Source organism: Chitinophaga jiangningensis (assembly GCF_900142605.1).
Taxonomy (GTDB): domain Bacteria; phylum Bacteroidota; class Bacteroidia; order Chitinophagales; family Chitinophagaceae; genus Chitinophaga; species Chitinophaga jiangningensis.
The window spans coordinates 1-57,671 of the sequence record NZ_FRBL01000002.1 but is presented as its reverse complement, the minus strand read 5'-3'; the positions used below and the strand labels follow the sequence as shown (position 1 = coordinate 57,671).

General features: G+C 45.7%; 45 protein-coding genes (1 of these 45 running past the window's edge). 24 read left to right on the top strand and 21 right to left on the bottom strand.

The window, feature by feature from the left end:
* Nucleotides 1–11, top strand: the 3' portion of a protein-coding gene (locus tag BUB18_RS04660; protein ID WP_073078623.1) for a hypothetical protein. 868 nt of this gene lie to the left of the window's left edge; only the last 11 of its 879 coding nucleotides appear in the window; its start codon lies beyond the left edge, outside the window; the stop codon is at nt 9–11.
* A 363-nt stretch (nt 12–374) separates the two neighbouring features.
* Here BUB18_RS04660 and BUB18_RS04650 read toward each other — a convergent pair whose 3' ends face one another.
* The 7 genes from BUB18_RS04650 to BUB18_RS29285 all read right to left on the bottom strand — a co-directional run bounded on the left by BUB18_RS04650 (nt 375) and on the right by BUB18_RS29285 (nt 8,646).
* Complete coding sequence (locus BUB18_RS04650; protein ID WP_083549382.1) at nt 375–2,435, bottom strand: copper-translocating P-type ATPase; 2,061 nt, start codon at nt 2,433–2,435, stop codon at nt 375–377.
* 11 nt (nt 2,436–2,446) lie between these two features.
* Nucleotides 2,447–3,526 (bottom strand): beta-propeller fold lactonase family protein, encoded by a 1,080-nt coding sequence (locus tag BUB18_RS04645; RefSeq protein WP_073078618.1) that lies wholly within the window; start codon nt 3,524–3,526, stop codon nt 2,447–2,449.
* Nucleotides 3,527–3,560: 34 nt separating this feature from the next.
* Nucleotides 3,561–6,341, bottom strand: coding sequence for a multicopper oxidase domain-containing protein (locus tag BUB18_RS04640; protein WP_143159832.1), 2,781 nt, complete (start codon nt 6,339–6,341; stop codon nt 3,561–3,563).
* 92 nt (nt 6,342–6,433) lie between these two features.
* On the bottom strand, nt 6,434–6,901 hold the full coding sequence (locus BUB18_RS04635) for a heme-binding domain-containing protein (RefSeq protein WP_073078616.1): 468 nt from the start codon (nt 6,899–6,901) through the stop codon (nt 6,434–6,436).
* 10 nt (nt 6,902–6,911) lie between these two features.
* Nucleotides 6,912–7,487 (bottom strand): DUF3347 domain-containing protein, encoded by a 576-nt coding sequence (locus tag BUB18_RS04630; protein ID WP_073078607.1) that lies wholly within the window; start codon nt 7,485–7,487, stop codon nt 6,912–6,914.
* An 89-nt stretch (nt 7,488–7,576) separates the two neighbouring features.
* The gene (locus tag BUB18_RS04625) at nt 7,577–8,080 is read right to left on the bottom strand and encodes a DUF3347 domain-containing protein (RefSeq protein ID WP_178372086.1); all 504 of its coding nucleotides are present in this window, start codon (nt 8,078–8,080) and stop codon (nt 7,577–7,579) included.
* A gap of 107 nt (nt 8,081–8,187) precedes the next feature.
* A complete protein-coding gene (locus BUB18_RS29285; RefSeq protein ID WP_143159831.1) occupies nt 8,188–8,646 on the bottom strand; it encodes a hypothetical protein in 459 nt (152 codons plus the stop codon).
* A 743-nt stretch (nt 8,647–9,389) separates the two neighbouring features.
* Here BUB18_RS29285 and BUB18_RS04615 point away from each other — a divergent pair.
* The 10 genes from BUB18_RS04615 (at nt 9,390) to BUB18_RS04570 (ending at nt 22,539) form a co-directional block, all read left to right on the top strand.
* Entirely contained in the window at nt 9,390–12,392 is a 3,003-nt protein-coding gene (locus tag BUB18_RS04615; RefSeq protein WP_073078602.1) for a type I restriction endonuclease subunit R, read from the top strand.
* Nucleotides 12,385–13,575: a restriction endonuclease subunit S gene (locus tag BUB18_RS04610; protein ID WP_073078600.1), complete on the top strand. Its 1,191-nt coding sequence runs from the start codon at nt 12,385–12,387 to the stop codon at nt 13,573–13,575. The genes BUB18_RS04615 and BUB18_RS04610 overlap by 8 nt, the downstream gene beginning before the upstream one ends.
* 2 nt (nt 13,576–13,577) lie before the next feature.
* Nucleotides 13,578–14,732, top strand: a complete 1,155-nt coding sequence (locus BUB18_RS04605; RefSeq protein ID WP_073078599.1) for an AAA family ATPase — start codon at nt 13,578–13,580, stop codon at nt 14,730–14,732.
* A complete protein-coding gene (locus BUB18_RS04600; RefSeq protein ID WP_073078597.1) occupies nt 14,729–16,339 on the top strand; it encodes a type I restriction-modification system subunit M in 1,611 nt (536 codons plus the stop codon). The genes BUB18_RS04605 and BUB18_RS04600 overlap by 4 nt, the downstream gene beginning before the upstream one ends.
* A 41-nt stretch (nt 16,340–16,380) precedes the next feature.
* On the top strand, nt 16,381–17,229 hold the full coding sequence (locus BUB18_RS04595; protein ID WP_073078596.1) for a GIY-YIG nuclease family protein: 849 nt from the start codon (nt 16,381–16,383) through the stop codon (nt 17,227–17,229).
* 245 nt (nt 17,230–17,474) lie between these two features.
* Nucleotides 17,475–18,218, top strand: coding sequence for an outer membrane lipoprotein-sorting protein (locus tag BUB18_RS04590; protein WP_073078594.1), 744 nt, complete (start codon nt 17,475–17,477; stop codon nt 18,216–18,218).
* A 3-nt stretch (nt 18,219–18,221) separates the two neighbouring features.
* The gene (locus BUB18_RS04585; RefSeq protein WP_073078593.1) at nt 18,222–19,439 is read left to right on the top strand and encodes an ABC transporter permease; all 1,218 of its coding nucleotides are present in this window, start codon (nt 18,222–18,224) and stop codon (nt 19,437–19,439) included.
* Between the two features lie 10 nt (nt 19,440–19,449).
* Nucleotides 19,450–20,664 carry an ABC transporter permease gene (locus tag BUB18_RS04580; RefSeq protein ID WP_073078591.1) on the top strand — a complete coding sequence of 405 codons (1,215 nt, stop codon included), beginning with the start codon at nt 19,450–19,452 and terminating at the stop codon, nt 20,662–20,664.
* Nucleotides 20,665–20,675: 11 nt separating this feature from the next.
* Nucleotides 20,676–21,395: an ABC transporter ATP-binding protein gene (locus BUB18_RS04575; RefSeq protein WP_073078590.1), complete on the top strand. Its 720-nt coding sequence runs from the start codon at nt 20,676–20,678 to the stop codon at nt 21,393–21,395.
* A gap of 367 nt (nt 21,396–21,762) precedes the next feature.
* Entirely contained in the window at nt 21,763–22,539 is a 777-nt protein-coding gene (locus BUB18_RS04570; RefSeq protein WP_143159830.1) for a hypothetical protein, read from the top strand.
* 35 nt (nt 22,540–22,574) lie between these two features.
* Here BUB18_RS04570 and BUB18_RS04565 read toward each other — a convergent pair whose 3' ends face one another.
* From BUB18_RS04565 to BUB18_RS04545, 5 genes are all read right to left on the bottom strand, one after another.
* Nucleotides 22,575–23,339: an alpha/beta hydrolase gene (locus tag BUB18_RS04565; protein WP_073078586.1), complete on the bottom strand. Its 765-nt coding sequence runs from the start codon at nt 23,337–23,339 to the stop codon at nt 22,575–22,577.
* A gap of 87 nt (nt 23,340–23,426) precedes the next feature.
* Nucleotides 23,427–24,800 (bottom strand): sigma-54-dependent transcriptional regulator, encoded by a 1,374-nt coding sequence (locus BUB18_RS04560; protein ID WP_073078584.1) that lies wholly within the window; start codon nt 24,798–24,800, stop codon nt 23,427–23,429.
* Nucleotides 24,801–24,809: 9 nt separating this feature from the next.
* Nucleotides 24,810–27,149 carry a sensor histidine kinase gene (locus tag BUB18_RS04555; protein ID WP_178372085.1) on the bottom strand — a complete coding sequence of 780 codons (2,340 nt, stop codon included), beginning with the start codon at nt 27,147–27,149 and terminating at the stop codon, nt 24,810–24,812.
* A gap of 148 nt (nt 27,150–27,297) precedes the next feature.
* Nucleotides 27,298–28,131, bottom strand: a complete 834-nt coding sequence (locus BUB18_RS04550; protein WP_073078581.1) for a helix-turn-helix domain-containing protein — start codon at nt 28,129–28,131, stop codon at nt 27,298–27,300.
* A gap of 143 nt (nt 28,132–28,274) precedes the next feature.
* Nucleotides 28,275–29,042 (bottom strand): MBL fold metallo-hydrolase, encoded by a 768-nt coding sequence (locus BUB18_RS04545; protein ID WP_073078579.1) that lies wholly within the window; start codon nt 29,040–29,042, stop codon nt 28,275–28,277.
* A 165-nt stretch (nt 29,043–29,207) separates the two neighbouring features.
* On the opposite strand from BUB18_RS04545, the gene BUB18_RS04540 reads away from it, so the two are divergent.
* The 3 genes from BUB18_RS04540 to BUB18_RS04530 are packed head-to-tail and all read left to right on the top strand — an operon-like array spanning nt 29,208 to nt 31,609.
* Nucleotides 29,208–29,828, top strand: coding sequence for a hypothetical protein (locus BUB18_RS04540; RefSeq protein WP_143159829.1), 621 nt, complete (start codon nt 29,208–29,210; stop codon nt 29,826–29,828).
* Nucleotides 29,829–29,831: 3 nt separating this feature from the next.
* Nucleotides 29,832–30,902 (top strand): sensor histidine kinase, encoded by a 1,071-nt coding sequence (locus BUB18_RS04535; protein ID WP_073078575.1) that lies wholly within the window; start codon nt 29,832–29,834, stop codon nt 30,900–30,902.
* The gene (locus BUB18_RS04530; protein ID WP_073078573.1) at nt 30,899–31,609 is read left to right on the top strand and encodes a LytR/AlgR family response regulator transcription factor; all 711 of its coding nucleotides are present in this window, start codon (nt 30,899–30,901) and stop codon (nt 31,607–31,609) included. The genes BUB18_RS04535 and BUB18_RS04530 overlap by 4 nt, the downstream gene beginning before the upstream one ends.
* A 208-nt stretch (nt 31,610–31,817) precedes the next feature.
* Here the strand turns inward: BUB18_RS04530 and BUB18_RS04520 are convergent, their stop codons facing one another.
* Nucleotides 31,818–33,440 carry an NADP-dependent glyceraldehyde-3-phosphate dehydrogenase gene (locus tag BUB18_RS04520; RefSeq protein WP_073078570.1) on the bottom strand — a complete coding sequence of 541 codons (1,623 nt, stop codon included), beginning with the start codon at nt 33,438–33,440 and terminating at the stop codon, nt 31,818–31,820.
* A gap of 282 nt (nt 33,441–33,722) precedes the next feature.
* Here BUB18_RS04520 and BUB18_RS04515 point away from each other — a divergent pair, with 282 nt between their 5' ends.
* Nucleotides 33,723–34,559: a hypothetical protein gene (locus BUB18_RS04515; RefSeq protein ID WP_073078568.1), complete on the top strand. Its 837-nt coding sequence runs from the start codon at nt 33,723–33,725 to the stop codon at nt 34,557–34,559.
* A gap of 25 nt (nt 34,560–34,584) precedes the next feature.
* On the top strand, nt 34,585–35,100 hold the full coding sequence (locus BUB18_RS04510; protein ID WP_073078566.1) for a hypothetical protein: 516 nt from the start codon (nt 34,585–34,587) through the stop codon (nt 35,098–35,100).
* Between the two features lie 78 nt (nt 35,101–35,178).
* Here the strand turns inward: BUB18_RS04510 and BUB18_RS04505 are convergent, their stop codons facing one another.
* The 5 genes from BUB18_RS04505 to BUB18_RS04485 all read right to left on the bottom strand — a co-directional run bounded on the left by BUB18_RS04505 (nt 35,179) and on the right by BUB18_RS04485 (nt 42,680).
* Complete coding sequence (locus tag BUB18_RS04505; protein WP_073078564.1) at nt 35,179–36,600, bottom strand: TolC family protein; 1,422 nt, start codon at nt 36,598–36,600, stop codon at nt 35,179–35,181.
* Nucleotides 36,593–39,760, bottom strand: a complete 3,168-nt coding sequence (locus BUB18_RS04500) for an efflux RND transporter permease subunit (RefSeq protein ID WP_073078563.1) — start codon at nt 39,758–39,760, stop codon at nt 36,593–36,595. Before BUB18_RS04500 ends, BUB18_RS04505 begins: the two co-directional genes overlap by 8 nt.
* 19 nt (nt 39,761–39,779) lie before the next feature.
* Nucleotides 39,780–40,862, bottom strand: coding sequence for an efflux RND transporter periplasmic adaptor subunit (locus BUB18_RS04495; RefSeq protein WP_073078561.1), 1,083 nt, complete (start codon nt 40,860–40,862; stop codon nt 39,780–39,782).
* A gap of 218 nt (nt 40,863–41,080) precedes the next feature.
* Nucleotides 41,081–41,461, bottom strand: coding sequence for a hypothetical protein (locus BUB18_RS04490; RefSeq protein WP_073078559.1), 381 nt, complete (start codon nt 41,459–41,461; stop codon nt 41,081–41,083).
* Nucleotides 41,462–41,669: 208 nt separating this feature from the next.
* Nucleotides 41,670–42,680 carry a LacI family DNA-binding transcriptional regulator gene (locus BUB18_RS04485; RefSeq protein ID WP_073078558.1) on the bottom strand — a complete coding sequence of 337 codons (1,011 nt, stop codon included), beginning with the start codon at nt 42,678–42,680 and terminating at the stop codon, nt 41,670–41,672.
* 158 nt (nt 42,681–42,838) lie between these two features.
* Between BUB18_RS04485 and uxuA the strand changes: the two genes are divergently transcribed.
* Together uxuA and BUB18_RS04475 are read left to right on the top strand one after the other, a co-directional pair.
* Nucleotides 42,839–44,038, top strand: a complete 1,200-nt coding sequence (gene uxuA / locus BUB18_RS04480) for a mannonate dehydratase (RefSeq protein ID WP_073078556.1) — start codon at nt 42,839–42,841, stop codon at nt 44,036–44,038.
* Nucleotides 44,039–44,057: 19 nt separating this feature from the next.
* Complete coding sequence (locus BUB18_RS04475; protein WP_073078547.1) at nt 44,058–44,861, top strand: SDR family oxidoreductase; 804 nt, start codon at nt 44,058–44,060, stop codon at nt 44,859–44,861.
* Between the two features lie 3 nt (nt 44,862–44,864).
* Here BUB18_RS04475 and BUB18_RS04470 read toward each other — a convergent pair whose 3' ends face one another.
* A complete protein-coding gene (locus BUB18_RS04470; RefSeq protein ID WP_073078545.1) occupies nt 44,865–45,632 on the bottom strand; it encodes a DUF4846 domain-containing protein in 768 nt (255 codons plus the stop codon).
* A gap of 219 nt (nt 45,633–45,851) precedes the next feature.
* On the opposite strand from BUB18_RS04470, the gene BUB18_RS04465 reads away from it, so the two are divergent.
* Nucleotides 45,852–47,006, top strand: coding sequence for an acyltransferase family protein (locus BUB18_RS04465; protein WP_073078543.1), 1,155 nt, complete (start codon nt 45,852–45,854; stop codon nt 47,004–47,006).
* 82 nt (nt 47,007–47,088) lie between these two features.
* Here BUB18_RS04465 and BUB18_RS04460 read toward each other — a convergent pair whose 3' ends face one another.
* Together BUB18_RS04460 and msrB are read right to left on the bottom strand one after the other, a co-directional pair.
* Nucleotides 47,089–47,466 carry a hypothetical protein gene (locus BUB18_RS04460; protein WP_073078541.1) on the bottom strand — a complete coding sequence of 126 codons (378 nt, stop codon included), beginning with the start codon at nt 47,464–47,466 and terminating at the stop codon, nt 47,089–47,091.
* Nucleotides 47,467–47,934: 468 nt separating this feature from the next.
* Nucleotides 47,935–48,378: a peptide-methionine (R)-S-oxide reductase MsrB gene (msrB, locus tag BUB18_RS04455; RefSeq protein WP_245805614.1), complete on the bottom strand. Its 444-nt coding sequence runs from the start codon at nt 48,376–48,378 to the stop codon at nt 47,935–47,937.
* A 277-nt stretch (nt 48,379–48,655) separates the two neighbouring features.
* Here msrB and BUB18_RS04450 point away from each other — a divergent pair, with 277 nt between their 5' ends.
* The 5 genes from BUB18_RS04450 to BUB18_RS04430 all read left to right on the top strand — a co-directional run bounded on the left by BUB18_RS04450 (nt 48,656) and on the right by BUB18_RS04430 (nt 57,405).
* Entirely contained in the window at nt 48,656–49,240 is a 585-nt protein-coding gene (locus tag BUB18_RS04450) for an RNA polymerase sigma factor (RefSeq protein WP_073078538.1), read from the top strand.
* A gap of 72 nt (nt 49,241–49,312) precedes the next feature.
* Nucleotides 49,313–50,473, top strand: coding sequence for a FecR family protein (locus BUB18_RS04445; RefSeq protein WP_083549374.1), 1,161 nt, complete (start codon nt 49,313–49,315; stop codon nt 50,471–50,473).
* Between the two features lie 244 nt (nt 50,474–50,717).
* Nucleotides 50,718–53,957 carry a TonB-dependent receptor gene (locus BUB18_RS04440; protein WP_073078512.1) on the top strand — a complete coding sequence of 1,080 codons (3,240 nt, stop codon included), beginning with the start codon at nt 50,718–50,720 and terminating at the stop codon, nt 53,955–53,957.
* A gap of 24 nt (nt 53,958–53,981) precedes the next feature.
* Nucleotides 53,982–55,430 (top strand): RagB/SusD family nutrient uptake outer membrane protein, encoded by a 1,449-nt coding sequence (locus tag BUB18_RS04435; protein ID WP_073078511.1) that lies wholly within the window; start codon nt 53,982–53,984, stop codon nt 55,428–55,430.
* 16 nt (nt 55,431–55,446) lie between these two features.
* Nucleotides 55,447–57,405, top strand: coding sequence for an FAD-dependent oxidoreductase (locus tag BUB18_RS04430; protein ID WP_073078509.1), 1,959 nt, complete (start codon nt 55,447–55,449; stop codon nt 57,403–57,405).
* Nucleotides 57,406–57,671 lie beyond the last annotated feature (266 nt).

The window sequence follows — 57,671 nt, the reverse complement described above, 5'->3', positions numbered from 1 at the left end:
CAACGGGATGATTTGCTTTGAGAGTTATGTTGGTGATTTTATGGATATAGTAGGTGAAGATCCGAAATTTAGCCCTAAGCACATTAGTTTGATGTTGGCTATTCTTTATTTTTTCCGTAAGCAGGGTGGTATTAATCCGGTACAGGTTTTTTCAATACAACTACGGGATCAAGCTAAAATCCGATCTGAAAGAATCTACTATTACTGTATGAAAGATTTGAAGCAGTGGGGGTATATAAAGATTAACCCCTCCTTTAAGCCTGATGTGGCAAGTCTTATTACGTTGCGGGAGATCGGGAGTAGGGAATAAATGATGGAGTGGGTATTTGCCGGCTCCATCATTTATAACGAAACCCACATTAAGTGATTAATAGCTATTTTACTTTTAATAATTTGGCGTTGATGGCTACTACGATGGTACTGGCACTCATTAAGATAGCACCCATAGCCGGGCTTAACAGGAACGTTGGATACAATACGCCTGCTGCCAGTGGGATAGCCACTACGTTGTAACCCACCGCCCATAGTAAGTTCTGAATCATTTTGCGATAAGTTGCCTTGCCAAAGGCAATCATTTGCACCACATCTTTGGGATCGCTGTTCACCAGTATAATATCGGCGGTTTCTGCTGCCACATCTGTACCGGAGCCAATGGCAATGCCTACATCTGCCTGTGCCAACGCCGGGGCATCATTCACACCATCACCGGTCATAGCAACAATTTCACCTTTATCCTGGAACTCTTTTATTTTACTTTGTTTTTCATGGGGTAATACATTGGCTAAATAACCATCCATGTTCAGCTTTTTGGCCACAGCAGCCGCTACTTTTTCATTGTCACCGGTTAAAAGAAATGATTTAATGTTCATCGATTTTAGATCAGCAATTGCTTCCGCAGCGGTTTCCCTTATACTGTCTGCCAGTGTAATAATACCGACCGGCTCCTTATCTATCAATACAAAATTCACCGTATCTACCGACTGGTCAACTTCCTCCGGTATGGCGGGCATCTCCCTGTTTTCCTGTTTAAAATAATTGGGCCCTGCCGCAACAACACTTTTCCCATTCACTATACCGGTAACACCTACGCCCTGCATATAATTGAAATCCGTAGATTTCCATAGTTCCAGGTTCTTTTCTTTCAGCCTACGCATTACGCCGTGGGCAATATGGTGTTCTGAATTTTGCTGAATGGCCGCAGCATATTGAAGAATATCATCAGCAGAAAACTGCCCATCCAACGGAATGATTTTTTGTACTTCATGAGAGCCTTTGGTGAGCGTACCTGTTTTGTCAAAAATAATGGTGGTGAGGTTTCGCGCATTTTCAAAGGCAGTCCGATTACGAATGAGTAGCCCATGTATGGCAGACAAGGTGGTAGATATAGCCACTACCAGCGGAATAGCCACACCCAAAGCGTGCGGGCAGGAAGTGACCATGACGGTAACCATCCGTTCCAGCGCAAAAGACAACTCCCGCCCCCGTCCCAACCATGTGATAAAAGTAATAACGCCTACACTGATGGATACTATGGTTAACCACATGGCTACCTTGCCAGCCAGGTTCTGCGTTTTGGATTTAGCGCCCTGGGCTGACTGTACCATGTTAATTACTTTGTTGAGGTAGCTGTCATTACCAGCGCCGGTAACCTGTATCTTTAAAACGCCATCACCATTTATGGAACCGCCAATTACTTTAGCCCCCTTCTCTTTCTTTACCGGTACACTCTCTCCCGTAAGCATACTTTCATTGAGATAAGAGCTGCCTTCCTGTATCAAACCATCCGCAGGAACTTTTTCACCGGGTTTTACAACAATTACATTGCTATTCTTTAATTCCTGTAAAGAAATGTCTTTTGTTTCACCATTTCGCTCCACATGCACCACGGCTGGCAATAATGCCACCAGTGATTCCAGCGCACGGGAAGCAGCCATCTGTGATTTCATTTCCAGCCAGTGACCAAGCAGCATAATATCAATCAGGGTGGCCAGCTCCCAAAAGAAGTCCATCCCCTTTAATCCGAATACTATGGCTACGCTGTACACATAGGCCGTGGTAATGGCTACTGCTACCAATGTCATCATGCCGGGGTTTCGGTGTTTTAGTTCCCGTACCAGTCCCATTAGGAAGGGCCAGCCACCATAACCATAAATGAAACTGCTAAATACAAGTAGCACATATTTGTCACCTGCAAAAGATAGTTTAAACCCTATCCACTGCTGTATCATGTGTGACAGCAGCAGAACAGGAATGGTAAGCGCCAGGCACAGCCAGAAACGTTTTAGAAAATCTCCTGTATTATGTCCGGCATGTTCATCATGGTCATGATGCTGATCCTGTTGCTTGTGATGGGTATGTTCCGGCATTGATATAGCAGCATGATCGTGATCAGTATGCTCATGGTGACCTTGGTGATGGTTATGCTGGTTTTCCATGTATGCTGTTTTTATTGTTTAATCACAATGCCGTTAGGCTTTTGGCCTACGACCAGATCTCTTATTTTGGAATGATCAGACACCTTGATAATTGAAACGCTTGCCGCCAATTGATTAGTTACATAAGCTATGCTGCCGTCTTTGGTAAAAGCTACTGCATGAGCGCCTTCGGCAGTATTGAAAACGCCACCATGCATCCATTGGCTCACACTATTGTCCCATGACCAGTAATGTACTTTACCATTATCCGGATCTGTAACCCATAATTCTTTTGCGGCAGCGTTATGTGATGTACTACCTGGCATAAAACCCAAAGGAATAATCTGCACAATGGTATTGGTGGCAACATCAAGTACGCTGATACTTTTGCCTTTCTCATTGTCAACATACATTTTCCCATCATAGCCTACCCAGGCTCCTACAGGATCTTCCCCAACAGGAATGGCAGCAATTACTGCTTTGGTAGCAGGGTTAATAACTGAAACGGTATTATCCCCTCCATTGGCTACATACGCTTTGGAGCCATCGGCAGAAAAGGTAACCTCTGCCGGTTCCATGCCAACAGCAATGGTATTTTTCAAAGTATAGGTTGCTGCATCATATACTAATACCTTTCCATCCATATCCATTTGCGAAGTCCATATTTCTTTGCCATCAGGAGAAAAGGCTGCGTTATGATTGGCTACTGGTACTTCCAGATTTTTCTGAACAATACCCTTAATGCCATCCAGCACCAATATCTTACCTTTCATGCCGGACATATTACCAGAATGTCCTTTACTTAAATCCATACCCGGCACTCCAAGGGCCAGGTGCAGTACATTGCCGGCATTATGTAATGATATATGGTGTGGCCACATCACCATATTATTTCCACTACCCATTAGCTCAATGCTGTCTGTAATTGTATTGGTGGTAAGGTTAATAACAGAAATACTGCTACTTTGACCATTCACCACATAGGCGGCGGGATAGTCAATATTTTTTTCATTCATATTCATGTCATCATTTTTTGACTTGCTGCAGGACATTGCAGTAATTATTCCAAGGCCAATAGCAGCCGTTACAGCCATATAAATAGTGGTTCTCATAATAGTTATGGTTTAAGTAACAATTGATTATAATCTAATAGACGAATGTTATTCCTGCTCCCAATCCCATATCACTGTCAAAATGCGTGGAAAGGTTAAAATATTTAGTTACAATGTACCTGAAACCAAACGCATATTCCCTATCAGTATTCGCTGTAAAATTAAATCGCAAACGCTTTGTTATGCCTATATCTTCCCTTTTCAATTGAAAACGCAATTTGCCCTCACTATCAATGGAGGCATCCGCTACTATTAACATAGGAAGCGTATATTCAACTCCCGCATGAATTACTTGTCTGAAATTTTTAGTATTTGTTTGACCAAATAAATTCTTTTTAGGAGCAAGTAACTGTCCGAACAGGTTTTTTTCAAACGGGTCATCTAATGTGCGCTTACGGAAATCCCAACCAATATAGGGAAATAGCCATTGCATCCTCCCTAAATATCTTCCAAAGTGGCTTTCACTTTCATATCCGTGATGCTGGTTATAACCAATCCGCCATTCAGTTTGCAAACGATACCTTGTATTGGCAAACATGATTTCACCATCACTTCCATTGCTTTCCAAACCAACCCTTGCCATTGGATGAATCATCCTGTCATCAGCAAACAACTTCCGTTGTGCCAGTTTAGGATTGGGTATTTCAGGATTGGGCAGGTTGTTGTCATACCTGAAAACCCGGCCCATGCCACTCATCATGTGGTATAGAATATGGCAATGAAAGAACCAGTCGCCTCCCGGTTCGTTGGCGGCAAATTCTATGGTATCTCTTTCCATCGGCATCATATCTATGATATTTTTCATAGGAGCATAATCGCCCTGTCCGTTCAGCACTCTGAAATCATGGCCATGCAGATGCATAGGATGCCGCATCATGCTGTTATTATATAGGATAAGTCTTACATTTTCTCCCTTTTTAATTAGAATCCTGTCACTTTCCGAAACCACTTTATTATCCAGGCTCCAGACATAGCGATTCATATTCCCGGTAAGAGTGAAATGTAGCTCTCTTAATGGCCCAGGAGGTAAAGTGGTTTTATTGGGGTCGCGGAGCATCTCATAATTCAGAGTTACAATATCCGGCGTTTCCGCTGTCATATTCATTCCCTCCATATTATTGGTCGTATCCTTTTTCTTTCCTTTCCTGAGTTGTTCTTCCCCGGTTACTTCAGGATACATAACGGTATTCATATCCATTATCTGGTTACGCATTTCCATACCCTCCATCGGTATTAAATCACCTTTCATGTCCATCATATCATTCATCATCTTCATACCGGCAAAATATTTGAGCTTTGGCAGTTTTTTTGCAGGTACTTTTTCTCCGCTGCCCAACCATAAAGAAGCTGATTTAGTACGGTCTTCCGGCGTTACCAAAAACTCATAACTCTTATTCTCTGGAATGGTCACTACTACATCATAAGTTTCAGAAACTGCTATAATTAACCTGTCTACTTCTACTGGTTCCACATCGTTGCCATCGCTAGCTACCACCGTTATTTTACCTCCGGCGTAACTAAGCCAGAAATAGGAAGAAGCACCGCCATTGGCTATTCGTAATCTTACCTTGTCGCCAGCTTTAAACTGGGGCTGTTCATTTTGGTTTTTCCCGTTTATCAAAAATTTATCATAATACACATCACTTACATCCATTGCGTTCATGCGTTTCCATTCGTTGGTCACTTTGGTTTTAAAGTGGCCGGTTCGTATGGCTTCCACATAACTTTGGGTGGTTCCTTTTTTTATCGCAAACCAGTCGGTCGCAGCGTGCAGACTACGTTGCACTTCACCCGGCCTCATATCAGTCCAGTCACTTAATACAATGGGGAGCGTAGGAATATCCCATTCTTTTCTTTTGTTCATAATAAAGGCGCCGTACATTCCTATTTGTTCCTGCAAGCCTGAATGACTATGATACCAGTGGGTGCCATGTTGAATGATGGGGAATTTATATAAATACGTTGTGTGTGGCTTGATAGGCATCTGGGTAAGATTGGGCACCCCATCCATTCTATTGGGCAAAAACAAACCATGCCAGTGCACGGCTGTTTCTTCGTTCAAATTATTATGAACATAAATTTCCGCTGTATCTCCTTCCGTAAAGGTAAGCGTGGGCATAGGGATCTGGCCGTTGACCGCAATAGCACGCTTGGATTTACCTGAAAAATTTACAACGGTATCGGCAATGTATAAATCGTATCGGACAGTACGTGGTGGCATTGTGGCTGCAATGGTTTTTATTAGCCCTAAATTAGTCTTTGCTGTTTTTATATTTTCCATGAGTGTGCCATTATCTCCCATTTCCATTCCACTCATTTTTGTACTGTCCATGTTACCCATCTTCCCTGCACTGTCTTTCATTGGCATTTGCATATTATCCTGCTGATGATTGACCGGAAGAGAATTTGTTGTTTTTTCCTTTACCAGTTTCATACCGCATTTAGGGCAATTCCCCGGTTTGGTAGCATGGATTTCGGGATGCATTACGCAAGTGTACGTGGTAGGCTGTGCCGCATTGTTATTTCCCTGCGCAGGCATTTGCATGGTGTTCTTATTACCCATATTCATGGGCATTGGCTTGACCGTATCTTTTGGCATTGCTTTCTCCCTGGATTGAGAAACAGGTACTTTTACGTTTTTTACAACCAGCTTCATACCACATTTTGGGCAGTTGCCAGGCTTATTCATTTGTACCTCCGGGTGCATGACGCAGGTGTATATGATCGATTGCTGCTGCTGTCTGCCCTTTTCCTGTTGCGCCCATGTAAATGATCCAGTCAAAAGCAATAGTGTTACTACTATTATATATTTCATTTCATTTTTTTTCTATTGGCAGCATTGTTTCTTCCTGATGAAAATAGCTTTCACGATCTTCACAATGCCTTTACCAATTAGGTTAAGCATAATTATTCATTTTTCGATGAAAGGCTATCCCTTGTTTTTCGCGCCCAATCCATTATCAACTCCCTTTCCCCTTGCGACAGCCTTGCATTTTTGTGAATCAAAGTGTAGGAAGACAACGGCATGGTACCGTCATGAACACTGTTCTCAATTGATTTTAGTTTGCTTCCCTGCCTTCTAGCCGTATAAGAACCAAAATCACTGAAATTAAGTTCTTCCTTTCCTTGTCTGATGTGCCTATCCAACATCCATCTAACCGGCTGTATGTATGAATACCAGGGATATTGTGTATTATTGCTGTGACAATCGTAACAGGCAGTTTTTAGAATAGCCTGTACATTTGTGGGAAGACTATTTTGCTTCGAAATATCGGTGGGTAAGACCTGCACGCTACTATTACGTGCAGGTTGTATGAACTGTATAGCAATAAATCCTATCAATAATCCCAACAACATTTTTTTTATGCGGCTCATATTGTTGAGTTTATTTAAGCTCTTCTTTTACTGTGCCACAGGTGGGCATTTTCTTTCCTAAATACGGATTCCTTATTTCTTTTGATTCACTAAGCCAGGTAGCACCTTTTCCGTCATTGAACATTGGGCAATAGTCCTGATATAAGTTTTGCCCGCCACCGAAGGTTTTAACCAGCTCATACATATCTTTGCTCAACATATCAAAATGTTCCCTTTGATGAGGAACATTGTCAGCATTCTTTCCGATATGCTCTGCATGTTCCCTGGCATCATCTTCAACATCTTCGTAGACCTTCTTTTGTGCTGCCGTTAATGCTGATTTATCAAATTTCTGAAAAGCCCATACCATTGTATTACCTGCTGCAGCGGCATCGCTTCCGTTATCATTGGCCAGTGCATTTTTCAATTGCAAATAACCGGCGAGAATGTCTTTAACCGGAGTTGTGGCTTTTGTTGCTGCCACTGCTGGAGCTTCCGGTTTGGCTTGTGTGCTGTCACTGCCCCTTTTTGTTGATTGATTAGTGCTATTGTTGCAGGCTGTGAAAATAGTGACGGCAATGGCTATTATTAAAAAAAGATGGTTCATTATTTTAATGTTAATATTAATGATAATCAATTGATTAATAGCAGCTATACAGATATATCTGCATAGCTGCTGACTTTACTATCCACCTATTACTTTATTGTATCACTTACCTTACCACATGTAAGCATCTGGTTGCCGAAATAAGGGTTTTTAATAGCTGCTTCACTGCTCAACCAGTAAGCCTTTTTCATAGGACAATAGTCCTGGTAAACTGGTTTATCAGACAGCTTTACGGCTTTGGCCAGCGTATAAAAATTATTTGAAAATGACTGAAAATGCTCTCTTTGATGGCCGATTTCTTTAGTTTCTGAAATGTGCTTTGCGTCAAAGGTCAGTTTCTCCTGTAATGGCATAAAGGCATTCATATCTGTTGCTGAAAGTGCTTTCATGTCTATGCCTTTAATGGCCTTTACAAATTCACCGGCCTGACTTGCCGCAGTATTGGCATCGCTACTTACTAAAGCATTTTTGATATTGTAATACAATGTGAGTAAATGAGAAAGTGGGGTTTCGTGAACAACCACAATACTATTAGCCATTGAAGAAACTGAAATGGAAGCAAATAAGATTGCTGAAAGAAAGAACGTTTTCATCGTAAATAGATTTAATTTTTGCATTAATAAAATAACACATAACACTATGCCTGAAAAGGATAGCATGTATAATAACAGCAGGGGGAGTCTGACTGTTTATAGCAAAATCAAATCTGGAAGGACTGAATGGACACACGTATCCCACGGGAGCTTAACACATATGGTCGGACTACCTGTATTTGCTCACGACTTATAACGAAGGAAGATAAATAAGACTGGCATATAAAATGAAGATGCACAAGCACAACCGGAATTTCAATACCTACGTTTACGGCGTGGACAAGTAGTTTTTCTAATTGCGAGAATTTGATTACACTATTATTACAGCAATTACGATCTTCAGTTGTGTTCTTAGCTTTCGTTGCTTCTTCGTGGTGGTGGTGATGTGTTAATCCTTCATGATGATGTGTAATTATTGTAGGAGCAACAACACCTTCTTCGTGATGATGTTTAGCATTAAACCCCATATTTAAACCAACCGCACAGGCAAACCCTAGCAGCGTATTTAGGGAAAATACCGTCAGCAGAAAGATTGCTTTTAATTGTATGGTTCTGTTTCTTTTCATTGTAACTCAATACAAAAGTAAAGATAATATAGCTAAGAACAAATAAATAAGCCCCCAACCTTAAGAACCTCATTTGTGAGTGATCTAAGCATATTCTAACAAAGCAAACCTATTTAGATGGGTTAAAAATGCTACGACTACATAAAGGCAACTAATTGAGGAAGCAATTGCTCATTAGATTGTGGCGAGAAGTAGGCGTACTCATGCCTTTGAGAATATTCAATTCAAAATAAAAATTAAATATAAAATATAATTAATATCGGAAGCATGAAGATTCCTTGAATCTTCATGCTGTTATATGATATTGATTTTTGACATTTTTATGACAAAATACTTCGATTCAGGTTATTTCCGCCAATTTTCGGAGATCAAACATAAAAAGGTTCGAGTTTTGTACCATAGGGTTCACAGAGAAAAGGCTTCAGAACAGTTTTGTTTTGAAGCCTTTTCATTTTGTAGTCTTGGCGTAGAAAGAAATTGATAACTCACCAGCATACTGGACAAGAAAAGTCGACCATTGTTACTAAAAACCTGCCTCCTTCAAATTGATTACATTTAATTACAAGTAATAATAATTAAGAGCAGATAGTGTTGAAAATAGTTTTCTTAAGATGCAGATGTTGTCTGTAAATTGCAGCGTTAATCAGTGTATTTTTACTATATTAGATCGTGTGAGAGGAAGTGAGTTTCTTTTGGAAAAATAAGCAAAATGACGATCGCGAAAAGTATCAAGAAGAACTGTAATGATAAAAGAAAACGCTATAGAGTTTAACCTTATTAAGCAGCTTACCGAGCTTAAATATATTCATCGGCAGGATATTGTCGACAGAAAAACCCTGGAACAAAACTTTAAACAAAAGTTTGAAACCCTAAATCGTGTTCGGCTTACAGAGAATGAGTATTTAAGGCTCAGGGAGGAAATTATCAATCCAGATGTTTTTGCAGCCTCCAAGTTATTACGGGAGAGACAATATTTCCAGCGGGAAGATGGTACCCCATTGTATTATACGTTGGTGAATAATAAAGATTGGTGTAAGAATGATTTTGAGGTTGTCAGTCAATTGCGGATTAACACAGAGAATAGCCATCAGAGATACGATATTGTCTTGTTGATAAATGGCTTGCCTGTGGTTCAAATTGAATTGAAGAAAGGGGATATATCCCACCGGAAGGCCATGCAGCAGATAGTGGATTATAAACAGGAACCAGGCAATGGATATGGAAATTCACTGCTCTGTTTTATGCAGTTGTTTATAGTAAGTAATGTTAATCGCACGCTGTATTTTGCCAATAATAGAAACGAACATTTCGCATTTAATGCAGATGAGCAGTTTTTACCAGTGTATCAGCTGGCAGACATTAATAACAAAAAAATAAATTATCTCCACGATTTCACCGATAAACTTCTTTCCAAGTGTACTTTGGGTGAAATGATCAGCAAATTCATGGTCCTTGTGGAAAGTGAACAGAAATTGCTCATTATGCGACCTTATCAAGTATATGCGGTAAATTCTCTTGTTGAATGTATAGATGACAACAGGGGAAATGGATATATCTGGCATACTACAGGAAGTGGTAAAACCCTGACTTCTTTTAAGGCGTCTACTTTGCTAAAAGATAATCCTGCAATTGAGAAATGTTTGTTTGTGGTGGATCGGAAAGACCTTGATCGACAAACACGCGAAGAATTCAACAAGTTTCAGGAAGGTAGTGTGGAGGAGAATACAAATACGGAAACCCTTGTCAGGCGATTGCTTTCCACAGATTATTCAGATAAGGTAATTGTTACTACCATTCAAAAACTCGGATTGGCGCTTGACGGTACCAATAAGAAAAATTATAAAGAAAGGTTACAGCCGTTGAGCAATAAACGAATGGTATTCATCTTTGATGAGTGTCATCGTTCTCAATTTGGAGACAACCATCAGGCGATCAAAGAGTTTTTTCCAAAAGCCCAATTATTTGGATTTACAGGTACCCCTATTTTTGATGAAAATGCTACCTACAGCACAAGGGAGGGGGAATATGCATCTTATAAGACAACACAGGATATTTTTGAGAAGCGACTACATGCTTATACGATCACTCACGCGATAGATGATAAGAATGTACTGAGGTTTCATATAGATTATTATAAAGGAAAAGGTACTCAGCAACCAAAGCCAGGAGAAGCTATTGCGCAGCAGGCAGTCGTAGATGCGATTTTGGATAAGCATGATGCTGCTACCAATTCAAGACGTTTTAATGCGCTGTTGGCAACAGCATCTATTAATAATGCGATAGAATACTACCAACTCTTTAAAGAAATTCAGAAAAAGAAACTGGCGGAGGACTCAACTTATTCCCCAGTAAATATAGCTTGTGTCTTTTCTCCACCGGCGCAACTAATTGCAAAGAATGGTGATCAGCAAAGCCAGAAAAATGCGGCCGACATTAAGCAACTCCAGGAAGATCTGATTCAGGAGAAGGAAGATAATAAGCAAAATCCGGAGGAAAAGAAAAAAGCACTGATAGAAATCATTGCCGACTATAATAAGCAATTCGGAACTAATCATTCTATTGACGAATTCGATATGTATTATCAGGATGTCCAAAGGCGCATTAAAGACCAACAGTATAGTAACGAAGATTATGCGCACAAGCACAAAATTGATATTACAATTGTTGTGGATATGCTGCTTACTGGTTTTGACTCCAAATACCTGAATACTTTGTATGTGGATAAGAATCTGAAGTACCATGGATTGATACAGGCATTTTCCCGGACGAACCGGGTTTTAAACGACACTAAGCCTTATGGTAATATTTTAGACTTCCGTTCACAACAGGATGCGGTGAACCAGGCGATTGCACTCTTTTCCGGTGAGGACAGTGGAAAGGCTCGGGAAATTTGGCTGGTAGATCCAGCGCCGGTAGTGATAGATAAGTTCAAAGCGGCGGTAGAGAAGTTGGGTGAATTTATGGAAGAGCAAGGCTTAGTAAGTGAGGCTTCAGAGGTATACAACCTTAGAGGTGATGCTACCCGGCTCGCCTTTGTGAAAAACTTTAAGGAAGTGCAGCGACTTAAAACGCAGCTCGACCAATACACGGATTTGGATGAAGCACAGAAGGAAAAGATTGAGGCTATCTTACCGACTGATAGGCTACAAAGCTTCAGGCGTTCTTACCTGGAAACTGCGAAAGGCTTAAGAGATATTCAGCAAAAAGAAGGTGAAAATGCACCTCCGGAAATTCAGCAGCTGGATTTTGAATTTGTTTTATTTGCCTCTGCATTGATAGATTATGATTATATCATGAACCTTATTGCTGCCAATACACAAAAGAAACCGGCCAAGCAAAAGATGACCAAGGCGCAGATAATCAGCCTGTTAAAATCCAATTCCAACTTAATGGATGAGGAAGAGGATTTGACTGAGTATATCAAAAGCCTGGATTGGGAGGGCGGTCAAAGTGTTGAAAGCTTGCGTACTGGATATGAAAGGTTTAAGGAGGATAAACACAACAAAGAGTTAGCTGCTATTGCAGAGAAACATGGTTTGGAGATGGTACCGCTAAAGACATTTGTTGAAACTATTATTCATCGGATGTTTTTTGACGGAGAAAAATTAACTGATTTGTTGGCGCCATTAGAGCTTAGCTGGAGAGAGCGTAGAGTGAAGGAGCTGGCTTTGATGGAGGATTTATTACCGCAATTAAAAAAATTAGCCCAAGGGCGTGAAATTTCTGGATTAGGAGCATATGAATAACGATAAAAAAAATATACCGGAATTGCGATTTCCAGAGTTTGAGGGGGATGGAGAGTGGATTGTTAAACTCATAGGAGAGGGATTTATTTCGTTTAGTGGCGGTACTCCAAGTACTAGTGAAAAAGATTATTATGGCGGCCTAATACCTTTTATCCGTTCCGCAGAGATAAATAGAGATCAAACTGAATTGTTTTTGACAGAAAAAGGGCTCGTGTCTTCTTCAGCTAAAATGGTGAATAAAGGAGACTTACTAATTGCATTATATGGGGCAAACAGTGGTGACTCAGCAATTTCAAAAATCAACGGAGCTATAAACCAAGCAATTTTGTGTTTACAAGCAAAGGTTGATTATAGTAATGTGTTTACACATTATTTATGGTCGTACAGGAAGGAATGGATTGTTACTAAATTTATTCAGGGGGGGCAAGGGAACCTTTCGGGTGAGATCGTAAAATCAGTACCTGTTCCAATTCCAGGACTGAAAGAGCAACAAAAAATCGCTTCCTGCCTTTCCTCCTTGGACGAGGTGATTGCTGCCCACAACCAAAAACTCGACCTACTGAAAGAGCATAAGAAAAGCCTGATGCAAAATCTTTTTCCGCGAGAGGGGGAGAAGGTTCCGAGATATCGGTTTCCAGAGTTTGTTAAGGCCCAGGAGTGGCAGAGAAAAACAATTGAACAAATAGCAAAAGTTACTACAGGAAATAAGAATACACAAGACAAAGTAGATAATGGATTATATCCATTTTTCGTTCGCTCGCAAACTGTTGAACGTATTAATTCTTATTCATTTGAAGGGGAGGCTATATTAACGACAGGTGACGGAGTAGGTGTTGGAAAGAACTTTCACTATATCAATGGTAAGTTTGGTTTTCATCAGCGTGTTTATTGCATTTATGACTTTCCTGAGGAAGTATGTGGTCAATTTGTTTTCATGTATTTCTCACAGCATTTCTATGAAAGAGTGATGAGGATGAATGCAAAGAATTCTGTTGACTCGGTTCGAAGAGCTATGATCACAGATATGCCGATTTTTTTGCCAGGCAAGGGGGAGCAAGAAAAAATTGCCTCCTGCCTTTTATTTTTGGACGAATTAATCACGGCACAAACAGAAAAAATAGAACAACTGATACAACATAAAAAAGGCTTAATGCAAGGCTTGTTTCCCAAAATGAATGACTAGCAATGAATACACTGTCAAAATTCGAAAATCTTACCGAGGTGGCTCAGCATTTGCGAAAGACATTTGATGAGAAAAGCAAAAACACCAAAGACCTCATCCTATTATTCGCACATAATGGTACAGGCAAAACCCGCCTTTCAATGGAGTACAGGCAGGCGGGTAAAGAATTTGACAGTGAAGGCAAAACAACATCAAGGGATACCTTATATTTTAATGCATTTACCGAAGATTTATTTTCATGGAATAATGATTTAGAAAATGATACCAATAGATTTCTTAAGCTGAATGCGGATTCTGCATTTTTCAACGGATTGCATGAGCTGGATTTAGATGTGAAGATTGAAGCCTTTTTTCATAACTATGTAGATTTGAAGTTTGATATTGATTATAAGTCATCCACAGTTACTTTTTCACGGAGGGTTATGGTTGACGCGGATGAGGAAAAGTTTGAAAATATTGAAAATATTAAAATTTCAAGAGGAGAGGAAAATCTGTTTATCTGGTGTTTCTTTCTTGCGATCTGTCAGTTAGCCATCGATAAAGACCCTGCCTACGAATGGGTGAAGTATATTTACATTGATGATCCTATCTCATCTCTTGATGAAAATAATGTGATTTCTGTTGCTTGTGATTTGTCCAGTTTGTTGACAAAGGAAGATAGTGAAATAAAGGCAGTGATTTCAACACACCATAGTCTGTTCTTTAATGTCATGTGTAATCAGATTGGTAGGAAAATCAAGCATAAGCGTTATTTTCTGCATGGTAAGCAATCTACAGGATACGCTCTGCAGGATACAAGTGATACACCATATTTCCACCATATTGCAATATTAAGCGAGCTAAAGCAAGTAACTGAATCAAATAAAATTTATACTTATCACTTTAATTCTTTGAGAAGCATATTAGAAAAAACTGCCAGTTTTTTTGGATATGACAAAATTGATAAATGCATTGGAAGTTTGAGTGTAGAAGATGAGGTGCTATTTGATAGAGCACTGCAGTTATTTAGCCATGGTAAATATTCAATTTTCGACCCTGTAGAGATGGGGGATGATACTAAAGAACTTTTCAAACGTATTTTAGACGGATTTCTCACTAAATATGAATTCTATTTTCCAGAAATATTTAAGGATGAGATTCAAAATGTAACAGAATGACAGAGCAACAACAGCAATTGGGTAAAACCCTTTGGGGCATAGCAGATAAATTACGTGGAGCGATGAATGCAGATGATTTTCGCGATTATATGCTATCGTTTTTATTCCTAAGATATTTATCCTTCAATTATGAGGAAGCTGCAAAGAAAGAATTAGGCAAAGACTACCCTGTATTGGCAAAAGATGAAAGCCAAATACCTTTATCGGTGTGGTATACTGCTAATAAATCAGAAGTTCCGGAATTCGAGAAGCAGATGCGCCGAAAAGTCCATTATGTTATTAAGCCAGAGCACCTTTGGAGTAATATTAGTGAAATGGCTCGTAAGCAGGATGAGGGGTTGCTCAAAACATTGGATGAGGGTTTTCGTTATATCGAAAACGAGTCCTTTGAAAGTGCCTTTCAGGGCTTGTTCTCCGAAATTAACCTGAATTCGGAAAAGCTCGGTAAAACCAATACAGAACGAAATAAGAGGTTGTGTACTGTTATTCAGAAAATTGCTGAAGGGATAGCCAATTTTACTACGGATACAGATACACTTGGGGACGCTTATGAATATCTTATCGGCGAGTTTGCGGCAGGGTCAGGCAAAAAGGCAGGAGAGTTTTACACGCCACAACAAATTTCAACTGTACTTTCTGAAATCGTAACCTTGGATAGCCAGGAACCCAAGACAGGGAAGAAAGGGAAGCTACATAAAGTCCTTGACTTTGCATGTGGTTCCGGCTCATTGTTACTTAACGTAAGGAAGCGAATGAAGGACAGTGGCGGATCGATCGGCAAGATTTACGGACAGGAAAAAAACATTACTACTTATAACCTTGCGCGGATGAATATGCTGCTGCATGGTATGAAAGATGGTGAATTTGAAATCTACCATGGTGATACATTAGAAAATCATTGGCCTTTGCTCAATGAAATGAATCCAAGTAAGAAAATGGAATTTGATGCAATAGTTGCCAATCCGCCATTTAGTTTACGCTGGGAACCCACCGAAGCACTGGGTGAAGATTTCCGTTTCAAAAATTACGGGTTAGCGCCTAAATCAGCTGCTGATTTTGCTTTTTTGCTGCACGGTTTCCATTATTTGTCTAAGGAAGGGACCATGGCTATTATATTGCCTCATGGAGTGCTGTTCCGCGGTGGTGCTGAAGAAAGAATTCGTACTAAACTCTTAAAAGACAACCACATTGATACAGTAATCGGATTGCCTTATAATATGTTTTATTCCACCGGTATTCCGGTTTGCATTTTAATTCTTAAAAAATGCAAAAAGAATGATGATGTATTATTCATTAATGCAAGTGAACATTACAAACCGGGTAAAAAGCAAAATACCCTGGAAGAAGAACACATCCAAAAGATTGTGGAAACGTACCAGTTCCGGCCAGAGCATGTTGATCGATATGCAAGACGCGTATCGATGGATGAAATTGAAAAGAATGGTTATAATCTGAATATATCGAGATATGTAAGCACGGCCGTAGAGGAAGTACAGATTGACTTGAAGGAAGTGAATAAAAAACTGGCTTCAATAAACGAAAGCATAAAGACTAATACAGACAAGCATAATGAATTCTTGAGGGAGTTGGGATTAGATCCAATTTGATTTTCAAGAGCGAAGTCTGATTGCTAAAAAGAAATATTATTATGAACACTTTCGGTAAAACTATCCGCCTATTTTTACTAGATGGAACCGCAAATGGTCTTACCACCGCTGAACTGAGTAATTGGACAGGAATTGGAGTAAAGGTTCCTCGTATCAAAATTAAAGAATATAGCAATCGTCCCGAGTTTCAGAAGCCAGGGGTATATATTCTCATTGGAAAAGGGGAAAATAATGAAGATGAAGCATATATCGGTGAAGCGGAAGTGGTTAAAGATCGGCTAGCACAACATATTGCCAATCGAGACTCTTGGACAGAAGTCATTTTTTTTGCTAGTAAAGATCGGTACCTGAATAAAGCCAGTGTCAAGTACCTGGAGAACCGGCTATACGAGCTGGCTGTAAAAGCTGGTCGCTACACCATTGATCAAAATATTCCGACGAAGCCCGGATTATCTGAAGCTGAACAGGCGGAACTAGAGGAGTTTTTATCTAATGTTAAAGTATTGACATCCTCCCTGGGACATAAGCTATTTGAACTTTTAGAAGAGACGATAGATCATGGTGAGATCCGCCAACAGGTTTTTTATTGTAAGAGTGGAGCAGGAGCATTTAGTACAGGTAGCCCATCTACAGAAGGTTTTATAGTTTATAAGGACTCCTTGTTTATAATCCAGGAACAAAATGCCTTCCCAAAGGGTATAAAACTTGAAAGAGAACAAATGCTAAATGAAGGTATTCTTGAGATACAAGGAACTTTTTACAGGCTCACTAAAGATTATATATTTAATTCACCTTCCAGAGCGGCTGCAGCAACATTGGGAAGAAACGCAAATGGTAGGGTGGAATGGAAAAATGAAGACGGTGTGGAACTGAAGTTTCTTGAGATTTAAACGGCAACTGTGAAAGTTTACCGAACTTTTTAGAAAGCGCATCCAGGTGCGCTTTTTTGTTTAAGTGATTATGTCAGCTTGTGCTTCCTTATGTTTAATACCCCAGGCATCAAATATCCAGGACCCAACTTAATAAAAGCACTGACCAACGTCATACCTATTATTCCCAAATTTGCCTCTCTATTGATCAGGATCATTATCTCCCTGCTTAAATATGCCTAATTTACATATAAAGTCAATCTACATTGAAAGGTTATGTTTTGTTTACGGCATTACTTTCAGCTACCAGCTTGTATGGGCAATCTGCCAGGGATATAGTAATGGCTGCTGACTCAAAAATGCGCGGGAAAACCTCTTTGGCAGAAATCGTGATTCAGACGGTGAGGCCGGCATGGTCCCGCGAGATGAGTATAAAAACCTGGATGAAGGGTTCGGACTTAGCCATGATATTAATAAAACTTCCGGTGAAGGATAAAGGTATCGTTTTCCTCAAACGTAAGCTGGAGGTCTGGAACTGGACCCCCTCCCTGGAAAAGTTGATAAAATTGCCGCCATCAATGATGTCCCAGTCCTGGATGGGGACCGATTTTACAAATGATGATTTGGTCAGGGAATCATCCATTATCAATGACTATAATCACAGTTTCCTGCAGGATACTACCATTGATGGCCGGAGTTGTTATGTCATTGAAATGTTGCCCAAAAAAGATGCCCCGGTGGTTTGGGGTAAACTAACAGTTTGCATAGATAAGCAGGATTACCTGGAGCTTTACTCACGCTTTTATGATGAAGATGGGCTGCTGGTCAATACTATGGTAGCGTCTGATGTTAGGATAATGGACGGACGACTAATACCTACCCGTTTTGAAATGATACCTGCCGGCAAACCAAACCAAAAAACGGTAATGATCTACAAAACAGTCATCTACAACCGACAAATTGATGATGGCTTTTTCACTACCGAGAGTATGAAGTCGATAAACCAATAGTGTATGTGGATAGTAAAGCTAGCATGGAAAAACCTTTGGCGTAATCCTACACGTACCCTGGTAACAGTCGCCGCCATTTTTTTTGCAGTTATATTGTCCATGGTAGCGGAAGCCTTGAAGCTGGGTGTTTTTGAAAATCTTGTAAAAAATGTGGTGAGCTTCCATTCAGGCTATATACAGGTACATAAAATGGGGTACCAGGATGAACAAATATTGGATAACAGTTTTTCCCAGGACAACACAACTGCATCTTTGATTGCCAATACCCGGAATGTAAATGCTGTTACACCTCGCTTGGAGGCTTTTTCACTCGCTGCGTCAGCTGAATTAACAAAGGGATGCCTGGTTGCAGGTATAAATCCCGAATTGGAAAACAACATTACACAACTTAAAACCAAACTGGTCGCCGGAAAGTATTTAAAGGGGTCGGACAATGCGGTATTGATGGCCGAAGGTTTAGCAAATAGCCTGAAACTTCGTGTGTACGATACAGTAATGCTGATCGGTCAGGGGTATCATGGTGCTACCGCTGCAGGGAAATTTGTCATAAAAGGGATCGTGAAATTCGGTTCCCCGCAATTGAATAATGGCATCTTATTCATGCCTCTTCCAGCCGCCCAGGAGTATTTTAGTGCAGAAAAGCAGATCACAGCATATATCCTTTCTGTCCATACCGATAAATTGTTACCTACCACTGCAGTTGCTGTAAAACGGGTGGTGGGAGTGGATTACGAGGTGCTGACATGGGAAGAACTAATGCCCGACATCAAACAACATATTGCAACTGACTCCAATAATATGAAAATTGTCCAGGCGGTGCTTTATCTGCTGATATGCTTTGGGATCTTCAGTACTTTACTGATGATGATGCTGGAACGAAAATTTGAAATAGGTATGTTGGTTGCAATTGGTATGAAGAAAAGTAAATTGATCCTCCTGTTTATAATTGAGTCAGTATTGACAGTTTTAACCGGCTGTCTGGCAGGTATGGTGGCAGGCGTTCCACTGATTTTTTATCTCCATTATTATCCGATCCGGATGGGAGGTGACACGGCAAAAGCTTATGAGCGATTTGGTTTTGAAGCTATATTTCCCACCTCAACCGACAGTACAATCTTTATTTCACAGGCACTTACGGTTTTGATGATTGGTATAGCATTATCGCTATATCCCATCGTAAAAATCCTGCAGCTTAAACCGTTGACGGCAATGAAAAAGTAAAACTATTGTTATGATACTGCTGATGGCATGGCGTAATATCTGGCGTAACAAAACGAGAAGTATAGTAATTATGCTTTCAGTTACGATTGGCCTGTTAGCAGGCACTTCTGTGCTCGCCCTCTATAAAGGTATGATGACCAGTAGGGTAAGAACTGTTATTGATGCAGAAGTAGGGCATTTACAAATCCATCATCCAGCATTTAGAAAAGACAATCGCCCTGTTTATATAGTGCCAAATGCAGCACGCGTGCTGGCGGAAATACGTACAATGCCTGAAGTGAAACTAGCTGTTCCCAGAACTCTGGTTGGTGGTATGCTCCTTACCCCAAGGGGAAGTGCTGGCGTACAGATATACGGCGTGCTGCCGCCACTTGAATATGAATTTTCACAATTAAGGAGAAAGATTATCGCTGGTGATGGTTTTCATGCCGATAAAGTTAACGAAATCATGGTAGGTAAGAAACTGGCCGATAAGATGAAACTGAAGCTGAATGCCAAGGTAGTATTAACTTTTGCTGATACAGCTGACAATCTCGTTTCCGCTGCATTCCGGATTGCAGGTATTTTTCAATCCGGCAATGCACCATTGGATGAACTGAACGTATATGTGATGGCAAGTACACTCAATAACCTGCTGCTTACATCCGGCTCCTTTCAGGAAATTGCGATCTTACTGAAAGATGATAAAGACCTGGACCATCTACAAATTCGACTGAATAAACGTTTCCCATCATTGCTTGTCGAATCCTGGAAGGATATTTCACCTGAAACAGAGCTCATGGTTAAAACTGTGGATGAATACTCTTATATTATTTTAGTTATCATATTAATAGCACTGGCATTTGGTATACTAAATACGATGCTGATGTCAGTGCTGGAGCGGACAAGGGAAATAGGAATGATGGTGGCACTGGGTACCTCCAGGGAAAGAATTTTTCTACTGGTATGGATAGAAACGCTCCTGCTTACTATCGCAGGAGCACCTCTTGGACTACTATCTGCTTATTGGATTACCAGCTATTATCACAGGAATGGCCTGGACCTGTCAGGGATGGGAAAAGACATGATGGCCAGCTTCGGCTTTGAAACTATTATCTATCCGTCCTTTCCATGGGAAAAGTTAATAACCATCTCATGTATGGTCATATTTACAGCACTAATTTCCTGCTTGCTACCCGCGTGGAAAGCTTTGCAGTTGCAAACAGCGGAAGCTCTCAGAAGATAAAAACCCCAACCATGAAAAATATTGTAATTGATGCACATAACATAAGTAAAGTTTACAATCCGGAAACAATACCTGTCTATGCAGTTAATAATATCCATTTGCATTTGCAGGAAGGAGAGTTCACTGCCTTGGTGGGGCCTTCCGGATCTGGAAAAACCACCCTGCTCAATTTAATCGGTGGTTTGGATAAACCTGATCATGGCAATATCTACATAAATGGTACTGATATAACAAAATTATCAGCCAGGAAATTGATCGAATTCCGTTTACATAACATCGGGTTTGTTTTTCAATCTTTCAACCTTATTCCTGTTTTAACAGCAAAAGAAAATGCGGAATTTATTCTCCTTTTACAGGGAGTAAAACGCGCGGAACGGGATAAGAGGGTACTGCAGTTGTTTACGGAAATTGGATTGGTAGAGAAAATGAAAGTCAGGCCGGCGCAGCTGTCAGGCGGTCAGCAGCAAAGAGTGGCGGTGGCCAGAGCACTGGCATCAAAACCGCGTTTTATTCTCGCCGATGAACCTACTGCCAACCTTGATTCCGTGGCTGCCTTACACCTGTTGGACCTGATGGAAGCTCTCAACCAGGAAGAGCAGGTTACTTTTCTTTTTTCTACACACGACCCACGGGTAATTAACAGAGCACGACGTGTTATTACGTTGGTAGATGGGAGTATCGCATCAGATTCGGCTGTAGTATCCACCTCTGCTCCTCACGAACATCCCTGACATGAAATGTTGCGTTATTATAGGGTTGCTATGCCTGCCATCCGGCCTGTTTGCCCAGGACAGTGCGCTAAATAAAAGCACATGGTGGCTTGGTGGTTACCTGAAAGACATGGTTTGGGCCCGAATTGAAAACGGACATAAAGGAATTGCTGTGACCAACCTCATTCATAACCGGATAAATATTCAATGGAAAAATGGAGTAACCTGGGCCAGCCACCTGGAGGTTCGAAACAGGTTTTATTGGGGAAAGGATGTAATAGATGTTCCGGATTTTAAGCAGTCAATTCAAAATCAAAATGAATGGGTAAATCTTTCCACCACATGGATAACCACCCGGTCAGCAGTAGTACATTCTGATGTGGAGAGAATGTGGCTGGAGTTCAAACGCAGAAAATGGAATATCAGAGCAGGTCGTCAACGTATAAACTGGGGAATTACAAATATGTGGAACCCAAATGATTTGTTTAATTCTTATAATTTTCTTGATTTCGATTACGAAGAACGGCCGGGAAGTGATGCAATAAAAGGGCAGTTTATAATAAGTGATTTTTCTAATGTAGAAGTGGCAGTAGCAGGCACTAGTGGTGGAACTGTTATGGCAGCAAAATACTTCACAAATTACAGGCATTATGATTTGCAATGGAATGCTGGATTATACCAGGGAGTTATAACCGCTGGCTTTGGCTGGGCCGGAAATATCAAAGGGGCAGGCTTTAAAGGAGAGCTTCAATACTATGGAGATAAAAATGATAGTCTTTCCCATTTCCTGGCAACACTGGAAAGTGATTATGTATTTAAAAGTGGATGGTATGTATCTGCTGGTATTTTATACAATGAAAAAGGTATAGCTCACCCCCTGAACGTTTATAATGGATTAATATTCCGGGTAACTCCCCGTAACCTTATTCCAACAAGATGGAATTTGGTGCTAAATGCCAGGAAAGAATTCACACCAATTTTCAGCGGCAGCCTGACGACTGTTTATGCACCCGGTACTAACCTGCTGATCTTGTTTCCATCACTGCACCGGAATCTGAAACCCAATTGGGATATTGATCTGATATGGCAATCTGTATTTGTTGAGTCTACTTCTTTTCAGGACCTGAATCACACCCTGTTTTTGAGATCGAGGTGGAGCTTCTAGCCAAATGGCCGGCTTAACGAAGCCGGCCTGCATGCTTAATTCCTCCTCAACCACCCTGCCACTTCCTCCGCATCCTGCTCCCATTCCGGCTGCCCCAGCACAAAATGGTTCCGGTCTTTGACCACGAAATCGGTGATTGAGTTGCGGTCTTTATAGCTATTATATACACGCTTGCATAAATGCGCCGGTATACACTGATCTTCCGTACCTGCCATCATCAGCAGGGGCGGATGCGGCTTTTTAAAGTCTACGTAAGCTGCCTTGGTAAGCCCGCCAAGGGCCGCCTTGCGCGACTCCGGAATCACCAGCTGCTCATATGTTTGCTGCTGCACTTCCAGTGGCATGCCGTTGGTAAAGGCAAACTGCCATCGGCTGAAAGGCATCAGGTAAGTGCTGTTCAAGGAGGCCAGTAACGGTAGATTGGATTTGAGAAAATTATATTCATACGGGATGATGCCTTGCGGCATTACGGCATGTATTGCTACGCCGGCTGCAGCATACCCGCGGTTAAGCAGCACCTGGGCAAATAGTCCGCCAAAAGAGTGACCTATCACTACCGGCTTCTCCGGTAATTTATTGATGATACTGATATACTGGTTAATGATGTCATCCATCGATACGGCAGCGAGTTGCTTGTCGGGATACCTTTCCCGGAGGGTTTTCGTATCCGCATCCTTGCCGGGCCATGGCGGTGCCATGGTATTGTAGCCTTTGTGCTGAAAGTAGGTTTGCCATTGGTCCCAGCAGGCATGTGATACATATGCGCCAGTAATGAAGACAATAGTGGAGGAGTTGATCATGGTAATAGTTTTGAAAAACGGTATATTCAAAATTACCCGGTACCCGCAAGGTTTTCAATTGACGAATTTACCTTTTAGTTGTACAAATCAGTGGAAAGACTTACCGGTATTTATGCCAAGCTTTTTCATACGGGCGTTGAGGGTAGAAGGAGGGAGGCCAAGCAATTCAGCTGCACCGCCGGGGCCCGACACCTTGCCATTCACGCTCTTCAGCACCGCTATGATATGTTCCTTTTCATTTTCTGCCATGGTTTTGATGGTAGGAGTGCTGTTCACCGCCACTGCTGCGGGCTGAGGGGTAAGTGCAAACTGCGTAATCTCATTTTCACGTGTCAAAATCACCGTACGCTCTATCACATGATCCAGCTCCCGGATATTGCCCGGCCAGGAATATCCCATCAGCGTTTGCATGGCCTTGGGGCTAATCGTTTTAACAGGCTTGCCAAAACGCGTACAATAAATCTCTACAAAATGATTGGCCAGCAACGTTATATCTCCGCCACGCTCCCGCAAGGGTGGTATCCACACCGGAAACACATTCAGCCGGTAGTATAAGTCCATCCGGAAACGCTTTTCACTCACTTCCTGCTCCAGGTTCCTGTTGGTAGCCGCAATCACACGCACATCCACCTTAATCACATTCCCGCTGCCCAACCGCTCTATCTCCCTTTCCTGCAATGCCCGCAGTAATTTCGCCTGCATGTCCAGCGGCATTTCCCCTATTTCATCCAGGAACAACGTACCGCCAATGGCCTGCTCAAACTTACCAATACGACGCTCCGCAGCACCGGTAAAGGCGCCCCGCTCATGCCCAAACAGTACAGATTCAATAAGCGTTGGGGGTAATGATGCACAATCTACCTTAACAAGCGGTCCCTTGCTACGGTTCGATAATTTGTGAATTACTTCCGCCATCCTTTCTTTGCCAGTTCCACTTTCGCCAAGCAATAGCACACTGGTGTCCGTAGGGGCCACCACTTCCAGCTGCTCCACCACCTGGTGCAGGGCCTGACTACTCCCATATATTCCATGGAAATTACCATTAGAGTTAACCTTCTTCCGGGAAGTGTTTTTTAGTAAGGCTTCACGGCCATTACTATGCTGATACACCGCTATCTCCAGCATCACCAGCACATCCCTTTCACGATAAGGCTTCACCAGAAAACCGAACGGCCCTGTTTTTTTGGCCTGCTCCAGGGTGTCGCGATTGGAGTTAGCGGATAAATATAAAAACGGTATCTCCAGCTTCTTCAGCTCCCACGCAAGGTCTATCCCCGTTTGCGGACCCTGCAAAAAAATATCTACCAGTACAAAATCAGGTCTTTCCCGCTCTATTTCCTTCCTCGCAGCGGCAACGGACCTGGCAATGCCGGTCACATAATAGCCGGCTTTTTCCAAAATCATTTCCAGATTATTGGCTTCAATAAATACGTCTTCAACAATCAAAATTTTCCTGCTCATCAGAGTAAATTATACGAGTTGGGTGGAATGGTGTGCGGCAGTGGCTTTCAGTGTGCGACTAACCGTAAATGTCAGTATCACTTTAGTGCCATGGTCTGCACGCATATCGAGTTGTGCCTCTATATCATTTGCGAGTCCGCGTATCAGTCGTAACCCCAGTCCTTTGGCTTTTCTGTTCAGCAACGCCGGATCTATGCCCACGCCGTTATCCGCAATGGTAAGCGTGGCTGTGCGGTTGGCTGTCATAGAAAAGGTGATACTGATACTATTGCCAGGCTCAGGGTGTGGAAATGCGTATTTGATCGCATTGGTGACGGCCTCGTTTACCACCAGCCCCAAAGGAATGGCCTGCGAAACATCCAGTTCAACATCTTCTACCTTAGTGTAAAAAATTATGCGACTGTTTATGTTGTAGCTTTCCGATAAATATTCCACCAGCTCGGGAAGATAGGTGGCCATGCTTACGGCAGAAATGTTTTCGTCGTGGTACAGCTTCTGATGAATGAGCGACATGGCATGAATCCTGTTCTGGCTCTCCTGGATCGCTTGCAACGCCTCGTTTTGCAGGTAGGTGGACTGCGATTCGAGCAGGCTTACAATTGTTTGCAGGTTGTTTTTTACACGATGGTGAACCTCCCGCAGCAGCCACTCTTTTTCTTCCACCAGTTGCTGCAGCATCTTATTCCTGGCCTCCGTTTCAGCATTCACCTTCTGCTTCAGCCGGTACTGATTGTACAATAACCCTGTTACCACCAGCAATACGGTAATACCGGCGAGGGTGATATTTCTTACCATCGCACTGCGGCCGAGTTGTTCCACCTGTAGCTGTTTATCGCGTTTCAGCAGTTCGATATTCTGGTCCTTCTTCTTGGTTTCATATTGCACGGTCAGCTCATCCATTTTCTGCCGCTGGGTAATACTGAAGGTGGAATCACGGAAACGATGATAAGTTTGGTAATGCTGAATCGCGGATACATAGTTGCCTGCAAGTGAATCTAACTCAAATAAAGTATGACTGGCAGCTGCCAGGAAAGGCGGAGCCACTCTTCCGATAGGATCATTTATTACTAAAGCAGCATATTTTCGCGCCATAGCTCTATCCCCGCGTTCCAGGTAAAAGGCTCCAATTTTTGTATAAGCATGCAGCATTTCTGTATACATCTGCTGAGGAGGATATTTGCTGGAATAATCAATAAACTGAAGATAGTACCTAAAAGCTTCGTTTTTTTTGCCAAGTACATCATTGATATTTCCCAGCTGGTAAATAAGGTGCATACGGTCAAAGTCATTGTCAGGCGGGTTGTTACGGACCATGTCTTCCGCCGTACTGAGTGCGTCCGCGTACTGATGATGTGCTACCAGTATCCGAATGCGCTGTAGCAAACTTTTATACCAGAGAAATTGTGTTTCTCTTGTTTTTGGACCGCTTAAGGCCCGTGTATTCCAGTACATCGCCTCTTCAAAGGTACCAGTATTGATTACGTTGTCACAAAGTCGCATACAGTACAAAGTAGCCAGAACCGTGTCTTTGGTAGCCATCGCACTTATCACGGAGGAGTCGGCATACGCTTTACTGGTAAGCAGATCACCCTGGACCAGGCTCCAGTACGACAAACTGGAATACACATACTGGTGATGGAGAAAGCCCATTTTTTTCTCCAAATCCAATACAGCAAGCAATGTTGGTCCAAACTTTTCAGGATGGGAACGTATCAGGTCGAGCAACTGCACAATCGTTATCCTGTATTGTAGTTGGGGAATTTTTAATTTTCGGGAGATAATAATTGCTTCCTCAAAATTAGCTGCCCGTTTTGGATCGGTCAGCGCCAGCACCTGCGCCTCATGAAATAACCCCAGCGCCAGCAACCGTTGGTTGCCTGACTTTCGTAAAATCGCCGTTGCTGCCGCATAGTATCCTTTACTTCTCTCCGTATTACGATTCGCATCATTCAACTCGCCGGATAGCCATAGGCTGGGTATTTGCCAGGTTTTATCACTAGTGACAGCTACTGCCTGTTCCAGCTTTTTAATATAATCACCCGCCATATTTATATCTGCCGGGGAGGTACCTGGTTTGTGCAGGTAATAGTTTCCCAGTTCGGCAAGTAATTGCAGTTGCGGGTCACCGGTCAGTGTGGAGAGCCTGCTGATTGCCTCATTAATCCGGCCTTCATCAATCAGCGCCTGACCGGGGTAGTCTTTGCCACTTTTAAATCCCTCGTTATATGCGGTGAGGCGACTAAGACCAAACATTTTTGAAGCGAAAATGACCGCACTGTCTCTGTCCAGTTTGCCCTGGGAAACACCGTACAAATGGTTGGCTGTGGCAAGCACCAATATCCGCTTCATGTCCGCATCATATGAAGCCGGAATCGGATTTTGTAACTCTTGGGCATGGGATATGGTGGCTATAAAAAGCAGTAACATCAATACAACACTACGGGGCATGCTGACAGAATTTGATCAGACTGCTAAAGTACGTATTGTATGCGGTTCCTCAAAGGAGGTCGGACGTGTCGTGGATGTGATGTAACCGGAAATCACTGAAGTTAACGCCTGCATTGTTTTTAAAGAACTTGCTGAAATGTGCGAGGTCGTCAAAACCGAGGGCATAGGAAATCTCTTTCATACTCTTTTTCTCCTGCACCGCCAGCCTTTTAGCTTCCAGGATGATACACTGCTGAATATGGTGGCTGGCCGGAAAGCCGGAAGATTTTTTAATCACCTGGTTCAGATAAGTAGGGGAGATGGCAAGTACCCGTGCATACCATGATACTTTCCGCTGGTTGATGAAATGATTATCGAGAATCCTGAAAAAGTCGCGGGTGATTTCCTGGTCGCGGCGTGTAGCCTTTTCCGGTACCATACGCGCGCCCCAGTTGCAATAGGCCAGCAGTACCTTTATCCATCCCAGTATTATATTTTTAGGGAGAGATGTGTGTCGTGTGCATTCTTCGTGTACCAGTTCCAGGATCGCTTCCAGCGCGGCGGCAGCCCCCGGATCCAACAGGTGGCAACAGGGCCGGTCCATAAAATTGTACTGATAGCGTGTATACGTGCCCGTGGTGGTCATGTGAAAGTAAGCCGCGGCAATACTGACTTGGTAGCCTTTAACATCTCCCTGAATAATAACTGATTTTGACTGCCCCGGAATTAAAAGGCATACAGTGCCCGGTGTAAGTACTACCGGGAGCTCATTTACGTGCATGGTTAAATTGCCTTCCTGCACCCAGATGATTTCCATGCACGACAACCGGTATTCCATATCGGAAGTAGAATGGAGGGAAGAAATAGTAATTGGGTTATCTGAACCGGCTACAGTAAAACTCATTTTTTAAACTATAATGCAGGATCACCCATGCTATTTACATGCCTTTTTTCAATTGGTTGAGCAGCAATAATTTAATAAAAACACAGGTTTTTACTTTAGCCATATTTGGCTAAATAGCATCGGAGATTGACGAAATATGGTGACTACAATGATATCGCAATACCCGGTTCAGGGAAAATCGTTTTCTCCCATACTGCTGCATCTTGCTGTAAGGATTTCCTGAGTACCGGTTCTTTTTCCTTGAAATGTGTCCAGCCACTGAAATGCACCGGTATTACTCGGGCAGGATTCAATTCATGGATCGTCTTTAACAGGTCGCGACTATTGAGTGTATATTTTCCCCAACCCGTAAGATACCTGAATTGTACTGCACCTACATGGAAAATGCCGATATCGATTTTAAACCGCTGTCCAATTTCGCGCAGGCCTTTGAAATAAACCGTGTCGCCGGAAATATACAACGCGCCTTGTGATAGCAACGGGCTTTCTATCACAAACCCTATTACTTCTCCGGCGAGGAACTCAGGTACCCACCAGGGATGATGCTGGGCAGGGGTAGCTGTAATTTTTAAATGCTGATCTTCTATGGAGAAGGTTTCCCAGGGTTGTAGTCCTTTTGCATTGGGTAAAGTTTTGGCCGCAGCGCGGGTGGACAATACCAGTGGCACCTGCTCCGCCAGCTTTCTGCCTTCCCGGTCAAAATTATCCTTGTGTTGATGGTGACTGAGCAGCACCAGGTCAATATCCGCAGCAGATACTGCAGCCGCCGGCACTGACGTCTTCCTGGAAAAACCTCCGGAACCATGATAATACAGCTTCCCCGGTGCATCCAGGGTAGGGTCAGTCAGGATTTTATAACCAGCGATATCGATGAGCACACAGGCGGTATCGATGTGGGTGATGGTAATCATACTTTTGGGATCAGGTATTTAAAGGTAGGGCATATTGCCGGCAACACCAAGGTAGGAATCATGCATGGCGATGTATATTTCGTTTCAACCCCTGTTTTCTCACGTTCATCGTATTTATTTTCCCGGCCCGGGGTTTCGCATTTCCTTTACAAAAAACTCAATACCATGAAACACAAAAAAATATTATTTGTGGTGCTGCTGGCGGTAATAGCGCTTAATGGCTGTATTACCTGTCTGCACCCGCTGTATACCCTCAAGGACCTTGTTTTTGATGCACGCCTGCTGGGCACCTGGAAAGATAGCGCCGGTGAAAGTACCTGGAAGCTGGAAAGTGTGGCAGCCATAATGAAAGCCAAAGGAGACACTACTACCTTGACCAGTTTCGCAACTAAGCTGGTTAACGACAAATCGTATATGCTGACCTACACGGAAGGGAAACAAAAAGCCGAATTTTTATTTAACCTGTTAAAACTCGCCAACAACTATTATATTGATATTTATCCGGCAGGGATGGGGGCCGATAGTAAGCTGGTGGAAGACTATTATATGCCGGTACATACTTTCGGCAGGATAAAGGTGGAAGCCAACAGCTTTAACCTGGAATACATGAACGCGGAGTTGATTTACAAATTATTATCAGAGAACAGGATAAGAATAAAGCATGAAAATGTGGAGTATGGAAGCCTGATTACAGCTTCTACTCAGGAGCTGCAGCAGTTTGTGATTAAATATGCCGGCAATAAGGATTTCTACAGCGAACCAGTTACTTACAGGAAAATAAAGTAGTAAATGAAGCTTAGCAGCGTTTTACTTTTGCGATTGCTTAAAAACAGGGTATGCCAGCATATCCTGTTTTGGGATATTTCCTACTATTACCTCCTCGTATTCTTTTCTGCGGAGAGCCCGCAGAAAATTGACCTGATTTATACCACGGTGTTTCATTTGCCATTGGTGACAGGTGTATATATCAACCTGGATATACTGATCCCACGACTCCTGCGCCGTCAGCAATATTTCGTGTATGCGATATCGGTAGTGGCATTGATTGCCCTCACTGCGGGTTTTAATATGCTGCTGTTCAACAAGGTAGTGGATTATATTTTCCCGGGATACTTCTTTATTTCGTATTACAGCTTTACAGAGCTGGTGCAGTTTGCGGTAATTTATGTAGGGCTTACCACACTACTGAAGCTTTCCCGTGGCTGGTTTCAGCTGATGGAGTCGGAAAACAGGCTGATGCGGCTGCAAAGTGAAAAAGCCGATACAGAGCTGTTGTATTTGAAGTCGCAGATAAACCCGCACTTCCTGTTTAATACGCTTAACAGCATCTATTCCCTGTCGCTCCGCAAGGATGACAAGGTGCCGCCTACTTTGCTGAAGCTGGCGGCAGTGATGCGCTACATGATTTATGAATCCAATGATGCATTGGTGCTGCTGGAAAGCGAGATCAATTACCTGCGTGATTACATCGCGCTTCACCAGGTGCGTAATGCAGGTAAGGCGGATATCCGTTTCGAGGTAAATGGAGACGCAGGGAAAAGCAGGGTCGCTCCCTTTATGTTCATTGTATTTGTGGAAAACGGTTTCAAACACGGTGTGGAAGCGGGCATGAATGATACCTTCCTGCATGTACGTATGGATATTACAGGGAGAGATTTATATCTCTCTGTCAAAAATAACAAGGGGCTGGTAGATGAAACCGAAAACGACGCACACAAGGGACTGGGGCTGCAAAACGTGAAACGCCGGCTGGACATGCTCTATCCAGGTCGCCACCAACTGGTAATACAGGAAGATGATGTCACCTATGCAGTGACATTGCAGCTGCAATTACATGATCACCAAAATCAACCTTCATGAAAATAAAATGCCTGATAGTAGATGATGAAGTTTTATCCCAGGATGTAATTGAAGCATACATAAAGGAGTATCCTGTATTGGAATTAGTGCGCAAATGCAGTAATGCGATAGCAGCGCTGGAAGCATTGCGGGAGGCAGAGATACAGTTGATATTCCTGGATATTAAAATGCCTAACCTCTCCGGTCTGAATATGCTGAAAATGATTCCGGCGCCACCCTGTGTGATCTTCACCACGGCCTATGCCGAGCATGCGGTGGAAGGCTTTGAACTCAATGCGGTTGATTACCTGCTCAAACCTTTTTCGTTTGAAAGATTTGTGCAGGCGGTGAATAAAGCCCGTCATAAGATGGAGCTGGAGCAGGTGGCCGCAAGTGGCAAGCATATAGCGGCAGAATTTATAGTAGTGAAATCAGACAAAAAGCTGCATAAAGTAAATTTTGAAGACATTACCTATTTTACTTCGATCGGTGATTACCAGAAAATTTTCCTGAAAAACGGCAGAGTGATTGTGACCAACGAAACGATGAAGCATATGGAGGAAGCACTGCCATCAGCGCGGTTTTTACGGATTCATAAAAGTTATTTGGTGGCGGTGCAGGCCATTCAGTATATGGAAGGGAATCAGCTGGTGGTGGATGGTGTTGCTTTGCCGATAGGGTTGAAGTATAAGGAGCAGGTGATAGAGCGGTTTGGAGGGAGGGGGTGAATGGAATAAATATCCCTTCTTAAACGAGATTCCTCATCGGTGAGGCTGAAAGTGTTTTTTTTTGATGGTAGTTTATTAATTACAAAAAAAAGCGCTTCGCGCGCAGCGCGACCCCTCTCAACTCACACCGAAGGTGTGAGTTGCAAAACAAAAAAAGCCCCGCATCACAACCTGCAGGGCCCTTTCAACTTCAATAATACAAACTATACTAAAAAATAAAATTCGTACTTAAAAAATCGGAGCTATGCTCTTTCAGGATGTTTTCCAGCAGCTCCTTATTGGTGTCATTATTTTTAGTAGCCACCAGTGACCTGATAGAGAAAGAGCGCAGCGCATCATGCACGGATAAAGTACCTTCCGCACTGTCTTTACGGCCGGTAAACGGAAATACATCCGGTCCGCGCTGACACTGACTATTGATATTAACGCGACTCACCTGGTTCACCAGCGGATCGATGAGGGAAGCTACTTCTTCAGGGTTGTTGCTGAAGATGCTCACCTGCTGACCATGCGGCGATTCGATCAGGTAGTCGATAGTTTCTTCGATATCATCGAATGGCACCACCGGAATCACCGGACCAAACTGCTCTTCGCGGTACAATTTCATTTTATCGTTTACCGGGTACACTACCGCAGGGAATACGAATGATTCGTTGGTAGCACCACCGTGCTCGTTGATCACGGAGGCGCCATGTGCGGCAGCATCTTCCAATACCTCACGGATATACGCAGGCTTGCCTGGCTCCGCTACCGGGGTGAGTTGTACACCTTTTTTCCATGGCATGCCGAACTTCATTTTGGAGATGGCTTCGCTGAGGCTCGCATTAAACGCATCTGCTATGGAGCGGTGTACAAACACGATTTTAATGGCGGTACAACGCTGACCGTTATACGATAATGCGCCCAGGATGGTTTCGCTTACTGCCACTTTGATATCCGCATGCTCGGTAACGATGGCTGCATTCTTAGCATCCAGGCTGAGCACTGCACGGAGACGGTTCAGCTTAGGATGGTGCTTGCGCAGGTCGTTGGCTACCTTGCTGGAACCGATAAACGCCAATACATTGATTTTGCCGGTTTCCATGATGCCTGGTATTACCGCGGCACCGCGACCATAAATGGTGTTCACCACTCCTTTAGGGAACGATTCCATGAATGCGCGCAGCAGCGGATAGTGCAATAAAGTACCATGTTTCGGTGGTTTGAAGAGGATGGTGTTGCCCATCAGCAGCGCCGGGATCAGGGTGGTGAAGGTTTCATTCAGCGGGTAGTTGAATGGTCCCATGCACAGCACTACGCCCAGGGGTGACCGGCGGATTTGTGCAATGGTGCCTTCTTTGATGTCGAAGCGGCTGGAGCTGCGGTCGATTTCCTTGAGGGCATCGATGGTAGCGTTGATATATTCTATGGTACGGTCAAATTCCTTGATGGAGTCGGCGTACGACTTCCCAATTTCCCACATGATCAGCTTTACGATCAGGGTGCGTTGGTCGGTCATCTTCCGGGCAAATACGGAGAGGCAGTCGATGCGTTGTGCCAGCGGCATGGTAGGCCACTCGCCGCGGCCATTATCATACGCTGCCAGTGCTGCGTCCAGGGCTTCAAATGCTTCTTTTTCAGTACCGAGGGGGTAGGTGCCTATCAGCTTGCGTTTAAGTCCTTCAGGGGTAGGAATGTTTATTGGTGAATATACTTCGCTCACAGGACCGTCCCATGGCTTCATTTCCCCGTTTACCAGGTACTCTCTCTGGTGAATTTCTGTAATGCGGAATTCTTCGGGGATTTCATTTTCTGCAACAAAAATCTTTTGCAGCGATTCTTGAAAACTCATGTGTTCATAATTTATGCGTACAAAGTACACAAATTAGAACGAATAAATAGCATAGAATGTTTTGATATGGGTAGAGAAAAAAACTATTTCTAAGGGATTGCCGTCACTTTGGTAGGTCATAACTTTTTTATTTTCAACGATTAACCTTAATTTGCCGGATTAATTGACCGATAAGAATTAATACATTTATAACAAATACATCAAAACGGAAGTCATCTTATCAAGTTGGCCACATTATTACCGAAACCATTGTAAAACGGATACTTTTTAAAAAATATTTGCATGCCATTGACGAAAGTTATGATTACTGTGAAAAGTTACCCCACTTTATCTTCCCATTACGATGAGCAGCTGAGTATAGCAGGTTTCAGGGAAGATGGTACCTTCATCAGGATCTACCCAATCTCTTTTTCACAAAAAACTTACGAGGAACAATACCAGTTGTACGACTGGATCGAAATAGACCTGGAACGCAACCCGCGGGATTTCCGACTGGAAAGCTTCCGCCCGGTAGACCCTGAGCAGCCAGTGAAGAAGCTGGGGCACCTGGGTGCTGGCAACTACTGGCATGACCGTAAGGCGCTGGTGCAAAAACACATCTTCCGCAACCTGGATAATCTGCTGATGGAAGCCAAACACGAGGCTTTTTATACCTCCCTGGCGGTATTTAAGCCACAGCGGATACTGGGCATGGATATAACACCCACCGAACCGGAATGGGACAGCGAACGCCTCGCAAAAATGCAGCAGGAGAAATTTTACCCACACGTATTTATGCAGGAAGAAGAACCAATGGAAGCCTTTAAAAAAATACCATTCCAGTTTTCCTTCCGATTTTTAGATGATCAGCATAAAGAAATCAGCCTGCCCGTGGAAGACTTTCAACTGGCATCTCTCTACTGGAAACTGCTCAAAAAACAGCATGGGCCGGATAAAGAAGCGAAAGCAGCCGGCGAGCTGCGCAAAAAATACCTGCAGGATTACGTGCGCAACACCGACCTTCACTTTTTCCTCGGTACCACGCAAAACGTACATGCTTCCAGCAAGCAGCCGTTTACAATAATTGGATTGTTTGGGCCGGTAGCAGCACCGGCGGTGGTGCAGGGCAGTTTGTTTTAATAAAGTGTTTTATCTTTAAGTAACTATGATCACCGTACCCGATATCAACACTTTGTTTGAGACCTTCGAAAAACGGAGCCAGCCCATTCGCAACCTGGATAAACTGCGTATAGGCGACGCCGATTACCTGCCTTTTGTTACTAACTATAAAAGCCAGGAACTCTGTGCGGATATCATCTTACTGGATTATGAGGCCACCCTGCAGGAAAATCGTTACCTCGCGGATAACTATCCCGACCTGGCACCGGCCATATGGTTGTTTGCCCGCTCCGGTCAGGGCGACGAATGGTTTATTGACCGCAAAACTTTACAGGTGTTGTATTATGATCATGAAAAAGGGGAGTATGGCGATCTGAAGGACTTCCTGGAAATACCTGTTCGCTTTGCCGGCTTCGTGCAGTTGGGCCTGGTGATCCAGCAACTGGAAGACAGACTGGACATAGAAGACCTGTTGAAATTACAGGGAGAATATAAGGCTGCGCTGGAGCAGATACATCCGCTGCTTTACGGCGTGTATCCGTATAGGTATTTTGAAGATTAATGCTGACATTTACTCCACATAAAAAGGGCGATATCCTCACGGATACCGCCCTTTTCATTACTATTAAAACCGCCGGTTTTACCTCCAGCCACCACCTAAATCCCTGTACACATTCACCACCGCAGCAAACTGCTGCTGCTTGGTTTCAATGAGATCCAGCCTGGCTTCCAGCGCATCGCGCTGCGTCATCAGCACTTCTAAATAATCCGCACGGGCCGACTTAAACAAGTCATTTGAAATATCAATAGAAGTAGTTAAAGCTGCCACCTGCTTCGATTTCAGGTTGTAGCTCTTCTCCAGGTTGTCGATGTTGGACAGCTGGTTGGATACTTCCAGGAAGGCGTTTAAAATCACGCGCTCATAATTGTACATCGCCTGCAATTGTCGCGCATTGGCACTGTTAAACTCCGCTTTGATTGCATTACGGTTGATCAGTGGCCCTGCGAGGTCGCCCGCCAGGTTGTATAACAATGATTCAGGCAGTTTAAAGAGATAGGAAGGATTAAAAGCCTGGAATCCTATGCCGGCGCTAATACCCAGCGATGGATAAAACTCGGCCCTCGCTACCTTCACATCCAGTTTGGCTGCTGTCAGCTCCAGTTCTGCCTGTTTGATGTCGGGCCGGTTGGCCAGCAGTTGAGAGGGAATGCCAGCCGTAACCATGGCCGGTACGATGTTGAGGAACTCACTTTTATCGCGATCAATTTCCTGCGGATAACGACCCAGCAGGTAGTTGATCTTGTTCTCCGTTTCCTTGATTTTTTGCGCAATGTCAAATTCAAGGCTCTGCGACTTCAGCACCTCTGCCTCAAACTTCTTCACTGCCAGCTCCGTTGCACGGGTAGCCTCTTTCTGCGCCTTTACAATTTCCAGCGCGCTTTTCTGCAGCTCAATGTTCTGCTTCACAATCGTGAGCTGATTATCCAGCGCCAGCAACTCGTAATAGGAGTTGGCAATTTCAGCAACCAGGTTGGTGAGCACAAAGTTCCGCCCTTCTACCGTTGCCAGATACCTGGATACAGCTGCTTTTTTCGCATTATGCAGTTTTTTCCAGATGTCAACTTCCCAGTTGGCATAGGCACCAATACTTAAGTCGCCCAGCGGATCAGGTACTTCTTTCCCCGGCGTAATCTCGGTAGAAGCGTCACCGGCGCCCTGGCTGGTATAGCGACCCACCTTTTCCAACCCTGCGCCTGCTCGGCCGGTAACCGTTGGCACCAGTGCTCCCTGGCGGACACGGATATCGTTCCTGGCGATCTCTATTTCCTGTAAGGTGATCATCAGCTCCTGGTTATGTGCCAGCGCACTATCTATCAGCTTTACCAAATAAGGATCTGTAAAGAACTTACGCCATTCGATAGTGGCAGCAGTAGTGGTATCCTGCCCGTTGCCGTAGGATGCGGGCGTAGATCTGTTTTCTACCTGCTGCGTACCTACAGGCACCTTGCAGGCTGCAAAGGCCAGACCAAGGCCTAATATGCCCAGGTATCTATTATACATTGTGATCAATTTCTTCTGTTAATGGATTTTCTTCTTCGTCTTTTACAAACATGCGCTTCTCTGCAATCTTCCCGAAAATGAAATACAATCCCGGGATCACCACCACACCGAACACCGTACCGAATAACATACCACCGGCAGCTGCTGTACCAATGGTTCTGTTACCCAACGCACCCGGACCGGTAGCAATTACCAGCGGAATCAAACCGGCAATAAATGCAAAGCTGGTCATCAGGATAGGACGGAACCTCACCCTGGCACCCTCCAGCGCCGCCTGCTGCACCGTGTAGCCGTCGCGGTGCTTCTGCACGGCAAACTCAACAATCAACACGGCGTTTTTACCCAGCAAGCCAATCAGCATTACCATGGCCACCTGCGCGTAAATGTTGTTTTCCAGGCCCAGCACCTTCAGCAGGAAAAAGGCCCCGAAAATACCCACCGGTAAGGAAAGGATTACGGCTAAAGGAAGAATGAAGCTTTCGTATTGTGCCGACAGGATCAGGTACACGAAACCAAGACAGATCAGGAAGATCCACAGCGCCTGATGGCCCTGCGCTACCTGGTCCGCGGAAATACCCGCCCAGTCAATACCGTAACCTCTCGGCAGATCCTTCTTCGCTACCTCGTTGATGGCCTGAATGGCCTGGAAGCTACTGTAGCCTGGAGCGGAGGAACCACTGATCTCAGACGAGGTGTACATGTTATGCCGCGTGATTTCCGATAAGCCATACACTTTCTCCATCTTCATAAAGGCAGAAAAAGGTACCATCTCTTCTTTATCGTTCTTAACGTACAGCTTCAGGATGTCTTCCGGCAACGCCCTGTACTGCGGCGATGCCTGCACGATCACCTTGTAAAGGCGGCCAAATTTAATGAAGCTGATTTCGTAGTTACTACCGATTAAGGTCGACAACGTATTCATCGCATTGTCGATGGTAATGCCTTTCTGTTGCGCCAGGTCATTATCCACACTGAGCATATACTGGGGGAAGCTGGCACTGTAGAAGCTGAACACGGAGGTCAGCTCTTTTCTTTTCTTCAGCGCTTCCACGAAGTCGTTGTTTACCTGCTCCAGTTTTTTATAGTCGCCACTACCTGTTTTATCCAGGAGTCGCAGCTCAAAACCACCTGCTGCACCATAGCCTGGTACTGCCGGCGGCTGGAAGAATTCGATGTTAGCGCCCGTGATATCTTTGGCTTTCTCTTCCAGTTCCTCCATGATCTCGGTTACCGAATGCTTACGTTCTTCCCAGCTCTTCAGGTTCACCAGGCAGGTACCAGAGTTGGAGCCCGTACCTTCTGTGAGGATTTCATAACCTGCCAGGGAAGAAACAGATTGTACGCCTTCTACGTCTTCTGCAATTTTCTGTAACCGTTCTGCGATCTGGTTGGTACGTTCCAGGGAGGAGCCCGGAGGCGTTTGAATAATGGCGTAGAACATACCCTGGTCCTCATTCGGGATGAAGCCGGAAGGCACGCTGTTATTCATGAAATAAGTACCAATACAGAAGATGATGAGTACGCCGAAAGTGACGATGCGCCTGTTCACGATCTTACCCAGCAATCCCTGGTACTTACCGGCAATCTTATTGAATCCGTTGTTGAAACCGTTCAGGAACTTGTTAACCGGCGTATTCTTTTTCGGCTTACCATGATTGTTTTTAAGAATCATGGCGCAGAGTGCAGGCGTAAGCGTTAGTGCCACAATACCCGACAGAATGATGGAGGTAGCCATGGTGATGGAGAACTGGCGGTAGAATAAACCCACCGGCCCCGACATGAACGCTACCGGGATGAACACCGCCGCCATCAGGAAGGTGATGGCGATAATGGCCCCTGCAATTTCATGCATAGCTTTTTTAGTGGCCTTCAGCGGCCCTATATGTTCTTCCTCCATCTTGGCGTGCACGGCCTCAATCACCACAATGGCATCATCCACCACCACCCCAATTGCCAGTACGAGGGCAAACAGGGTAATGAGGTTGATGGTGATACCAAAGAACTGCATGAACATGAAAGTACCGATCAATGATACCGGTACCGCCATAGCAGGAATAATGGTGGATCGGAAGTCGCCCAGGAAGAGGAAAACCACAATGCCCACCAGTATAAATGCTTCCACGAGGGTATGCAATACTTTCTCGATAGAGGCATCCAGGAACTTGGATACGTCGTAGCTCACCTCGTAGTGCATGCCTTTAGGGAAGGAGGCAGCCTGGATTTCGGCCATCTTAGCTTTTACATCCTTGATTACCTGGCTGGCGTTACTGCCATAGGATTGTTTCAATACGATCGCCGCGGATGGTTTACCGTTCAGGTTAGAATAGATGTCGTACATGGAGCTGCCAAATTCCACGTCTGCTACGTCTTTAAGGCGCAGCATTTCACCATTGGGATTGGAGCGCAGTACTACATTTTCGTATTGTTCCTTGGTGGTATAGCGGCCGGAGTATTTGAGCACGTATTCAAAGGACTGGGAGCGTTTGCCGGAGCTTTCGCCGGTTTTACCGGGAGAGGCTTCCAGACTTTGTTCACCGAGTGCTTTCATCACTTCATCCGCACTGATTTTATAGGCGAGCATGCGGTCAGGCTTCAGCCACACGCGCATAGCATATTCGCGGTTCCCGAGGATATCGGCCACACCCACACCTGGTACACGTTTCAGCTCCGCGAGGATGTTGATATCGGCGTAGTTAAAGAGGAACTTCTGATCGGCGTTAGGATCATCACTATACAGGTTGATATACATCAACATGTTGGATTCCTCTTTGGTGATCTTTACCCCTTCACGCACTACCAGTGGGGGCAGTTTGTTTACCACGGAGGCCACACGGTTTTGTACGTTGAGGGAAGCCTGGTTAGGATCAGTACCCAGGTTGAAGATGATCTGTAAAGAAGCCTCCCCATCGTTACCGGCGTCGGAGGTCATGTATTTCATGCCCGGCACACCGTTCATGGCTCTTTCCAGCGGAATGATCACGGATTTGATCATCAGCTCACCGTTGGCACCCGGGTACTCTGCCGTCACGTTTACTTTCGGTGGCGAGATGGCCGGGAATTGTGTTACGGGCAGCTGCATAATCCCCAGCACACCCAGAAACACAATGATGAGTGATATTACTATAGAGAGAACGGGTCTCTGAATAAATTTATTAAACATACTTAGTTGGCTTTGCCTGCTATTCAGCTTTTAACTTCAGGTGAGATAGCACTTCTTCCGGTTTTTTGAAATCGTAGTTGATCTTTTGGTCGTCTTTAACTTTCTGAACGCCGTCAAGCAGAATTTTGTCAGTGATGGCAAGGCCGTTTCCAACGATGTATAAGTCTGGCATTTCGCCGCTGATGTTGATGTTGCGGGATTTTACCTCATTGTTTTTGTCCACTACAAACACATACTTTTTGTCCTGAATTTCGTAGGTGGCTTTTTGAGGTATGATGATGGCGCGACTCATAGGCACGGTCATCATCACCTTACCGGTTTCTCCGTTCTTCAGCAATTTATCGGGGTTCGGGAAGCGGGCCCTGAACGCGATGTTGCCGGTTTCGTTGTCGAATTCTCCTTCAATTACTTCCACATCACCTTTGTAAGCGAGGGGGTGATTGTTGGCCAGGAGCAGGCTTACTTTACTGTTGCCGCGACCTTTCACATTCGTTTGGTATTCCAGGTATTCCGGTTCGGATACGTTGAAATAGGCAAACATCTGGGTATTGTCCGACAGGCTGGTGAGGAGTTCTCCCTCATCTACCACGCTACCGATCTTTTTAGGGATGCGGTCGATCACACCGTCGAACGGTGCCCGGATTTCTGTGTAAGAGAGGTGCAGCTTAGCCAGTGATACTTCTGCGTTGGCCTGGTCCAGCTTTGCCTGTGCTACTGCCTGCTCGTTTTTGGAAACGATGTTTTTCTCCACCAGTGCTTTGGTGTTTTGCAGTTCGATGGTGGCGGCTTTGGCTTCGGCTTCTGCTTTCAGCAGTTCGGCCTGGAAGGCGTTTGGCATCAGTTTAAAGAGCACCTGACCTGCATGTACGTACTGACCTTCGTCTACATAAATGGTTTGCAGGAACCCTCTTTCCTGGGCGCGGATCTCGATGTTTTTGACAGAACGGATCTGCGAAACATACTCTTTCGTAAAGGAAGTGTCTACTTCCATGGGACTGGTAACCGTATATTTTTCGGTTTCTTCCTTTTCCTCTTTTGCGGGCTGGCAGCTGGTGGCGTATATAACGCCCAGCAGGCCGGTGAACATGACGATCTTCTTCATGATATTAAATGGGTAATTAAGGCGAAATTTTGGTCAACTACGTGTTTGGATAAGGTAGGAACCGCAGGCTCCGGCCTTACCGTGATAAACCCTGATGGGATTTATCGCGAATGGCTCGTCAGTGACTTAAAATGAGTGGGAAACGGTTACCGGGCAGCATGCTGGCCTGACCTGCAATGGGCAGGGGCATACCATTGGCAACCGGTTACTGGTTGATATCAGATTCTGAGTACCCGTTGGGTAATGTAAATATTGGAAAGTTCTCCCCAGTCGGGCGGTGGGGTATGGTAGCACTTGTGAAGATCCCGCTCTGTAAAAAAGCTGGCAAGTGACAGGTAAAAGCAGGCGATGATGCGGTATTTCCTGGCAAGGAAAGTACTGCAGCTGTCGGACTCCACGTCATCTGTCATCATCAGTTTCTCCTCTTCTTCGAGGCTGGTATCCTGGATAATGGAGGCGTTGAGTTTAGTGAGTTGTTTGTGCTGGAGGTTTTTGAGGGTTACACTCCAAAAACTATGCAGGTGGCTGGCGGCATAGGCACGGTCATCTCCCTTGAAGAGAAAAAAAGATAAACATGCGAAAAATATTGCCACTCTCATTTGGGGGCCAAAAATAGTAAAAGTTTGAAATGAAAAAAATAAATTGAAGTGGTAACCCCCTCAAATAGTATTTGTTTATATGCAGATGTTACTGCTGCTGAGTTAAATGGTAATATTAAATATTAGTTAATACTCGAAAATGGGGGGCCTGCGAGCCTGCGGCTCGCAGGCCCCCCATTGGTTGTCGCCTTCGGCGACAACCAATGGGTTATAAAGACGACTCCCGTATAATCAAACTCGACTTTATCACAATATTCTCCAACTGCGAAATATCCACGTTCCCTTTCAGGTGCGCCAGCACATGCCTTGCAGCCACTTCCCCCATTTCAATCCCCGGATAATTAATAGTAGTAAGGGCAGGTGTTACCTGTCGGGAAATTATGTCGTTATTGAAGCCGGTAAACTTTACCTGTTGCGGTACGCGGCGGCCAAGGCGTTGCACTTCGTTCATGCAGGCGGCTGCGCAGATATCGTTGGTCACTACCACGCCATCGGCGTGCTGGCTCACCACTGCCCGCGCGGCACGTATGCCTGCTTCCTCGGTGAGGTCGTTGATAATAATATGCTCAGGGTTGAATTTTATTTTGGCAGATGTCAGTGCTCTTTTGTAGCCTGCCAGCCGTTGTTCATAAACGTTTCTCCGGAGGCTGCCGGATATAAACATGATCTGCCGCGCGCCCTGGTCCAGCAGGTGGCGCGTGGCCTGGTAGCCCGCCATTTCGTTGTTGATAGTGATGCAGAGCTGATCCATATCGGCCGGCACACGGTCGAAAAAAACCAGCGGTACACCTTTGGCCCTGCAGGCCTCAAAATGTGCAAGGTCGTCCGTATGCTCCGCAAGGGATACCAGCAGCGCGTCCACCCGGCTGTTGAGCATGGATTGCACGCTGCGGGCTTCGTTAGCCGCCATTTCGCGGGACTGACTGATCAGCAGGTTGTAACCCGCTTCGCTGGTAACCTTCTCCATGCCGGCAATGATCTGCGACATCAGGTAGCTGTCAAGCCGCGGCACTATCACCCCAATCGTTTGGGTGCTGTTGGTGCGTAAGCTCGCCGCAATGCTGTTGGACCGGTAACCCATGGCCTCCGCCGTGGCAATGATCCTGCGCTGCGTTTGCTGACTTACCGTATGATGCCCCTTCAGGCCCCTGCTGATGGTAGATGCGGCCAGGCCCAGCCTTTCGGCAATATCGTATATGGTCGTTTCCCTTTGCTTCATGTGAATTATTAACAATCGGTTGTTAAATATACTTTATTAATGGTCCCAAGAGGCAGTTATTATCTCCCTAAAATAAAAACAATCGATTGTTATTTTTTACTACTTTTATTGCCACGTTTTGAAAATATTGTTGCTACTTGTTTTGAAATCAGACTATCATGATCAAAGATCTTGAACAAACCCTGCGCTGGTTCGGCCCTTCAGACCCCGTAACGCTGGCAGCCATACGCCAGACAGGCGTTAGCGGCGTAGTAACCGCGCTGCACCATATCCCCTGCGGTGAGGTATGGACACTCCCGGCCATCCGCGAGCGCCAGCAGGAAATCGAAGCCCATGGCCTCACCTGGAGTGTGGTGGAAAGTGTGAATGTGCACGAGTCCATTAAAATTGCAGGTCCGCAGCGCGAGGAAATGATTGCCAACTACATCCAAACGCTGACCAACCTGGCGGAAGCAGGCATTAAAACCGTGTGCTACAACTTTATGCCGGTGCTCGACTGGACCCGCACGCACCTGGACTACCGGCTGCCTAACGGTGTGTCGGCCCTCCGTTTCCATCGCCCGGCCCTGATGGCGTTTGACCTCTACCTCCTGGAAAGGAAAGCCGCTTTCGACGACTTTACCCCGGCGGAGCAGGCATCTGCCAAAAAATACCTGGACGGACTAAACGAAGAAGAAAAGCAAACGCTGATCCGCACCATCCTGGCAGGTTTGCCAGGCACGGATGAGGTGTTTACCATCGCGGAGTTTAAGGAACATTTGGCGAGATATAAAGACATCGACGCAGTGAAGCTGAAGGAAAACCTCGCCTACTTCCTGCGAAACATCATCCCCGCAGCTGAACGGCTGGGCGTAAAAATGTGTATCCACCCGGATGATCCGCCCTTTGCTATTCTTGGCCTGCCAAGGGTAGTGTGCAACGAAGCGGATCTGAAAGAGCTGATCAACATGTACCCGTCCCCATCCAACGGTATTACTTTTTGTACAGGATCGCTGGGAGCTAATCCCAACAACGATCTGCCGGGGATGATTGCCCGCCTCGGCAGCCATATCCACTTCCTGCATTTACGCAACGTGCAGCATGATGCGGATGGCAGCTTTTACGAAGCGGAGCACCTCAAAGGCAGCACCGATATGGTGCAGGTGATGAAGCAGGTAGTGCTGGAGCAGCGCAGCAGACAGCAGCTGGGCCGTGCAGACGTTGCCATCCCCGTGCGCCCGGATCATGGGCATAAGATATGGACCGATTTTAATTTTAATACTTACCCGGGATATTCGTTGATTGGCCGCCTGAAAGGCCTGGCAGAATTAAACGGATTGGAAAAAGGTATCAAAAGCATGCTGGAGACAGTAAAATAATCTCAGAAAAACATAAGAAATGAATCTCAACGGAAAAGTAATAGTTGTCACAGGTGGTACCGGTATTTTAGGAAAGTCATTTGTAGAAGGCATCCATCGTGCAGGCGGTAAAGTGGCCATCCTGGGGCGTAATATAGGGGTTGCCGAAGGAAGAGCGGCGCAAATCAACCAGGACGGCGGCAGCGCCCTTGCCGTGCAGGCGGATGTACTCAGTGAAGCGGACCTGGTGGCAGCATGCGAAAAAATCACGCAACATTTCGGCCGCATCGACGGGCTGGTAAACGCCGCCGGCGGCAATATTCCGGAAGCTATCCTGCAACCGGACCAGGATATTTTTTCGCTGGATATGAACGGCATGCGTCGCGCCATGGACCTGAACCTCTGGGGAACGGTGCTGCCTACGCAGATCTTCGGCCGGCAGATTGCTGCCGGCGGCGGTGGCAGCATCGTCAACATCTCTTCCATGAGTGCCAAACGTGTAATCACCAAGGTGATGGGTTATAGTTTGGGCAAGGCCGCCATTGATTGCTATACACAATGGTTCGCGGTAGAAATGGCCAATCGTTTTGGCGATAAATTGCGCATGAACGCCATTGCGCCCGGCTTCTTCCTGACGGAGCAAAACCGTGCATTGCTCACCAACCCGGATGGTTCCTACACCGAAAGAGGAAACCTCGTACTGAAAAATACGCCGTATAAGCGTTTCGGTGAGGCGCAGGAGCTGAACGGCGCACTGGTATGGCTGCTCAGTGATGAGTCGCGCTTTGTTACCGGCGCAATCGTAAATGTGGACGGTGGCTTTTCCGTTTTCAGCGGAGTATAAGCTCTAATCCGGCCAGTGATGCAGGGCATTGCCGTTAAAAGTCCATTCCGGCGTGCGAAGCAGGTTGCCAAAATCTTCATTGTACCAGCAACTGCCATCAGCCGGATTTTTTAAAATATGAATATCCTGCGCAGGCATATAGCTCTGCGCCAGCATAAATTTCTTTTTCCCCGTACGGTTGGTAATCACATCCATCACGATTACCGCGTGGCCCGGTGATCCTCCCTGGATAAAAACATCGCCCGGCTGTATGGGGCTGCCGGCAGCAGGTACCAGTTCTCTCTCTAAAGAAGTGGTACCTGCATAGCTGAAAACAAGTTCCAGGTAGGCCTGAAACAAGGTTCTGCTGTTACCTTTTTCCTGATTGCATACTTTTGCCAGGCGCTGATTTTTCAGCTGAAACCTGCATCCCCGCTGCCATGCGGCATAGTCGAGCAAGGTGCCATCCGTTGCATGAAATGCAATCCGGTTATACTGCTCATGCGCATATAACCACTCTGCCCGCAGTCGCATCACAGCATCCGCACATTGCTGCAGATCCTTTTTACCCACGCTAATATCCAGCACAGCGGCCTGTGCCTCCTGGTTTTGCTTGAGCTGTCCGTTATACAGGTATACCGTATTGTGTTGTTTTAGGGAGATGGTACGCAACCATTGGCCAAAGGAACCGTTGCTGACAGCGGCGCGCTCAAACCCGGCGGGCGCTGGAATATTACCCACTGTTTGGGCAAAGGAGGTAAGTGGTAACAGTAGGATGAAAAGTAGTTTCATGAATATGGGTTTCTTAGCAAGATGCGGTAGCCGCCAATTTCCATAAAGCAGCTGAACAATGTTGACCGGCGAGGTGGCCTTTCTCTAACCTGGTAGTAGCCCGGAAGCGGCGCTGCAATTACCTGCCGCCTTCCGGGCGCTCCATTACCGCCGGTAAAAAAATATATAACAGTAATGATTTGGAATATTATCTTTTGCCCATATTCCAAACAAACTGTTATGAATAAATCCGGTACATTACCGTCCAAACCGCACTTTCCTATTCTGGATGGCCTTCGTGGTGTAGCAGCCCTTACCGTGGTAATCTTCCACATCCTGGAGGCGCATGCCACCAGTAGTCTCGATCTGATGATCAACCACGGTTACCTGGCTGTGGACTTCTTTTTCCTGTTATCGGGTTTCGTAATTGGCTATGCCTACGACGATCGATGGGGTAAAATGACGATGGGAGGCTTTTTCAAACGCCGGCTCATTCGCCTGCAACCCATGGTGGTCATGGGGTCTGTGATAGGGGCTATTTTCTTTTATTTCCAGGATTCGCCTATATGGCCAAAAATTCATGAGGTGCCGGTATGGTACCTGCTGGTGATAATGGTTATTGGTGCTACCATGTTGCCTGTTACGATCAGTATGGATGTACGTGGCTGGAATGAGATGCATCCCCTGAACGGCCCGGCGTGGTCGCTGTTTTTTGAATACATCGGTAACTTCCTGTATGCAGCGGGTATACGAAAATTATCTAAAGCGGCGTTGGCAGTGTTGGTGGCGGTTTGTGGCATCTGGCTGGCATGCTATGCCATAACCAGCGAGCGGGGTGAAATGATTGGCGGCTGGACGCTTAGTGTGCAACAGCTGAAGATCGGTTTTATCCGTTTGCTGTTTCCGTTTTTTGCCGGCTTATTATTGTTCCGCACGGTGAAGCTGGTACAAATAAAAAATGCTTTTCTCTGGTGTTCATTGATTCTGCTTACCGTGCTGGGAATGCCACGCATCGGCGGCGCAGAAAATATGTGGGCCAATGGGATATATGAAAGTATTACTATTATCCTGGTGTTTCCGCTGATTGTCTTTCTCGGCGCCAGTGGCGTGCTGGAGGGCAAAGCCGCGACAGGCATATGCAAGTTCCTCGGCGATATTTCCTATCCGATTTATATCTCTCATTACCCACTAATTTATACTTACACTGGCTGGGTAAGCAAACATAAAGGGATTACGCTTACAGAAGCGGCGCCTTATGCGATACTAACTTTTGTAAGTGCAGTAGTAATTGCATGGGTGTGTTTAAAATATTATGATGAGCCGGTACGGAAATGGCTGCAGCAAAAGCTGATGCCGGTTTCTAAAACGCCTGCTCCTGTTGGTGTTCCATCATAAAGGTGCTGATTAAATACAAAAAATCGCCCACCATCGGTGGGCGATTTTTTTTGTAATATATGTTGAGTGAGAGTAGCCTTAATTACCTGCCACAATCAGCTGTCCACGTTCTGCCATCTTTCGTATAGCCAATCACGAGTTTATCTTTATTGATGGTAATTAAACCAGTTCCAGCGGAACCAACGTTTACCATGGTGTTATCATCTTTCTTTTCAAACTCCACGCCAGTGAGGTCAGGCAGGCCATCTGAAAATCTGAAGTCATAACGGGAACCAACCTTTGTTACAAACACACTACCTGCATCAGTGCTGAGGTTTTGTTCAGAATCAACATAACTGATTTTACCTTTGAAGGTACCGGCAAACACGTCTACATCGGCTGGGTCGGTGTCTTTGCTACAGGAAGCGAACACAAATGCAGTTAACAGTAACACCCCGATGAATTTGAGCATAGATTTCATAATGTAAGTTTTGGTTTTAAATAAAGATTGTTATCCGCCATAAAACAATTAGCATACCATCGGGGAAAATGCGGGATTAAACAGGCTGAACTGCTTGATAATAGGGTAGTTGCGGGCGATGCTTCTGTGCCTGGTTGCGATTTGAGACCAGCCTTAAATTTGGGTGAGGGGCTACACAAATTGGGTAATGCTGTGGGGCTTTTTTAACAGAAGTAGGGGCCTACGGCCCCTGCGGTCTTTTTTCACGCAGAGCAGCAAAGCAGGTAAGCAGCAAAGGATGATTTTTTGTTCCTTTAACTTTTTTAGGGCAGGCCTTTGTCCTGCCCCTAAAAAAGTATTCTCACGCCTTCGGCGTGAGAATACTTTTTTAAACAACAAAACACAAGTCTTAGCTGCTTACCTGCTTTGCTGCTCTGCGTGAAAAAATGATCGCATAAAAAATCCGCCGAAGGCGGATTTTATAAGAACTTATTTACTATCGGGTTCAAAGTCGAGCGACACCGAATTCATACAAAAGCGTTTATGGGTAGGCGGTGGACCATCGTCAAATATATGTCCGAGATGGGAGTTGCACCGGGCGCATTCCACTTCTATCCGTTCCATACCGAAGGAGTTATCCGGCTTGTAAATCACGCTGTTTTCCCGTACGGGCTCAAAAAAGCTGGGCCATCCGCATTCGCTGGCGAACTTGGCATCCGAGCGGAAGAGTTCGTTGCCGCAAACGGCGCAGTAGTAGGTGCCTTTAGGGTTTCCTTCCCAGTATTTACCGGTAAATGCTCTTTCGGTGCCCTGTTGCCTGGCCACATTGTATAAATCCCGTGGCAGGATTTTTTTCCATTCTTCATTACTCACGTTCAGATGGGTAGTATCTGTACGGGAGTAATATGGATTATTGGTGTGTGTAGTTTCCATATTATTACTCTTTTGCGCCTGTCCTTTACACGCGGTTACAAAAAATAAAAGGAGGAGTATGATGGACTGAATTCTCATATGCGTAAGTTGTCTATACAAATTTAAGCAATTGTACCATGCTGCGGATAAGGCAGCTTGTAAGGAATTGTTAATTACTATTTAACCAATCAACGAGGGCATTTTTTTGTTCGGGCCAGGTAAATCTTGCGGCTGCCAATTATTTTTTGCTATTTTTAGCCACCCGGCTATTCCGGTTTAAACCAGCGGGTGTGATCTAATGGAGCGTTTCATCAACAGCAGCGACCACGAGCTGCTCACCGGGATTTTTGCAGGGAATGGAGAGGCCTACCGATGCGCGTTTGAGCGCTACTGGGAGCGGGTGTACGCAGCCGCCCTGTTATTGTCCAAGTCGCCGGAAATTGCCGAGGATATTACACAGGATGTATTCACCATGCTCTGGGAAAAGCGATCCACGCTCAACGGGGTAAACAATCTCCCGGGATTCCTCTTCATCGCTGCCCGTAACCTTATTTATAGTCGCCTCCGCAAGCTGCATTCCCAGGCTACCTACCTGGCATACCAGGAACAGTATTTCCGGGAGAGCGCCCGTAGTCACGGTGCGGAAGAAATTTTCTCCCGCGACCTGCTACAGCAGCTGCAACAGGCCATCCTCAAACTACCTCCGCAGCAGCAGAAAGCGTTCCGGCTCAGTCGCCTCGAGGGCCTCGGTCATGAAGAAATCGCCACTGTGATGGGAATATCAAAAGTTACCGTCAAAAGCTATATCGTACAATCGCTGGCTACGCTCCGCAAATGGCTGCCGGGGTATTTTGTCACTTTCTTTTTCCTGCTGTGCTCCTGAAAAAAATATTTTCAGTTCCGCACCTCCTTTTTTCTCAGCTGCGCGTCTTTACCCTTGTAAGGTAATTACGCTATGATGAATCCTGCACAATTTGCCACGTTATTAGATCAATATCTCCACGATACGCTGGACGCCGAAGGGTTGCAGCAATTCCGCGCTGCCTTAAGCCAGGAGCAATACCGGCAGCAGTTCGAAGCAGCCATAGAGCAGCAGCTGCAACAGTCGGGGCTGGCAGGCCCGGAGGCCGTAAAAGCGCGACTATGGGAACGGTTGCAGCAGCATACTGACTATAAGGAACGGTTGCAGCCACGCCGCATCAACTGGCGGCTACAGGTGGCGGCTGCCGCTTCATTGCTGTTGCTGGTAACGGCCGGTGTGTATTACTGGAACGTGCATCATAAGCCGGCCCGAAAAGCAGTGACAGCGCAGCAGGTACTGCCCAAGCCCGGCACCAACAAAGCCATCCTCACCCTGGCCGATGGTACACAGGTAACGCTGGATTCGGCCAACACCAGCCTTGCCATGCAGGGTAATGCCAACGTGCAGCTCAGCGGTGGGCAACTGGCTTATAACGGCAACGGCAACACGGGGCCGGTGCAATATAACAGGTTGCAGGTGCCGCGGGGCGGACAATTCCGCATTGTGCTGGCCGACGGCTCGCGGGTATGGCTCAACGCCGCTTCCAGCTTACGCTATCCAGCCAGTTTCCATGGGAGCGACCGTACCGTGGAGCTCAGCGGGGAAGCATATTTTGAAATTGCACCCGCCGCCAACCAGCCTTTCTTTGTAAAAGTCAATAACAACACCATACAGGTACTGGGCACCAGCTTTAACGTGATGGCCTATACGGAAGAACCAGGCATCCGCACCACCCTGCTGGAAGGCGCCATCGCAGTGAAAACGCCGAAAGCCACCACCCGTATGCAACCGGGGCAGCTGGCCACCACCACACCAGATGGCAGCACTAACGTAACAGTAGCCCAGGATGTAGAAGAAATGGTAGCCTGGAAAAATGGCTACTTCCTGTTTAATCACGAAAAAATTCCCGGCGTAATGCGGCAGATCGCACGCTGGTATGATGTAGAAATAGAATACGCAGGCAAAATACCCGCCGACAGAGAATTTGGCGGGAAGATCAACCGAAACAGCAGCATAGAAGAAGTAATCAGGATACTCGAGCTCAGTAAGATTCACGTTAAACTATCTAATCACAAAATCATCGTACAGCCATGAAACCAATACCGTTATGAAAAAGTAAACACTAACCGTTATCCATCCATAAAAAAACCGGAAGTGCAGGAACACCTCCGGTAATAATGGCGGGTAACCCTCCTGAAAATCATTCCACGACCTTCAAACACCTGGCTCACGCCGGGCGGGATTTCTATTACCCAAACCGATCAAATGTATGAATTTTAAAGCTATTCTCCGGCACACGGACAGTCAACCACCGTGGATCGCCCAAACAATTCGCGTTATGAAAATCGCTGCAATCATTTTATTATCAGCATGCTTGCAGGTGAGCGCCAATGGCTACTCACAGGAAATTACCCTTTCCCGGAAAAATATTTCGCTGGAAAAGGTATGCCGCGCCATTGAAAAGCAATCGGGCTACGTGTTTTTCTTTGACCACCACCTGCTGGACGGTACTCCCGCCATCAATATAGATATCAAAGGAGCCCCGCTCAAAGAGGCCATGGACATCTGCCTGAAAAACCTGCCGCTTACCTATACCATGGTAGGGAAAAATATAGTGATCATGGCAAAGGAAACCGCACCTGACCAGCCGGAAATCCTGCGCCAGGAAGTGCTGGGTAAAGTAACGGGAGAAGACGGTGGCCCGCTGCCCGGAGCTACCGTAAAAGTGAAAAACAGCGCCACCGGAACAGTTACACAAGCCGATGGCTCCTTCCGCCTCAATGCCCCTCCCAATGCTGTGCTCGTGATTTCCTATCTGGGTTATGAAACGCTGGAAGTAACGGTGAGCGGCAATACGCCATTATCTGTCAGGCTAAAGCCGGTAGTCAACAGATCCTCTGAAGTAGTAGTGATCGGCTATGGCGTCGCTAAAAAATCGGACCTTACCGGCGCTGTATCGCAGATCCGCTCCGAAGATATTTCCGTACAGCCGCTCACCAACGCCATGCAGGCCCTCGCCGGCCGTGCGCCCGGTGTACAGGTGATGCAGAATAACGGTGCCCCCGGTGGTAAAATCAGTGTGCGCATCCGCGGGGTCAACTCCATCCTCGGCAGTAACGAACCGCTGTACGTGATCGATGGGTTTCCTTTTAACGGCAGCCCCGACTTCCTGCAACCCTCCGACATCGCTTCCATGGAAGTGCTGAAAGATGCATCGTCCACCGCCATCTACGGCTCCCGCGGTGCCAACGGCATCGTGATGATCACCACCAAAACAGGTAAGAAAAAAGAAGGGACTACGGTAGATGTAGCCTCCAGCTATAGCGTGCAGTCGGTCACCAAAAAAATGCGGCTCATGAGCCCGCAGCAATACGCCCTGCTGTACAACGAACAGGCGAAAAATGATAACGTGGCTCCTTACTTCACCCAGCAGCAGATAGATGATTTCGGGAAAACACCCGGCACCGACTGGCAGGACCTCGTGATGCACAATGCACCGCTTTCCAATACAGGCGTTACCGTTAGTGGAGGAGGGGATAAAACACGCTTCTCTGTTGGTGCGGGTATGTACCTGCAGGATGGTATTGTGCGCAACAGCGACTACAAACGCTACTCCCTGCGCGGAAGTATCGAACATGATATCAGCAAAGTATTTTCACTTTCGTATAATGTGGCACTCACCAAAATAGATACGCGGGTACAAAATTCCCAGCTGGGCAACAGGGGCAGTGATCTCATTTCGGCTATGCTGATGGCGCCGCCAACTTTATCACCCTACCTGGAAGATGGCTCCTACCGCCGCCTTACCACGGCCTATCCGTTTATTTCCAACGCCATCATCAACCCGATGATTCCGATTTATGAAGTCAACGAACGACTGAAAGCAAACCGTGTATTCTCCAATGCGGCACTCACCATCCGGCCCATGGAAGATTTGAGCATACGCATTTCCGCCGGTATCAATAACCAGGACGACAGGCGTGATATCTATTCCAACATCGAACCAAGCACCAACTCAGTGGGCAAGGCAGAGGTAAATACTTCTCAAACCCAAAGTCTCCTGAATGAAAACGTCATCAACTACAACAAACGCTTTGGCATACACGCCATCAATGCTATGGCGGGCTTCACTTATCAGGATAATGTGCAGACGGTGATGAAAGGTTCCGGTATCGGCTTCCTCAGCGATGTGATCAATACCGGATCACTGCAGAGTGCAGCCACGCCTGGAATTCCTAACAGTACCTACGAAAAATGGGCATTGCTCTCCTTCATTGGCCGCGTCAACTATACGCTGATGGAAAAGTACCTGTTTACCGTGAGTATGCGCCGCGATGGTTCTTCCCGTTATTCCAAAGAGAACAAGTGGGGTAACTTCCCTTCCGCAGCGGTGGCCTGGCGCATGTCCAGTGAACCGTGGATCAGGCAGTCCAAAGTTATCAGCGACCTGAAAATCCGCAGCAGCTATGGTGCTTCCGGCAGTACCGCCATCAACCCCTATCAAACGCTGAACCTGCTCACACCGGGCATCACCACTTTCGGCGATGCGGCCTATATCACCTACGCACCGGGTGAAACGCTGCCGAATACACTGAAATGGGAAACTACCTACCAGGTGGATTTCGGAGTGGACCTGGGTCTGTTCCGCGACCGCTTCCACCTTACCGCCGATTTCTATCAGAAACGCACCAAAAATCTCCTGAATAAAGTGCAGCTGCCTTCCTCTATGGGTTACAAGAATACCGTGCAAAATGTGGGCGAAATGCAGAATAAAGGGATGGAGTTTGCCGTGGATGTACAGGCCATGGACAAAGCCGTGAAATGGAACATTGGCGGTAACATCGCTTTCAATCGCAATAAGGTGATCAAACTCTATAACGGTCAGGATATTTACGGCAATAATCTCTACACCGGCTCGCTCAACGATTATGTGAACCTGCTCCGTGAAGGGCAGCCATTCGGCATCTTCTACGGCTATGTGGAAAAAGGGTACAGCGCCAGCGGCAACCTGGAATATGTGGACCTGAACAAAGACGGTAAGATTTCTGCGGCAGATAAAACTTATATCGGTAATCCCAATCCTGATTTTACCTACGGTATTAACTCGGTTACCACCTACAAAGGATTTGAGCTCACGCTGTTTATCCAGGGCTCGCAGGGCAACGACATCTTTAACCTGAACAAGGCTGCCACGCTCGATCTGGGTATGGGCCTCAACCTGCCGGCAGAAGTAGCGGAAAACCACTGGACACCGGAGCATACGGATGCTAAATATCCAAAGATCACCCGCAACCTGGCCGGAAATATGTCCACCCGCTTCGTAGAAAACGGCTCCTACCTGAAACTGAAAAATATTCAGCTGGCCTATAATCTGCCTGTAGAGAGATTACATACCAAATGGTTCAGAAAGGCACAGGTATATATCAGCGCGCAAAATATGATTACGTTCACAAAGTATTCCTGGTACGACCCGGAAGTGAATGTGTACGGCTCTGAAAACTCCGTGGCGCAAGGCATCGACTATTCTACCTACCCGGTTAGCAAGTCGTTTACGGTAGGACTCCGCTGTGGTTTCTGATTTTAAAATAAACAACCGACTTTTATGAAACATGCGATATACCTGTTGATAGCCGCTATGCTGGTGACTTCCTGCAGTAAGGTGCTGGATGAAAAGCCGCAGGCGATAGCAGAAGAAAACTTTTACAATTCGCCGGCCGAGGTACAGGCCGGGCTCAATGCGATTTATAAACCCATCCGACAGGGTGGTAGCATGGGGGCCCTTTACCAGTGCCAGCTGGAAATTTATACGGAATACATGTATGGCCGTGGCAGCCATGCGCCGCTCAACGACTATGCCGGCCTCGATAATACGAACATTACCCGCGTAGGGGATATCTGGGCGCAGTTTTATGAGGCTATCCGCAATGCCAATATTGTGATTAAGAAGATACCAGGTGCTAAGTCGCTCAATACGGCCGATGCCGCCAGGTTTATGGCAGAGGCGCGCTTTATGCGCGGACTGTTGTACTTCCACCTGGTGCGGAACTGGGCAGGAGTTCCCCTGCGCACCGCGGAGAATATGTCGCAGCTGGATGTGCCGAGAGCCACCACCGACGCTACATACCAGTTCCTCGTGGAGGACCTCACTTATGCGGCCGATAACCTCACCGACCAGCCCAGGCTGGACGGGGCGCCTACCAGGTGGTCCGCCAAAGCCGTGCTGGCGGATGTATACATGAACCTGCACGACTATACGAAAGCGAAGGACGCCGCCGAAGCCGTGATCAACAGTAATAAATATGCGCTGGTACAAGTCGCCGTAGCCGATGATTATGATAAAATTTTCGGGCCGGATGTGCAGGCATCACCGGAGGAAGTATTTTACCTGAAATTCAGCAGAACGCCTGCTGATCAGGGATTCAGCTATCCGATGTATGCACATTACCCTAACTCCGGTTATTATAAGCCGGGCGGTTATTATACTTTTTACAGTGATGCCGTGCAGAATAAATTTATGACCCAGTGGGATAAAAACGATCTGCGTTATAAATTTAACTGGTACGTACAAACGTTTGGGTTAACCAGCACCACTATCCTCAACAAAAAGTTCAGCGACAAGGTGACCAATACCGCAGCTGGTAATGATTTTCCTATGTATCGTTATGCAGATGTGGTGTTATTCTATGCAGAAAGTGCGGCGCGGGCGGCTGGTGCCCCTGATGCCAATGCCATGGAAATGCTGAACCGTGTGCATCGCAGGGCCTATGGAAAGCCCACTGCAGCACCGGATGCTGCCGTGGATTTCAAGCTGAGTGACTATAATACACTGGATGCATTTGTAAACCTGGTAGTACGGGAACGTACCTACGAAAACTGTTCGGAAGCCAAACACTGGTTCGATCTGAAGCGACTGGGCACGGTAAAACAGGTTATACAGAACATGAAAGGCATCACGGTTGCGGATAAGCATTTGCTGTGGCCTATTCCAACGAATGAATATAACTATAACAAAGCCATTGATCCGGTAAAGGATCAGAACCCGGGCTACTAACTCAAAATATTGAACAATGCAATTGAAAACTTTATTGGTTAGCGCGGCCCTGTTGCTCAGCGGGCTGGCAAGGGCGCAGGAAGTAGATGTATGTGTGTATGGCGGTACTTCCGCCGGTGTAATTGCGGCGTATACCGCAAAAAAGCTGCATAAATCGGTGATCCTGATTTCGCCGGACAAGCACCTGGGTGGGCTCACCACCGGAGGCCTGGGTTATACAGATATCGGGAATAAATCCGCCATTACCGGTATTTCCAGGGATTTTTACCGGAGAATCGGGAGCCACTATGGCCGGTTTGAACAGTGGATTTTTGAACCCCATGTAGCGGAAGCTACTTTCCACCAATATATCAAGGCCGCTGATGTGCCGGTGATCTACCAGTATCAGCTGGCAGGTGTGGAGATGCAGGGGCAGCGGATCAGCGCCGTTAAGGTAACGGGAGCGGATACACGTACTATCCGCGCGAAAATGTTTATTGACTGCTCCTACGAGGGTGATCTGATGGCCAGGGCGGGCGTGTCCTATACCGTAGGGCGGGAAGCGAACAGTCAGTACAACGAAACCTACAATGGGGTACAGCTGCGCGAAAAGCACCAGTTTCCCGATGGTATTGATCCCTATAGAACACCTGGTAAGCCGGAAAGCGGCCTGCTGTGGGGGATAAGTCCTGCAGCGATGGAGCCGCAGGGAAGCGGGGATAAAAAGGTGCAGACCTACAACTTCCGCATCTGCCTGAGCAACGATCCTAAAAACAGCATTGCCATCACCCAGCCGGAGGACTACCAGCCGGCACGTTATGAGCTGCTGCTGCGTTTGCTGGAAAAGCTGAAATCGCCAACGCTCAATACTATCCTGAAGGTGGATCGTATGCCGAACAATAAAACGGACATTAACAATAACGGGGCTTTTTCCACGGATATGATCGGGAGAAATTATGACTATCCGGAGGCGGATGCCGCGGGCCGCAAACAAATCATCCATGACCATGAGGTATATACCAAAGGCCTCCTGTATTTCATAGGGCATGATCCTCGTATGCCGCAGCACCTCCGGGATGAAATGCTGCAATGGGGCTATCCGAAGGATGAGTATACCGATAATGGTCATTGGTCGCCGCAGCTATACGTGCGCGAAGTACGCCGTATGGTAGGCGAATACGTGATGACGCAGGCCAACTGCGAAGCCAAAGAAAAAGTAACCGATGGGGTAGGAATGGCAGCCTATACCATGGATTCACATAACTGTCAGCGTATAGTCGTAAACGGTATGGTAAAAAATGAAGGGGACGTGCAGATCGGTGGTTTCGGACCATACCCGGTGAGCTACCGCTCTATCATCCCCAAAAAGGGACAATGCGAAAACCTGCTGGTGCCCGTTTGTTTATCGGCTTCCCATATTGCCTATGGTTCCATACGTATGGAACCGGTGTTTATGGTGCTGGCGCAATCCGCTGCTACGGCGGCAGCGCTGGCCATCGATACCAAAGTATCCGTGCAGCAGGCTGATGTAGCGAAGATCCAGCAACAGCTGAAAAATGATCCGCTGGCAGATGGCAGTACCCCTGAAATATTGGTGGATGATAACGATGCTACCTATACGACTAAATCCGGCGACTGGCAAACGGAAAACCGTGGCGGTTACGGCCCTACCTTGTTGCTGGATAATGGAAAAGGGAATACCATCCGTTATTCACCGGCCATTAAAAAAGCCGGCGCCTACCAGGTGTATACCTATGTGCCTCGCGTGGCAAACCATGCGGCGGTAACGCCGGTGCAGGTGTTTGATGGTCGTAAGCAATATAATACTGCTATAAAATCCGCTGAAGTAAAAGTGGAAGGGCAAACTTCCGGTGAGTGGGTGGACCTGGGAAAATATTCCCTGCAGCCCGGCGCCTGGGTGGAACTTTCAGGTAAGGGAGCGAGTGGCGTAGTGGTGGCGGATGCGGTGTTGTTTGTGCCGGTAAAGGGGAGATGACTTTTCGTAAAATAAGGTGGATGTTAAATAGTGAGGAGACGCCATATCAGGCGTCTCCATTTCGCGTATTAATAACGTTAATATTTCAGGTGGAGCAGTGGTAAAGACTTGTGTAGAGACGCCTGGCAGGCGTCTATCAAAACATAATCTTCGCTAAATTAAATAAAACATCAATAGCGGAGATTGGGAGGTAGATTTCCTCGAATAGACGCCTGCGAGGCGTCTCTACTTCGCGTATAAATAACGTTAATATTTCAGGTGGAGCA

What these genes read in the sequence shown, in the direction of transcription:
- BUB18_RS04650 (WP_083549382.1), bottom strand. Translation starts at nt 2,435, where the DNA reads ATGGAAAACCAGCATAACCATCACCAAGGTCACCATGAGCATACTGAT.
- BUB18_RS04645 (WP_073078618.1), bottom strand. Translation starts at nt 3,526, where the DNA reads ATGAGAACCACTATTTATATGGCTGTAACGGCTGCTATTGGCCTTGGA.
- BUB18_RS04640 (WP_143159832.1), bottom strand. Translation starts at nt 6,341, where the DNA reads ATGAAATATATAATAGTAGTAACACTATTGCTTTTGACTGGATCATTT.
- BUB18_RS04635 (WP_073078616.1), bottom strand. Translation starts at nt 6,901, where the DNA reads ATGAGCCGCATAAAAAAAATGTTGTTGGGATTATTGATAGGATTTATT.
- BUB18_RS04630 (WP_073078607.1), bottom strand. Translation starts at nt 7,487, where the DNA reads ATGAACCATCTTTTTTTAATAATAGCCATTGCCGTCACTATTTTCACA.
- BUB18_RS04625 (WP_178372086.1), bottom strand. Translation starts at nt 8,080, where the DNA reads ATGAAAACGTTCTTTCTTTCAGCAATCTTATTTGCTTCCATTTCAGTT.
- BUB18_RS29285 (WP_143159831.1), bottom strand. Translation starts at nt 8,646, where the DNA reads ATGAAAAGAAACAGAACCATACAATTAAAAGCAATCTTTCTGCTGACG.
- BUB18_RS04615 (WP_073078602.1), top strand. Translation starts at nt 9,390, where the DNA reads ATGATAAAAGAAAACGCTATAGAGTTTAACCTTATTAAGCAGCTTACC.
- BUB18_RS04610 (WP_073078600.1), top strand. Translation starts at nt 12,385, where the DNA reads ATGAATAACGATAAAAAAAATATACCGGAATTGCGATTTCCAGAGTTT.
- BUB18_RS04605 (WP_073078599.1), top strand. Translation starts at nt 13,578, where the DNA reads ATGAATACACTGTCAAAATTCGAAAATCTTACCGAGGTGGCTCAGCAT.
- BUB18_RS04600 (WP_073078597.1), top strand. Translation starts at nt 14,729, where the DNA reads ATGACAGAGCAACAACAGCAATTGGGTAAAACCCTTTGGGGCATAGCA.
- BUB18_RS04595 (WP_073078596.1), top strand. Translation starts at nt 16,381, where the DNA reads ATGAACACTTTCGGTAAAACTATCCGCCTATTTTTACTAGATGGAACC.
- BUB18_RS04585 (WP_073078593.1), top strand. Translation starts at nt 18,222, where the DNA reads ATGTGGATAGTAAAGCTAGCATGGAAAAACCTTTGGCGTAATCCTACA.
- BUB18_RS04580 (WP_073078591.1), top strand. Translation starts at nt 19,450, where the DNA reads ATGATACTGCTGATGGCATGGCGTAATATCTGGCGTAACAAAACGAGA.
- BUB18_RS04575 (WP_073078590.1), top strand. Translation starts at nt 20,676, where the DNA reads ATGAAAAATATTGTAATTGATGCACATAACATAAGTAAAGTTTACAAT.
- BUB18_RS04570 (WP_143159830.1), top strand. Translation starts at nt 21,763, where the DNA reads ATGTGGCTGGAGTTCAAACGCAGAAAATGGAATATCAGAGCAGGTCGT.
- BUB18_RS04565 (WP_073078586.1), bottom strand. Translation starts at nt 23,339, where the DNA reads ATGATCAACTCCTCCACTATTGTCTTCATTACTGGCGCATATGTATCA.
- BUB18_RS04560 (WP_073078584.1), bottom strand. Translation starts at nt 24,800, where the DNA reads ATGAGCAGGAAAATTTTGATTGTTGAAGACGTATTTATTGAAGCCAAT.
- BUB18_RS04555 (WP_178372085.1), bottom strand. Translation starts at nt 27,149, where the DNA reads ATGAAGCGGATATTGGTGCTTGCCACAGCCAACCATTTGTACGGTGTT.
- BUB18_RS04550 (WP_073078581.1), bottom strand. Translation starts at nt 28,131, where the DNA reads ATGAGTTTTACTGTAGCCGGTTCAGATAACCCAATTACTATTTCTTCC.
- BUB18_RS04545 (WP_073078579.1), bottom strand. Translation starts at nt 29,042, where the DNA reads ATGATTACCATCACCCACATCGATACCGCCTGTGTGCTCATCGATATC.
- BUB18_RS04540 (WP_143159829.1), top strand. Translation starts at nt 29,208, where the DNA reads ATGAAACACAAAAAAATATTATTTGTGGTGCTGCTGGCGGTAATAGCG.
- BUB18_RS04535 (WP_073078575.1), top strand. Translation starts at nt 29,832, where the DNA reads ATGAAGCTTAGCAGCGTTTTACTTTTGCGATTGCTTAAAAACAGGGTA.
- BUB18_RS04530 (WP_073078573.1), top strand. Translation starts at nt 30,899, where the DNA reads ATGAAAATAAAATGCCTGATAGTAGATGATGAAGTTTTATCCCAGGAT.
- BUB18_RS04520 (WP_073078570.1), bottom strand. Translation starts at nt 33,440, where the DNA reads ATGAGTTTTCAAGAATCGCTGCAAAAGATTTTTGTTGCAGAAAATGAA.
- BUB18_RS04515 (WP_073078568.1), top strand. Translation starts at nt 33,723, where the DNA reads ATGCCATTGACGAAAGTTATGATTACTGTGAAAAGTTACCCCACTTTA.
- BUB18_RS04510 (WP_073078566.1), top strand. Translation starts at nt 34,585, where the DNA reads ATGATCACCGTACCCGATATCAACACTTTGTTTGAGACCTTCGAAAAA.
- BUB18_RS04505 (WP_073078564.1), bottom strand. Translation starts at nt 36,600, where the DNA reads ATGTATAATAGATACCTGGGCATATTAGGCCTTGGTCTGGCCTTTGCA.
- BUB18_RS04500 (WP_073078563.1), bottom strand. Translation starts at nt 39,760, where the DNA reads ATGTTTAATAAATTTATTCAGAGACCCGTTCTCTCTATAGTAATATCA.
- BUB18_RS04495 (WP_073078561.1), bottom strand. Translation starts at nt 40,862, where the DNA reads ATGAAGAAGATCGTCATGTTCACCGGCCTGCTGGGCGTTATATACGCC.
- BUB18_RS04490 (WP_073078559.1), bottom strand. Translation starts at nt 41,461, where the DNA reads ATGAGAGTGGCAATATTTTTCGCATGTTTATCTTTTTTTCTCTTCAAG.
- BUB18_RS04485 (WP_073078558.1), bottom strand. Translation starts at nt 42,680, where the DNA reads ATGAAGCAAAGGGAAACGACCATATACGATATTGCCGAAAGGCTGGGC.
- uxuA (WP_073078556.1), top strand. Translation starts at nt 42,839, where the DNA reads ATGATCAAAGATCTTGAACAAACCCTGCGCTGGTTCGGCCCTTCAGAC.
- BUB18_RS04475 (WP_073078547.1), top strand. Translation starts at nt 44,058, where the DNA reads ATGAATCTCAACGGAAAAGTAATAGTTGTCACAGGTGGTACCGGTATT.
- BUB18_RS04470 (WP_073078545.1), bottom strand. Translation starts at nt 45,632, where the DNA reads ATGAAACTACTTTTCATCCTACTGTTACCACTTACCTCCTTTGCCCAA.
- BUB18_RS04465 (WP_073078543.1), top strand. Translation starts at nt 45,852, where the DNA reads ATGAATAAATCCGGTACATTACCGTCCAAACCGCACTTTCCTATTCTG.
- BUB18_RS04460 (WP_073078541.1), bottom strand. Translation starts at nt 47,466, where the DNA reads ATGAAATCTATGCTCAAATTCATCGGGGTGTTACTGTTAACTGCATTT.
- msrB (WP_245805614.1), bottom strand. Translation starts at nt 48,378, where the DNA reads ATGGAAACTACACACACCAATAATCCATATTACTCCCGTACAGATACT.
- BUB18_RS04450 (WP_073078538.1), top strand. Translation starts at nt 48,656, where the DNA reads ATGGAGCGTTTCATCAACAGCAGCGACCACGAGCTGCTCACCGGGATT.
- BUB18_RS04445 (WP_083549374.1), top strand. Translation starts at nt 49,313, where the DNA reads ATGATGAATCCTGCACAATTTGCCACGTTATTAGATCAATATCTCCAC.
- BUB18_RS04440 (WP_073078512.1), top strand. Translation starts at nt 50,718, where the DNA reads ATGAAAATCGCTGCAATCATTTTATTATCAGCATGCTTGCAGGTGAGC.
- BUB18_RS04435 (WP_073078511.1), top strand. Translation starts at nt 53,982, where the DNA reads ATGAAACATGCGATATACCTGTTGATAGCCGCTATGCTGGTGACTTCC.
- BUB18_RS04430 (WP_073078509.1), top strand. Translation starts at nt 55,447, where the DNA reads ATGCAATTGAAAACTTTATTGGTTAGCGCGGCCCTGTTGCTCAGCGGG.